Here is a 46,129-nt window from a genome sequence, read left to right as displayed (position 1 = left end):
GAGGATATGTTAGAAATGCGTTAGATATTAATGATTCAACAGCCAACATAACCAATATTACACCACAGAATTTTTATTATGACGGCGATGGAGACGGTTATGGAAATGCATCATTGTCGGTATATTACAGTAACAAACCTAATAATTATGTAACCAACAATACAGACTGTAATGATGCAGATGCTTCTATAAACCCTAATACAAAATGGTATGCTGACAATGATTTGGACGGATTAGGTGATCCTTTGAATTTTGTACAACAATGTACAGCCCCAGCTGGAAATTATGTCCGAGACAATACAGACAATTGTCCGCTTCTTCAAGGAACAAGCTCAGATTGTTCAAATCTTGCAAATCCGACATCTGATTATAATTACATTATAAGCAAAACATACAAAGAACCGACAACAACGCCTTTTGTTTCTTCACCAGTCAATAAAGTACAGATTAATATTACTTATTTTGACGGACTTGGAAGGCCTATGCAGCAGATAGCCAATCAGCAGTCTTCAACAGGGAAAGATATTGTAACACATATTGGGTATGACGATTTTGGACGTCAGGTTCTCGAGTATCTGCCTTATGTAGCGACTTCAGCTAATATGGCTTACAATGTAAATGCGGGAGCAAATACGATCACGTTTTACAATACACCAAAATATGAAAACACATCAAATCCATTCTCGCAAAAGAAACTAGAACAATCTCCTCTGAATAGGGTTATTAAACAAGGAGCGACAGGAACACCATGGGCAATGGACGCAGGGCATGAAATCAAATTCGATTACAAGACGAATTTAGCTAGCGAGGTAAAGCTGTATAAAGCAGGAACATTATGGAATTCAGGCACTGGCTTGTACGATATTTCTTTTTCAGATGCGGGAAGTTATTATGCACTTGGAGAACTGAGCAAAACTATTACCTACGATGAGAATTCTGCGGCAAATCCTTCAGAAACATCTGGATCAACTGTAGAGTTCAAAAACAAGGAAGGACAGGTTGTTTTAAAAAGAACCTATGATTTAGGCGTTAATTATGATACATACTATGTTTATGACATTTATGGAAACCTGACTTATGTATTGCCTCCAAAAGCAGAAGGTACAATTAATACCCAAATTTTAGATGATTTATGCTATCAGTATAAATATGATAACAGAAACCGTTTGATAGAGAAAAAGCTTCCGGGCAAGCAATGGGAATTCATAGTCTATGATAGATTAGACAGACCTGTAGCGACTGGTCCTGCATTTTCGCCGTTCAAGGACGATACCGCAGTGGGGTGGATTATAACTAAATACGATGCTTTTGGCCGTCCTATATATACGGGATGGAGTAATCAGGCTGTGAGTTCTGCAGCAAGAAATACATTGCAGACAGCACAGAATTCAGCCGCCTTGTTTGAGACCAAGCAGACTTCAGGAAGTATTGATGGGATTCAAGCTTATTACACAAATGCGAACACTCCGACAAGCTTCAAGCTTCTGACGGTCAATTATTACGATAATTACACTTTCCCAGGAGCCCAGACAGTTCCTTCAGCGGTGGAAGGACAGACGGTTCTGGCAAACATAAAAGGTCTTACTTCCGGAACATGGACTAGAGCATTGTCAGCTGCTTCTTCAACGGCAGGCGAGACGACTACTACGTTTTATGACGCGAAGTCACGAGCAATAAGAACTTATTTGCAGAATCATTTGGGAGGTTATACCTATACAGACTCTAAGCTTGATTTTGGTGGAAAAACTATATATACCATTGCCAAGCACAAACGTACTTCAGGCGATACGGAACTTACAATAAGGGAGGATTTTACATATTCTCCTCAAGATCGTTTGCTTACACACACGCATCAGATCAATGGAGGCGCGGTTCAGTTATTGGCATCCAACGATTACGATGAATTAGGAAAGCTAAACAATAAAAAAGTAGGAAATACAGCAGGAAGTCCATTGCAGAAAGTCGATTTTTCTTATAACATCAGAGGTTGGCTTACTGAAATTAACAAAACGGGAAACCTACAGTTCGAATCAGATCCAAAAGATCTTTTTGCATTCAAGATCAGCTACAATACAACATCGGCTGGAATTTCTGGAGTAAATGGATTGTACAACGGAAATATTTCTGAAACGTTATGGAGGACCGGTGCTGATAATACAGACCGTGGCTATGGATACAAATACGACAATCTAAATCGTTTAAAAAATGCTATTTACGAAAAGAGCGGTCTGACAACAAATGCATACGATGAAAATTTGACTTATGACAAAAATGGCAATATCATGTCTTTGGCCAGAAATGGCGATGTCGACCCACAGACGGGAATTATTGGTATAGATAATCTGTCCTATACTTATCCGTCTAATTCAAACCAGCTTGCTAAGGTTACTGACAGTTCAAACAACACTAGCGGTTTTAACGATGTCAATAAGACTGGCGATGATTATACCTATGATGCCAACGGCAATATGATCACAGACAAGAACAAGAACATTACTGCCATAACTTACAACCAACTGAATCTCCCAAAGAAAATAACATTTGGAACAACAGGCAGTATTGAGTACATTTACAACGCAACAGGACAGAAACTCGAGAAAATAGTAACACAAGGCACAGTTACCGACAATACTAATTATTTAGGAGGTTTTCAGTACAAAAACAATGTTTTGGAGTTTTTCCCGACTGCTGAAGGTTATGTGAAAAATACAAGTGGAGCGCTTTCTTATGTTTTCCAGTACAAAGATCATTTAGGTAACATTCGTTTGAGTTATGCTAAAAACCCAACCACACAAGTTCTTGAAATTATCGAAGAGAATAATTATTATCCTTTTGGATTGAAACATAAAGGATATAATGATTATGTGGCGACAAATAATAAGTATAAGTACAACGGCAAGGAGCTCCAAGACGAGCTGGGGCTTGCGATGTACGATTATGGAGCGAGAAATTATGACCCTGCTATTGGGCGTTGGATGAATATAGATCCTAAGGCAGAAACATCTAGACGTTTTTCCCCATTTACATATGCTCTTAATAATCCTATCTATTTTATTGATCCAGATGGAATGCAAGCAGATGATTGGGTTAGAACAGAAGATGGGCAAATGGTATATGATAGTCGCGTTACTGATCAAAAATCAGCTACCGAATACTATGGTAATAATTCCACTTATAAAGCGGTTGGAGAAACATATACTTCATCAAAAGGAACTAAAGTTGCATTAGGAGACAATGGTCAATTCACAGTGAATGGAAAAGCTGATGTCGCTGTTGATCAAGCTCCTTTGAGCCAAGTTAGCAACGTAATAAATCAAGTAGCGGATTTTAATTCTTCAGTTGATACTAGTGTTATGACTCTTCAAATGCTAGGTGTTACAAGCAAATCAGTAGAAGCCGTTGGAGGAGTAACTGGTAACTTAGGAACAGGATTAGAACTTGCAAAAACTGGCGTAGATTTAGCAAATGGGGATATTGGAGCTGGTAGAGCTACATTTCGCACTGGAGGGATTATAGCTGGTGCTATTGCTAGTTCAACAGTTGGTGCTGAAGTTGGTACAGCAGTTTGCCCTGCAGCAGGGACTGCAGCGGGGGCAGTCACTGGGGGGCTACTTGGCGCAGGAATGGCTGGTTTAGAACAAGCTTATGACAAAGTATCTTCTGAAATCCAAGGTAGTTACAATCAATTTATAAATACTGTAAATCTTGCAGGCTCAAATATGAAACGATAAAATGAAATTAGAATTAACTTTTTTTAAACATGTAAAAGCTTTATCAACCTTATTGATAATTGTTATATTAATTAATTTTGTAATGATTTATTTCAAATTAGATATTAAAAGTATTACATATATAAATATTCCAATATTAATTGTATTTGTACTTCCCACAATTTATATACATCAAAATTATTATAATGAAGGGAAAGGATGTGTTTATGAATTAAATGAAGAACATATTAGCTTTACTAGTAATGATCAATTAGTGATATATAATAAAGGAGATTTTAAAACAATTAATTTTTATATGTCAGGAACTAAATGTGCAGGTTTGGCTCTTAGAAATTTTCCTTTTGAAGATTATTTTTATGCAAAAATAATAATGAATAATGATCAAGAAGTCATTATTTCCTGTTTGTTTTCAAAGAACATAGACAAGATTTTAACATCATTATACAAAGATGTCCCGACAACTAAAATAAAAGATTTTTATCCCATCATTTAGTATATAAAAAGTAAAAAAGAGAAACTTAGTTTCTCTTTTTTGCTTTATGGCCGTAATTAAAATAATTTTAATTTGTTTTACTTTTGAATAGTAATATTGTAGCGTAAATTTGTGCTATTGACTGTAGTATTGTTATAAGGGCATTCAAAGGATGTGTTGAGAATTCATCTTTTAAGAGCATAGGCAAAGAATTTAAACCTAAAATAATCAAAATTAGTAAAAGGTATTTTATCCAAGTAATTTCTAATCTAATAAGAAGTCCTACTACTAAAATTATGACAATAGTAATTATACTAATAATTATGTTTTTTTTTGAAGAAAGTATATCAGGTGAAAGTAAAAAGTTGATAAGACCAAGTCCAGCAGATATAAAAATTAGATTTGATGATTTAATAAAATTAGGGTTTAAAGAAAATTTCATTTTTATTATACAATATTTTTAGATTAGTATTTATTAAAAAGTTAGCCATAAAGATAGTAAAAATGAAAGACTTGAAATAATTAAATATATAAAGAAAAAGGGAAGGTGATAAAAAAATGGAGGCAAAATTAATGGTGCAATTTGCATCATTAAACCTTCTTATAGTCCTTTAAATATTCTTCTTCTTTTCTTCTTCTGTTTAAACTGTTTAGAAACATATTCGTTTATTTTTTCTCCGCGAAGCAGAATATCTGCAAGATTTTCTTTCACATACTCTCTTGATTCAGGATATTGAATGTCCTCAGAATTTCTTGAAACAGAATTTTCATATTTTCTTTCAAGTGCAAGAATGTTCATTGCACAATTTTCCTGAATCCCTTTTGCACTGAATTCTTTTCCCAGACTGCTTCCATTCACAACCGACTGTGTCTTAAAGTCTATAAAAGTAATTCCATAAAGTTTTCCCTCACTGCTTTTTCTTAAAACGGTATGAATGGCTTCATCTTTGAGCCTTTCAGATAATCTCTCTACAGAAGTCATTCTTTCATCAAAAAAAGCCTGTCTCAAAGCATTTTTAACGTGGCTTTTGCCGTATTGCTTCTTTGTTTCGTTTACCCTGAATTTTTCCTCCAGAAATTTTAAGGTGGGTCTGCTGTAGAATTCACTGGCTTTTATCGGCACGCCTATCGGTTTTGAGTTCTGGTCAAGTATCTTGTAAAGCAGTCCGTTGTTTTTGAAAACTCTTGATTCCTCGCTTCCTCTGTCAGCATGTACATTATAGAGGTTTAAAACCGCATTGAGTTCAGGCAGGCTTGAATATTTATAATTATACAACACCTGATTTAAAACTGAATTGATCGCCTTTCTGGACTCTGCTTTTCCGTATTGGACTCTGCCGGCATCTATCGGATTTAACGAAAATTGTTCTTTCTGTTTTCTTCCTTCTGCTTTTACAAGTCCAAACATTTCTTCAATTTCTTTTCGGGCAGGTTCTGATTTTCTAATGCCTAGTAAATGAAGGTCGATTCTTTTTCCGTCTCTCTGAATGTTGTTTGTCACTATATGGCAGTGCGGATGCCCTGCATCATAATGCTGATACACCAGATAAGGCTGTCTGCCGAATCCCAGTTTTTCCATATAAGTGTCTGCGATTTCAGCCAGTTTTTCTTTCGAATGATTCTCCGAAGGATCAAAGTTCAACGAGATATGCACCGTGTTTCTCTTCGTATTGGTATTGAGTTCTGCCAGTTTTAGAAAGCGGTTTAATTTTGAAGTGAAACTGAGCTTTTCCAGCTTCATCGGATAATTCACGGCACTTATGCATTCCGCTTTTCCGATCTCAACTTTATTTTCGTTGTAATTCAGAATGCCTCTTATGGACGAGCTTGTTTTTATCACTGCAACCATTTTTCTGCTATTTTCTGGGTGTGGCCTGAGACCTCTTCCATTTTATCAAAAAGTCTTTTTCTCTGGATTTCGAATAGATAAAGATGCCCTTTAAAATCGGGAACAGTTTTGAGGGTGTTTATCTTTCTGGCAATCTGATTGATATTATTGCCGATTGCCCTTAATTCGGAAGTAAGGACGGCTGTCTCTTCCATAAGATCGTCTAAAGACTGGTTTCTGTATGTAGCTACAATTGGTTTGTTGAATAAGTGGCTCCTGATGTGGTCACTTAATTTTCGGCAGGTGCTGGCTCTGAATCTTTTTTCCAGTTCGGCATACTCCAAAGGAGTGAATCGCAGTCCCACGATTCGTGTTCTGTTTGAATTTTCACTTTTCATCATCTTTCATTTTCATTGTTATCAAACTCTTTGCTTTTAAGTTTCTCCACCGCCGAGTTCCGAGGCAATGGGTGGCAAGATAGGCGGTTGTTAAACAACCGTTCATCTTGCTGATTGCAGGAACGTGGCAATCTTTGGAGATTTTTAAAAGCAGGCTTCTAATTTAGCGAAAATATTTGAATGTATCATGCGCAAAATATGGTCATGATGGCTGTAGACTGTTACAATGAATAAATGCTAAAAAAAAGAAAAAGGAAAAAAAGAAAGCAGTCTATAAATTGGACATTCAGACAGTTGAAGTGCTATAAGTCCCGAAGGGCATTTTTTGAGGAACGATAAAAATGTTATGCGCACTTCTCTGGCTGTGTCCAATAACTTGCTTTGCTTTTTTTTCTTTAGATTTTAATTATTGTTTTTTCTTTCTATTTTATTTCGTACCGAAAATATGGCATATTTGAATACAACTTATTTAAGTAGTTGGACATCTATGTATTAAGAAGTTTTTTTAATATATTTGAAATAAAGAAGGAGATCTTTTCCTAAATATAAGCCGATATTGAATTTATAAAGGTATAAGACTATGACTGAATTTTGGATTGAAAAGGGATGGGGAGTGTCGATTGATAATGCAGAAATTGCTGATGCTGTTAATGCTGTTGAGGAAATTAAAAAAAGGTATGATGAAAATGGTGTATTCTGGATCGGTCATATTCAAGAAGAATATGTACTCAAAATCTATAAAGACTTATCTTTGTTATACATTTATGGGGAGAATCAAGATAAGGAATTATTGATTTTGCTTGAAGATTGGAGTCTTGCAGAACATTTTATTGGAATGTATTTTTCTAAAGATTTTTTAGCCATTAAAGAAGAAATAAAACGAATTACACTAAATAAAACAACAAAACTAACTTAGTTTTTATAACAAAAAAGAGACTTTAGAGTCTCTTTTTTGTTTGAATTAATATATCTTTTAAAAGCTTATTTGTCTTTTAGTAATTTTTCCAAATATTCCACTTTGTCTTTTTCTGCTTGAACTAAACGTTCATAAAGCTCAACAACCTTATCTATCGGATTAAAGTTAATGGTATCTTGTCGCCCAAAATTATTATTTGCAACAGCTTCATTAAAAGTGTTGAAATAATTAATTACGCCTTCATCAGAAAAGTTTTTAATTGCTTCCACGCTTACATCTAAAGCTTTTGCCACTTCTTTTAATTTTTCATCATCAATGGTTTCACTGTTTTCCAAAATAGAAACAGCCTGCTGGTTGGTACCCATAGCCTGCGCCAGTGCTTCCTGCTTCATGTCTTTCAGTTCACGGATACGGCTGATCTTACGCCCCATGTGATTTGGTTTTGTTAATGTACTCATAGTCCAAAGATAATAATTAAGGATAAAAAAGCCAGATTTATGTATGATACATATTTTCTTATGTACGGTACGGGACATTTTGATAGCGTACCATACGGTTAATCGCTTACTTGCCAGTGTGTTTAGCAAAAATACAATTTTTCAGACAAGTATTAACTAAAATGTATAAAATTATGAAAGCAATTCAAAACACCGCATCCGATTTAATTTATCGAGTTATTTCACAGAACATAGATCCGATAGGCATTTACTGTTTTGCAGAGAAGAAAAGCAGTTATACTTTTAATGAGCCTTTTCAGAAGCCCGTTCAGAAAGAAAAGCATATTCATCTTTATCTGCTAATCATAGCCGAAGAGTTCGAGGATAACATAGGCAATGACATCACCGATAAAATAAAGAGCAGGTCAAGAGGTCAGATAACCGTCACAATTCTGCTTCACCGAGTGAGAAATATTATAAAACTATATGGAGACCAGCAGTATTTCTTCTGGAACATTTTTAAGAATGCGCAGAGAATCCATATAGATGCATACAGGTCGCCTGTAATCTGGGCTAAGAATCCAGAAAAGAGATATGTGAAAAGCACTTCAGCATACGCAGGAGACAGAAGAAATGTTACTGCATCAATATGGGATCTAATCTATAATAACGACCAGTATTTTTCGTATGAAGTCAGAATGTGTTCCCTTCATCAGATAGTGGAACAGACCTGCCTTTCCCTTATAAGGGTATTTCTGGGATATACGCCTAATCATTTTTCTCTGGGCTACTTATTTGAGCTTTGCGAATACTTCACGAGCTTGACTTCTGAATACTTTCCCCGAAACAGCAGGGATGAAAAAAATATGTTCAAGCTTTTGAAAAAGAATCCGAACACGCTTCGATTCAGCAGAAGGAACAGTTTTGATTATCTGTACTATGGGCTGATGGAAGACAGATGCCGTGATTTTATGAAAGAAGCAGAAGCCATGATTCAGAAGGAACTGGAGAGGCTTGAGGGAATTCATCAGGATGTGACATTATCAGCATAAAAGCGGAAATCATGGAAACCGATGAAATCAAAAAACTGGAAGACGTCAGAGTGTTAAGCGGAAAACTACTTAATACCCTGAAAAAAGCAGAGGACAAAAGAGGGATGTATAATGCAGAAATCAGGGTTTATGGCTATTGTGAGCTCGGTTCTGTTGTTAGAAACCTAATGAAGCTGTGCATTATCGCTTTAGATCAGGACAGCGCAGAAGTTCCGCCTACGATTCAAAACCAATATATTGATGTTGGGCTTATACTGGGAATTGCTCTTCAGTTATTACCAGTTGACGAACTTGAATTTTTAAATGAGATTACGGATCTGTTTTCAGAAAATAAAGAAGAAACAGAATGTCAAGATTAAGATTTAATATTTGAAAATTATGGAGACTGACAAAATAAAAACACTGGAAGAATTTAAAGATTTTGCATCTTATCATTTTAAACTGCTCAAATCTGCTCAGGACAAAGACGGGGAATCAGTACGTGAGATAAGATTTTATGGTTATGCAGATATGACTTGTCTTGGAGTGAATCTGATTAGAATGTGCCTGAATGTTGTTTATTCGGATGAACTGGATAACAGGGAGATTTATATAGGCTCGGTTCTGGAGCTTGCACTTCAGCTGATTCCAAGTTCTGAAATAGAGGTTCTGGATGAAATATACAGAATGCTCAATGAAAAGAAAGAAGATAAATGAATACTGCGCATAGCAATGGTTTAAGTACCGTTTTCATGAACATATTATGTCCATGACATTGAGGGAAAAGCATTTTATCTTTGTTAGAATCAAAAATTGGATTGAGTGATGATAAGTAAATTTTACTTATGATCATCAGTTGATTAGGTTTTATATTTGTGTTATCCTACCCAAATTTTGATCAGGGTAAAATGAAAAAAGTGTTATAGCTTTATAGCGATGAATGATTGTGGAACAAAAAAGACCGAGGCTCGGTCTTTTTTTAATGAAGAGGAATTTCAAATGGAGAAGGATGGAAGAGAAGAAAGAGGAAAAATGACGGCAGAAAAGACCAGAAAAATGCTGAAAGATGAAGGAGTGGAAGTGACGCTGGAACAGGCGGTAATGATTTTAGAATTTTTAAGAAAACTGGCAAACATGGCAGTTTCAAACTATTTAAAGAAAAAAGATGAGAAAAATAGCAGACCTATACGTGAGAGTGAGTACCGATGAGCAGGCTGACAGGGGCTACTCACAGAGAAATCAGGAAGAAATGCTTCGCAAGTACTGCGAAATAAATGCAGTTGAAATAAGACACGTTATTTATGAAGACCATTCGGCAAAGACATTCAACCGTCCGCAGTGGAAGAAACTGCTTGCGGATTTAAAGAAGCATAAGAATAAAACCGATCTTCTGCTGTTTACCAAATGGGACAGGTTCAGCAGAAATGCAGGAGATGCATACCAGATGATCAGTATCCTCAGAAAATTGGGAGTTGAGCCTCAGGCAATAGAACAGCCTTTGGATCTATCAATACCTGAGAACAAAATGATGCTGGCTTTTTATCTGGCTGCTCCCGAGGTGGAGAATGACCGTAGAGCCCTGAATACCTTTCACGGAATGAGAAGAGCTAGAAAAGAAGGGAGATATATGGGAATTGCTCCCATTGGATATGTTAACCGAGTAAAAGAAGACGGGACAAAATATATTGCATTCGACCAGCCAGAAGCCTCTATTTTAAAATGGGCTTTTGAAGAACTTTCCAAAGGAATCTTCAATACGGAACAGGTGCTTCACATGGCAAAAGAAAAGGGGCTTAAAGCAGGCAAGAACCATTTCTGGAGAGCGATCCGCAATCCTCTTTACTGTGGAAAGATAGAAGTTCCTAAATATAAGGATGAGGAACGCACTTTAGTGAGAGGACAGCACGAAGCTTTAATTTCGGAAATGCTTTTCTATAAAGTTCAGGATGTTCTTGACGGGAGATCCCGCAAATATCTTCCAAAAGCTCTTTCAGGCAAGCCTTTTCCGCTGAGAGGTTTTTTCATCTGTCCCGACTGCGGGAAAATATTGACTGGAAGCATATCTAAAGGACGACATAAATATTATCCTTATTACCACTGCAGTGCAGGATGCAGATATAGAATAAATTCGGAAACGGCCAATGAGATATTTATACAGAACCTGAAAAAGTATGTGCCGATTCCTGAAATCAAAAACATTTATGCCAATGTAATAGGCGACTGTTATAGAGAACAGATTAAAGATGTCTTGGAAGAGAAAAATAAAATCATAAGCCAGATCAAGGATTATGAAACCAGAATCTCAAATGCGAGAGATCTTCTTGCAACAAAACAGATAGATGCTTCGGACTACCGAGACATGAAGTCAGATTATGGAGAGATGGTAAGAAGGCTTGAACTTAAATTATCTGGCATTGATGATGAGAATAAAGATATCGAAGAACTTTTAAAAACTGGAGTTGAGAATCTGATGAAGCTTAACGAATATTATGAAAACGGCAACTGGATTGAATCGAGAGATTTATTAGGTTCGATTTTTCCTGAGAATTTTACGATCTCAGAAAACGGGTTTCGAACCGCTAGAGTAAACGAAGTAGTGCATCTCATCTACAGTATTAACAGGCTGATAGGGCTAAATAAAAAAGGGACAAAGAAGAAATTTTCTTCTTTGTCCCAATTAGTAGCGGGAACAGGACTCGAACCTGTGACCTTCGGGTTATGAGCCCGACGAGCTGCCTACTGCTCTATCCCGCGATGTTTCGGGTGCAAAGATAAACACTAAATACAGTTTTTCAAAGGAATTAGTGAAATATTTTTATTTTAATAAATTTGGATTGTAACTATTTGTTGTATAGTGAATTGTGATTATTTTAGTTTTGTAATTAGATTTTATAATTCAGTAATTCTAAATAAGGATCACTTTTTAAACCTAATAATTTGGCAAATGCAGGCTCAGTTTTGTATCCGTTTTGTTTCAGTTTTATAATTTCCTGCCGAAAATTTTCGTCTCGCAATTCCAGAATTTGGTGTTCGATAATCATGTGTCTGTAGCCGTTTTGATTTTTGGTTGGAATATTTTGTCCAAATATTTCAATTTCAAAATCATCTAATTTGAAATTTCCAACTATAGATTCGTGTTGATTTATAACAGTTTCTCTAATTGTAAAATCGGATTTATTTTTAAAAAGAGAAGTGACTTTTTCGACAAAATGATTTTTATTTTGCCAATAACAAATAATATCAAGATCACTGTTTTCAATGTCAATATTTATTGGAATTGTGCCAACGAGAATTGGATCAAATTCAACCAAGGCTTCTAAGATTTTGTTTTTTGTCAAAATTTCATAAGCCAGAATTTGTCTTTCATTTCCAGATTTTAAATATTCAATTGTGCTGAAATCGATCATTTATTTGTCGTAATTTTTCTCTTCTTTAATTTCCTGCTCTAATCTTTTGTTGATATTGATTTTAGCTTTGGTAAAAACAAAAATTGTGGTTTTATATTCACGGGCAAATTTGTTTGTTATCTCACCACTAATTGTAGCTTTTTCAAAAAACGGACTTGTTTCTGCGAATTCAGTGCTGTTTTCCTCAAATTCTTTTATTCTAATTAGGTTTGTGTAAGAGATGTTCAAATTGAACCAATTGACATAATCGGCATTAAAAGAAACGGCTTTAATTCCGTTTTTAGTGTAATAATTAATTGCTCCTGCCTGACCGTAATTGTCGCAAAGCACCAAGGTGTTTTCTGATTTTGGAAACAAAGCATAAACAGAATCCGTTTTTTGCGCCAATTCTTTCCAGCCCAGCATATCGGCGAAATCCTGAGGTAATTCATGATCTTTTCCGTCTTCCCAACGAAGCATTCCAAATTTTTTATATTTTTCAGGTTTTGCAACTATTTCCTGTGGCGTTTTATTAGGAAAAGCGACTTTATAAATTGGAATAAAAAGTAAAAGCGGAACCAGGATTAAAATGGGCTGTAAGAATCGTTTCCATCCTGTTTTTGAAATTTCGCCTAAAAAAACGGCGCCAAATGCAATGTAAATTGGATAAAGACCAATTGCATAATACGCTTTAGCTTTGAAATAAATAAAAACTAAAAGAGTAAAAACAATCGAAAGAAAAAAGAATCGATAATTTGAAAAAGGTTTATAAAAAAGCAGCGCATAAAAGGAGGAAAGAATCACGATAAATCCGCCAATAAAAAACAATAATTGTTCTTTTAAAAATCCAACCCGATCAACATTTACCAGCTGTGTTTGGGCCAATTCTTTCATGTGATGCACAATCGGAAAATGATTTTTGTACTGCCACAAGAGATTCGGAAGAATTAAAATTAGGCCCAAAATCAGAGCAAAATAAAGATTTTTTTCGGCAACAATTTTTCTTTGCTTTGAAAGCAAAAGTGCGGGTAAAAGCCCGATTAAAAGAAAAAGAATATTGTATTTATTCAGAAAACCAAAAGCAAAAATTATGGCGCCTGTATAAAGCCATTTTATTTTTTCGGTTTTGATGTATTGAATTACTGCGAAATAAAAAGAGGTCCAGCATAAAATGTCTAGAGAATTTGGCTGAAAAAGCATGTTTAATCGTAAAAGCGATGACAATAAAATGCAAGTTGAAGCTAAAATCAAAGCAAATAAATTTCCTTTTAAAACCTCAATTGTTTTCCAGACAACTAAAAGTGTCAAAGCGCCAAAAAGGGCAGGGAAGAACTTGACCCAAAAAACAGTATTTCCTAGCAGATAAATGATATACGAAAACCAAGAAGTTACAGGAGGAACTGATAGATATCCCCAAGCCAAATGATGCGCTTGATCCAGATGCAGATATTCATCGCGTTGCAGATCATATTCCGGACTCAGTAAAATATATTGAAGTGCAAATTTTAAAATGATAAATCCAATTAAAATAAATGTCTTTTTGGTCATGTAGCTTTTGGTTTTTTAGGTTTGTTTGGCTTTGGTGGTCTAAGTGGTTTTAAATCAACGCGTAATTCTGTAGCTAAGATAGGATTTATTTTGATTTTTGAATATTCAGAATATTTCGCATTAGAACATTGTAAATAGCAGATATTTAGATGTTTAGTGTCTGCTGAATTGACATTTTTATTACCTTTAATACCCAGCAATAACTTTAAAAGAAAACACTATGAAAAAGAAATTATTGATTGCGGCTGTCCTTTTAGGGACAATTTCATTTGCAAATGCGCAGAGTGTAGGAGAGATTACAAAAGCAGCTAGTAAGGCATCAACAACAGCAGTTCCTGCTTTTGATGTTGCTAGTCTCTCGAATCAGGTTATGGGTGTATTGTCACCAAAATTAAAATTAACTGAGGCGCAAAAACCGATTGTGAATTCATTGGTAAATGAAACTTTAAATAAAAAGAAGAACATTTTGCCTACAATGGCTACAGATAAGGCCGGTTATACTTCTAAAATGACAGCAAGTAGAGAGTCTTTTATAGCCAAAATGAAAAAAAATATAAGTCCAGCACAATTTGATGCACTTACATCTTTATTGCCAAAATCAGCTTCGGCAGTAACACCATTGGCAAAAATGCTTTATTAAAAATAGTGTAAAATTAAAAAAGCAAAATAGAGTTCTATTTTGCTTTTTTAATTTTCATTTATTAGAAAATGTCTTGAATTTAAAGACTTTCTTCTAAATAAGCAGGATCAAATTCATTTGTATCCTGAACTTCGACAGCTACTGGTTTGGAAGCTTTTAGGGTATTGAATCTTTCCAACATTTCTGTTTCGCCTTCTTCGCCGCTGAAATAAGGAAAAACATCCATAATTGCTGTTTCTGAAATGGCTGGAATAGAATATTCTCCCATTGTATTTTTCATTACGTGAAGTGTGTTGTCAAAAGCTTCGCGTACATCATTTGCCTGAACCAGCATATACATGCTTGTTTTTCTTTCCTTACCACTTTCTTCATCATAAGCAATTAAAGTGATTTTAGATTTAAACCATCTGTCTGCATTTTCAAAAGGATGAATTTCGGCATAATTTGCCACTTTGATAGCTGTGATTTTGAATTCTTCACTAGTGTAAGCGGCCATTTCTTCGGTCATTCTTTTTTCAGCTTCTGTATAAGATAAAGCATCAACCAAATAAGGTTCGGTTAAAACTTTTTGTCCTCCAGTTTCATCTGTTTTTCTATATTTTACTTTGCATTCGTACCAAGTTGCGCTCATTTTCTTGTAATTTTTAAGGATGTCAAAGATAGATTTTAAAGAGAAAATATGCCTCAAATTCTCAAATAGATATTCACAATTTAAAACAACTATTGATTTGTTGATTTTTGTTTAATGTTTTGTTGTCTGATAATTTTGTTTGATTTTTTAATTACATATGTTTTAAAAATGTATTTCATCGATTATTAATGAATATGGCGTGCTTTATTTGTTAAAACGTTCTAAACTTTATAAATTTAATGGATTTCTGGTATGTTTTTTTTGAATAATTTTACTATTTTAGATTAAACAAAATTCAGTTATCAGCCTAACCTAATTTATTAAGGATAATTTAAGCGTATGAACAATATTCAGGATTTAAACATAAAAGAAGAAGTATTGCCTATTTTTGATTTTTCGCTGAATAGCTTCACTAAAAAAAGGATTCTTTATCTGTTAGAAACGCCTTTAACAACCGAAAGCCAAATTGTTGAAAGGCAAAATATTCTTAAAGGATTTGCTTTGAATAATGAGGTTCTGGAAAAGTATTCTTATACTGTTTTGTATTTAAATGAAGTTCATTTTTTTCTAAACAATTTTAAGGAAGAAGAAATCAATTGGAAACGCTTTTTGTTTTTTGGACCAACTGCAGACGAAATTCTTACACACAATAAGATCCATCTATTAATATTGTTTTTTTATAGGCTGGAGTCAACTTGTTTTGCAAGATTGAATCTTATTCATTTTCCGGAATCATACAGAAAAGATTTGAACAGGATTTTGTCTTTTCTTTCTTTTTTTGAATTGAGTAAATATGAATACATAATTAGGGAAAAACAACTAAAGAGCAAGCATCTCAAGAAAATAACGGCTAAAATTTCTGTGTTGCAGCAGGAAGAAAAAATTGGAAAATTTTGGGAAGATTTATTTCTATTTGAATCGTATTTGTCGATCAATAAAGCAATCACAAAACGTGAATTTGTTTTTCCGGTTATCACGGAAAAGACACTGAATATTAATGATTTTTATCATCCATTAGTTGAAAATCCTATTAAAAACAGTTTTAAGGCAATTAACAATGTAATTGTATTGAATGGACCAAATATGTCTGGAAAGTCTACTTTTCTTAAATCGGTAAGTTTATGTCTTTATTTAGGGAATTTGGGTTTTGGAATTCCGGCTTCTTCGGCAGAAATTCCATTTTGTACTGATTTTTCAATCGGAATAAACAAACGCGATGATATCCTGAATGGTTATAGTCATTTTATGACTGAAGTAATTAATGTTAAAGATGTTGTTTTAAAAGCTGCTGACGGCAAAAGATGTTTTGTTGTTTTTGATGAGCTTTTTAGTGGAACGAATGTTGAAGATGCATTAGAAATTTGTACCCGAACCATAAATGGTGTAAGTATTTATTCGAATTCGTATTTTTTAATTTCAACACACATTCAGGAATTAAAAAATCTGACCAACGATACCGTTTCGACTTATTATTTGGACTGCGAGCTGATTGATGATATTCCAACGTTTACTTATAAGCTAAAAAAAGGGTGGTCGGATATTAAAGTGGGAAGGATTTTGTTTGAAAGAGAAGGGCTGAATAAGCTTTTGCAGGTTAATTAATTTTTTTCATCTAAATAAAAGTAAAAAAGCTCCAGATTTCTCTGAAGCTTTTTTTTATTTAAAATAATACCTTAAAAATTAGTATTTACTTTTTTAGAGCGATCTGCGATGTAAGAGATCAACCAGATTACTTGTCCTTCCTTTACAAAGAATACTTTTTTCGATTGTAAATTTGGAATACTTTCAAGACAAGTCTGTAATATGTTATTAGCTGAAATAAGATACTGCTGGTCATAAGTACTTAAAACTCTTGCAACTTCTTTGTTGGTTTTGGCCTGGTTGGTAAATTTTACGAAGTTATTTTTCAGAATAGCGTCATAATTGATAACATCTTCTAAAGTTAAAGAAATATAATGTTCTTTTATTTCGTCATTATAGTATAACGTTGCAAAAGCCCATACAGCGCCACCAGACAAATATATTTTCTCTTTTTTAGCCAAAGGAGGATTTGCATCTAGCAATGCTTTTACTTTTTTACGTAAAATAGGATTGAAATCAAATGCTTTTTCCTGATAAGTAGTCATGTCATTTGCCTGATTTGGATTGACAACTGTCTTTTTTACTGCATCAGTAAGGGTCATTGTTCCGAAATCAAGTTCTAAAGGAATAAATTCTAATTTGTCGTCCTCAAGCTCATCAATATAACCACCTTTAGTAGTTTGAGCTCCAATATCAAGTAAGAACGCATTTGCAAAATCAACTGGAGGCATTGCACCTTTAACAAGTGTTTTTGCTTCTTCGTTAACATTTAAGACGTCAAGATTTTTATTGGTTAACGTATTAATTTTGCTTTTTAAAACATCAATATTACGTGCTTGTGCAAAAACAGGAGCTGCTACTATAAATATATTCTCTTCAAGAAGTTTAAAATCAGTTTTTATTTTTTTTAATTGATCGACAACTGTAATACCAATTTTGTTGATGTCTTCTTGAGGAAGTTCACCTTTTTCGGCAATATGTGCAGCAAAATCAATTCTGTCTGTTGCAAAATAAAGAATTTTATAGTCGGCTTTTCTGATGTTGTTTACATCGACAACAGAAACTTTTATTGCTCTTCTTCCGATTTCAATTCCAGCGTAAACACTTTTTTGAGAAAATGCGTTTAGAGAAAAAAATAAATTTAAAAGAATAAAAAATAAAATTTGGGGTTTGTTTTTTTTAATCATTGGATTTAATTGTTGTTGTAATATAGTTGTGAATAATGATGTACGATATTGATTTGATTGTGTAAATTATAAAGAAAGTGTACTCTGGATTTTTTTGCATTAGGCAGTATTTAAAAATCGAATGAGTTTATTGTAGGTTATTAGGATTATGGTATTTGGGTTTTAATTAATTTTTGCAAAAATCCGATAATTTGTTTGAAGAAAAAAGAACTTACATGTTTTTTTATTGTTACTTTTTGAAGAATTGTCGAGTTTGATATTTTTTTTCAGAGAATGTCATAAATTTCGAGATTCTTACCGTCAATTTTTGATGCAATTGTTAACGGATAAAATCGACTAATATTTTTTCAAACCATGTAAAAAAAAAGCTCCAGATTTCTCTGAAGCTTTTGTCTTGCTAAGTAGTCCGTGGGGGAATCGAACCCCCCTTACCAGGATGAAAACCTGGCGTCCTAACCGATAGACGAACGGACCTGTTTTGCTATTGCGGGTGCAAAAGTGCAAATAATTTTGGAATACGCAAATAGTTTTTTGAAAAAACTTTTTGAAATTATTTTGAAAACATCAAATTCAGAAGTAGAAAAGCCTTAAATAATTTGTTTGATTAAGACTTATTTGTTTGATTCGTAATTGATTGTTTTATGTAAAGAATGAAATAAAGAAGTTATTTTTCTTAAAATAAAAATTTCAAAAAAATAAAAGTTTTATGTGTGATTTTTTGTTTTGAAAGAATATTCTCTTTGTTTTTTTATATCTTCGAAGAGTTCCTTGTGAGAAACTGGACAATCTCGAAATCTTTGGTGGCTTGCGCGACGCTTATAATAACACATTGGATATGTAAAGAATTTAAGTTAATAAATAGAAAATATTAAACTGATTAAAAACTTTTAAAACAAAGAAAGCAATGCAAAAATTACAATTTAAAAAAGAAATTAAAGCATCAGCTCAAAAAGTATATGAAACGATGCTAGGCTTAAAAGACAAAGCCACTTACGAATATTGGACAGCAACTTTTAATTCTACTTCTACCTATGAGGGAAGCTGGGATAAAGGAAGTAAAATCCTTTTTGTAGGAGTAGATGAAAACGGCAAAAAAGGAGGAATGGTTTCGGAAATTGCAGAACACAAACCTGCAAATTTTGTTTCCATTCGTCATTACGGATTTTTGGACGGAGATACCGAAGTAACCACAGGTGAACAGGTAGAAAAATGGGCCGGCGGACATGAAAATTATACTTTTCAGGAAAATAACGGTATTACAACCGTAATCGTTGATATAGATGTTATTGATGAGTATTTAGGCTATTTTAATGATAATTACCCAAAAGCAATGGATAAATTAAAAGAAGTTGCAGAACAGTAAAAAATGAACAGATAAAACATATTTTGGTAACTATCTTTATGAAGCAAATTTTGACATTGATATTTTTTCTAAGTTGCTTAGTTGGATTTTCTCAGGAAAACCAAAAAGTTGATGACAATCTTTTTTGGTATGAAGCAACATGCGAAAATGGAACGGAGAAAGCACAAATAGATTTTAATAATGGTAAGTATAATATATTAATAACAGGACTTACTTTTTCATTTAAATCCGAAGAAGAATTTTATAAATTTTATGACAATTACATGCTTAAAAAATACAATATAAAATTTGTAAAAAAGGGCTGCGTTATTACTGGTTCAATAAAATGTTATAAAGAAACAATGGAAAAGTTAGTTTTGGAGAAATTTGGCGTTGATGTATTTGAGAAGTCAAGAAAAGAAGCTAAAAAGGAGTTTGAAAAAAAATAAGACACTGTTCATAACAGCTGCTACAATGAATTTAAGCAATCAATTTAATGGGAAGTTTAACAATTAAGCAAATCGTTCAGAAACATTCGGTTTTGATATGTTTGGTCATTTCCATGATTTTGATCGTAATAGCTACTTTATTATATCCAGGCGGATCATTGCTTGACAAAAATTCTATTGGATTTGGCTGGTCAAAAAATTTCATCAGTAATTTGTTTGCTGCAAAAGCGATAAATGGGGCAGAAAACCCCGGCAGGTTTTGGGCCATTATCGGAATGGCATTCCAATCGGTTGGTTATGGCGTCTTTTTTATTCATATGTCAAAAAAAATAGCATTAAGACAATGGGCTAAAATTTTAAAATTTATAGGCGTTGCCAACATATTATTTATTTTCTTAATTGCAACACCCTTACATGATTTGGGAACAATATCGATCGTTTTAACATTGATAGGTTTATTTATTATTACTGTATTAATCCTAAAGTCAAAACTTCATTTGCTTAAATTTTGCTGTATTATTTGCTTGCTGACATTTTACTGTTTCTTTTTTCTGTTTGGGTTTGGTTATTTGAGTTCAGCCATCATAATGCAGAAGGTATATAATGCAAGTTCAATACTATTAGTTTTGGGATTGGAGTATTTTACCCAGTATGATGATTTTATAGCAATTAAATCGGGAGAACAAAAAGTATAAATAACGAACTCATAAAAACCGGTGTAGCTTCAAAACGTACAATGAATCACTACATTTAAAGATAAATAACTGCTTATAATTCTGTTTTTTATAAGCAGTAATTCTCACAAAAACTTCAAAATTAAAAACTGAATTCGTATATTGTTCTGCTAAAATTAACTTTACCTCCAAACGTCTTTCAGTTCATTTTAATAGAAATCATTTAAATTATGAAAAAAACCTTAGTGCTCTTCAGTGCATTCTTAGCTTTTGCATCATGTTCAAAACATGAAGGAAAAAAAAATGTTGCTATCACAGGAATAGATTCCACATTGACGCCTGGCAATGATTTTTTTAAATATGTAAATGGTAAATGGTACGATTCTGTATCAATTCCTGCATCTCAATCCGGAGTTGGTGCTTATATGTTTATGAATTTCCCACAACGAATGCGCCTGCAAGGGATATTGGACAGTATTTCAAAAAGCACAAATCCGGCAGGAAGTATAGCGCAGAAAGTAGGAGACTTTTATGCATCAGGTATGGATACTGTAACCATTGACAAACGCGGTTATGCGCCTATCAAACCCTTACTTGCCAAAATTGACGCAATTAGCGATTTACCGTCCTTAATGAACTTTGTAGTTAATGAAGTAAAAGTGTACAATTTTTCGATTATAAATTTCGGAGTCTCAACTGATGATAAAAACAGCAAAATGAACATTGCCCAAATCTATCAAACTGGTATTGGTTTACCAGACAGGGATTATTATTTCAAATCAGATTCGTCGACTGTTGCCATACAGGAAGCATACAAAAAATACCTTATTACATTATTTCAGCAAACTGGCAGTAATGTAGAAGAGGCTAAAAAGAGTGCTGATTTGGTTTACGGTATTGACAAGCAACTCGCTACTTCTCATAAAACAAAAGTTGAACTTCGAGATGTGCAGGCAAATTATAATAAAATAGCGGTGACAGATCTTGTAAAAAGACACCCTAATATCGATTGGACTGCTTTTTTAAATAATTTAGGTGCTAAAACCGATTCTATTAATGTATGCCAGCCTGCTTATTATGATGCTCTTAATAAGCTCTTAAAAACCATTCCGCTTAATAATTGGAAAATTTATTTGAAAGCCAACTCTATAGAAAGATATGCTGATGATTTAAGTAAGCCTTTTGTCGATGCTTCATTTGAATATACCAAAGTACTTTCTGGTCAAGCTGTTCAAAAATCACGCGGCGAAAAAATGGCTAATGTCATTGATAGTTACTTAGGCGAAGCGTTAGGCGAATTGTATGTAAAGAAATATTTTTCAGAAGATGCCAAAAAACGTATGCTAGTTCTCGTGAATAATTTGCAAAAAGCGTACGGCAAAAGAATTGATAAATTGGAATGGATGAGTCCAATTACGAAACAAAAAGCTAAAGAAAAATTGTTCGCCATTACTAAGAAAATAGGATATCCAGATAAATGGAGAGACTACAGCAATGTTAATGTAGCTAGAAACACCTATTTTGAGAATATTATTTCGGCTTCTAAAGCTGCGTATCAATTTCAATTAGCAAAATTGGGCAAACCAGTTGATAAATCAGAATGGTTTACTACAGTTCCGACAGTTACGGCATATAATAATCCTACTGCAAATGAAATTGTTTTTCCAGCAGGTATTTTACAAGCCCCATATTTTGATAATAATGCAGATGATGCACTTAATTATGGCGGTATTGGAATGGTTATAGGTCACGAAATAACCCATACTTTTGATGATCAAGGTGCTCAATACGACAAAGATGGAAACCTGAAAAACTGGTGGACAAAAGAAGATTATGAACAGTTTAAGTCAAGAATACAACAGGTTATTAATTTGTATAGCACATTTACAGTTTTAGGAAATCTGCATATTAATGGGGCAATGACAGTTGGCGAAAATACAGCAGATATTGCTGGAATAGCAGTTGCCTATGATGCTTTTAAAATGACCGAACAAGGAAAAGGAAACACAAAAATCGACGGTTTTACTCCAGACCAACGCTTCTTTATTTCTATAGCCAAAATATGGAGAGTAAAAATGAAAGACGAGTTCCTGCGTTTGTGGATTAACAATAATCCGCATTCTCCACCAAATTGGCGTGTTAACGGTCCTCTAATGAATACCACTCCTTTTTACGATGCATTTAATGTGAAACAAGGAGATAAAATGTTTTTGCCGAAGAAAGATAGGATAACGATTTGGTAATACCTAAATGTTCCCATGAAAAAAAATGTGCAAGTGTCCCTGACTTTGCGCATTTTTTTTTACTTTAAATTAGAAAAATGAGAAAGGTTTCTGATTTTTATGTTTTAATATAAATAATAAAGATTCCATATTCCTCTGAAGCTTTCACTTAGTAGAGGGAGGCATTCAAACATCTTATTATTTATTAAGGATTATATTTTTTTTAGTGACAACAAATAAGTTTGGACGTTTGAACAAACTTGTGGATTGATTTATTTGAGAAATTTGTATCAGATAAAAATGCAAAGAAAATGGAATCAAAAAAAGTTCAAACTCTTTCAGAACCAAAGCTAATACAAAATCTCTATTTTGGAGATAATGTTGAAGGCGAAGCATTTGTGTCCGATCACATCTTTAGTTATATCATAAGCGGCAGGCATGATGTATGGATAGGATGCAAGAAATATACTTTTACCGCTGGTGATTACCGCTTCTTTAGAAGAAATCAATTAACAAAATCTATTAAACATACTGAATCTGACGGTTTCAAGTCTATAGCTGTTCATTTTGACCAAAATACGCTTATGGAGATTTCGAAAGAAATCGGTTTTAAGTCAGAGAGGTTTCACGGTGAAGGTGTTAAGGCTGTCCAGGCTAATAATATGCTGACAAAATCTGTAGCAGCATTAAATGAATATGCTCAAAGAACAGATGTTGATCGTGAAATTTTACGAATTAAAATTAAGGAGCTGGTTTTAATATTGGCAGATATTGATCTGGAAATTAAGGAAATGTTATTTGAATTTAGCGATCCTGGAAAACTGGATTTGGAGGGATTTATGAATGGTCATTACAGGTATAATGTTCCATTAGAAAAATTTGCTTTTCTCACAGGACGCAGTTTGTCCGGTTTCAAAAGAGATTTTGCGAGATTGTTTAGGATTACTCCAAGCAGATGGCTTACTAAAAAGCGTCTTTATGAAGCAAAATATTTGATAGAAAATTGCAAGCAGCGCCCAAGTGAGATTTATTTAGAAATAGGTTTTGTTAATATGTCTCATTTCTCTTATGCGTATAAAAAAGAATTTGGTGTGTCACCTTTACAAAAAAAACAAGAATAGTTAATTATAGATAAAAATGGATTTAAAATTAAAAGGGAAAAGAGCGCTTGTAACCGGTTCGAGTTCAGGACTAGGGGAGTCAATAGTTAAAATGCTGGCAAATGAAGGTGCGACCGTTATAGTTCATGGCAGAAATGAAGATCGTGCCAAAGTAGTGTGTCAGGAAATTATTAACAATGGAGGAATGGCAGAAATAGCTTTAGGTGATCTCAGTACAGATAGTGGGGCTGATGAGGTTGCTAGTGCTGCGCTTAAGAATGGTCAGATTGATATCCTAATTAATAATGCGGGTGCGACATCACATAAATCCTGGGGTGAAGCAACTGCAATTGATTGGGCTGAAATTTATAACAACAATGTCGTTTCGTATGTGAGAATGATTCAGCGCATAGTGCCACAAATGAAAACATTAGGTTGGGGACGCGTTATTCATATAGGCGGAGGTCTTGCTATACAGCCTATTAAAGAGCAGCCACATTATAATGCGACACTTGCTGCAAGACATAATCTTTCAATCTCACTTGCGAGAACACTGCAAGAAACCGGAATAACTTCAAATGTAGTTTCTCCTGGGGCAATAATAAATCCTATGGTTGAAGATTGGCTTGTGAATGCTGCACCTAAGTTTAACTGGGGAACCGATTTAGAGGAGATAAAATCCAAGGCTGTTAAGCAGCTTATTCCAAATGACACGGGAAGGTTTGGGGAACCAGAGGAAATTGCCGGCGCAGTTGCGTATCTGTGTAGTACTTTTGCTAATTACATTAGTGGAGCTACCATTAGGGTAGATGGTGGTACCATTAAATGTTTGTAGAATATACTTCTAAAATAGTCCAATAAAATAGAGCGTTCCGATATTAGGAAGTGTTTGTTTTTGAAAAGCTGCGCAAATGTCTCTGACTTTGCGCAATTTTTTTGTGTTTAGAAATCAGGAAAATTATATTTTTTGTGAATTGTATCGAACCATTTAAATAAAAAAAGCTCCAGATTTCTCTGAAGCTTTTTGTCTTAGTAGCGGGAACAGGACTCGAACCTGTGACCTTCGGGTTATGAGCCCGACGAGCTGCCTACTGCTCTATCCCGCGATGTTTCGGGTGCAAAGATACGCCGATTTTTGAGAAATCCAACGAAAACTTAAAAAAATGTTTTATTTTCTGTATTGAGTTGATATGACTACCTTTGCACTCGAGACCGACAGGTCGAACTGTACGCAGTAAAATTAAATATTATGCAAATGTCACATAAAGCAGGTTTTGTAAACATCATCGGGAATCCAAATGTTGGGAAATCGACACTAATGAACGCTTTCGTTGGAGAACGATTGTCAATCATTACATCAAAAGCACAAACTACACGTCATAGAATTCTTGGAATTGTAAATGGCGAAGATTTTCAACTTGTATTATCAGATACTCCTGGAATTATAAAACCAGCATACGAAATGCAGGAATCGATGATGAATTTCGTAAAATCGGCTTTTGAAGATGCTGATATTTTAGTTTACATGGTTGAAATAGGGGAGCAGGATTTAAAAGATGAAGCTTTTTTTAATAAAATCATTCATGCTAAAATTCCGGTTTTACTTCTTTTAAATAAAATTGATAATTCGCACCAAGAACAATTAGAAGAACAAGTGTCTTTTTGGAAAGAAAAAGTACCAAATGCTGAAATTTTCCCAATCTCGGCTTTGCAGAATTTCAATGTTCCAGAAGTTTTCGGAAGAATTATAGAATTATTGCCGGAATCACCAGCTTATTATCCAAAAGATCAATTAACAGATAAACCAGAACGTTTCTTTGTAAACGAAACAATCCGAGAAAAAATCTTGCTGAATTACAGCAAAGAAATTCCATACGCAGTTGAAATAGTAACAGAAGAATTTCACGAAGACGAAAAAATTATCAGAATTCGTTCGGTAATTATGGTGGAACGTGATACGCAAAAAGGAATTATCATCGGACATAAAGGAGCTGCTTTGAAAAAAGTAGGAACTGATGCCCGTGCCGATTTAGAAAAATTCTTCGGAAAACAAATTCACATTGAACTTTACGTAAAAGTGAATAAAAACTGGAGAAGCAATGCCAATATGTTGAAACGATTCGGTTATAATCAGTAGTTTTTGTTGAATCGTTTAATTGTTGATTTGTTTAATCGTAAAAACAAAAGTATTCTTAAAACGGAGATGCCCTAGCCCTGATAGTAGTGGAAATCCTTTTGTGGCGCTTCTTTAGCGACATAAAAGATTGAAACGGATAGCAGGAAATAGCTCCTAAAAAAGATAAAAACTTAGGTACTTAGTCCCGATAGCTATAGAGATAGCAATTTAGCCACTTTTTTATGTACCTTTGCAAAAAATTTAAATAAGGCATTTAGGGTAATTAGTGATTAGGTTTTTAGGGAGCTAAAAATCTGAAATCTAAAGTCTAAAGTCTAAAATTCAAAAAAAATGAATAACATTGTTGCGATAGTAGGAAGACCTAATGTGGGGAAATCGACCCTTTTTAATAGGCTGATACAAAGAAGAGAAGCTATTGTAGATTCAGTATCTGGGGTTACCCGTGATAGAAACTATGGTAAAAGCGAGTGGAACGGAAAAGAGTTTTCTGTTATTGATACGGGTGGATACGTTCGCGGATCTGATGACGTATTTGAAGGTGAAATTCGTAAACAAGTGGAGCTTGCTATCGACGAAGCCGATGTTATTATTTTTGTTGTTGATGTTGAAGAAGGAATTACACCAATGGATGAAACGGTGGCTAAATTGTTGCGTAAAGTAACAAAACCGGTTTTATTGGCTGTAAATAAAGTAGATAACGCAATGCGTGAAAAAGATGCGATTGAGTTTTATAATCTTGGTTTAGGAGATTATTACACTTTCGCAAGTATTTCAGGAAGTGGAACGGGAGATTTATTAGATGCTTTAATTGATGCGTTTCCAGAGAAACCAGTTGTTGAGGTTAAAGAAGATTTGCCTCGTTTTGCAGTTGTAGGACGCCCAAATGCTGGAAAATCTAGTTTTATCAATGCCTTGATTGGTCAGGATCGATATATTGTAACGGATATTGCAGGAACAACTCGTGATGCCATTGATACTAAATTTGACCGTTTTGGTTTTGAATTTAACTTAGTTGATACTGCGGGAATCCGTCGTAAAGCAAAAGTGAAGGAAGATTTAGAATTTTATTCTGTAATGCGTTCTGTTAGAGCAATTGAGCATGCAGATATTTGTATATTGGTTATCGATGCAACTCGCGGATTTGAAGGTCAGGATCAGAGTATTTTCTGGTTGGCTGAGAAAAATCGAAAAGGTGTTGTAATCTTAGTAAACAAATGGGATTTGGTTGAAAAAGATACCATGTCAACTCGCGATTACGAAGAGAAAATCAAAAAAGAATTAATGCCTTTTACAGATGTGCCAATCTTATTCGTTTCGGCATTGACAAAACAGCGTTTGTTGAAAGCATTAGAAGCTACAGTTCAGGTTTTTGAAAACCGAAAACAAAGAATCGCTACTTCAAAATTTAACGAATACATGTTGAAAGTTATTGAGGCTTATCCGCCACCAGCGACAAAAGGTAAATATGTGAAAATTAAATATTGCATGCAATTGCCAACTGCAACACCTCAGTTTGTGTTTTTTGCCAATATGCCGCAATACGTTAAAGAGCCATATAAAAGATATCTTGAAAATAAAATTAGAGAAAATTGGGACTTTGCCGGAGTGCCGATTGATATTTATATTAGAGAAAAATAAAACCGAATCCCCTGTAAAAAGGGGATTTTTTTTTGCTTCTAAACAAAATACGCAGTAAATGTTATATTTATAATTAAACCTTTAAGTTGCTTTTAGGTCTTAATGGTTCTAACTAACCAATTATGACCAGGTATTTTTCTTATTTATTGTTTTTTCTTTTTTGCGTTGCTGCCAATGCGCAAAATGATATTATCATTAAAGGAACTGTTGTTGATCTTAATACACAAGTTCCGCTTGAAATGGCAACCGTATATTTTACTACCGTTAAAGATTCTGCCGTAATCGAATACGCTACTACTGATAAAAACGGTGTTTTCAGAATAAATACAAAAAAAATCAACAAACCTGTTTTCCTGAAAGTCAATTATATGGGATATCAGACTTTCGTTGAAGAACAAAAAGAACTTGTTGAAAGCAAGGATTTCGGGAAATTATATTTGGCCGAAAATATTAATGCTTTGGAAAATGTTGTCATTAAAACCGAAGCGCCACCTGTTGCTGTTAAAAAAGATACTTTAGAATTTAATGCTTCGGCATTTAAAGTAAGACCAGATGCCAATGTCGAAAATTTATTAAAGCAATTACCCGGCGTCGATGTTGATAATGACGGAAAAGTCACAGTAAATGGGCGGGAAGTCACTCAGTTTTTAGTCAACGGAAAAGCATTTTTTGATAAAGACGGACAGATGTTATTGAAAAATATGCCGGCTGAAATAATTAAAAAAGTTCAGGTTTCGGATTTTAAAACCAAGAAAGAAGAACTGGCAAAACAGGAATCAAGTTCAGATAATTCCTCTATTAACTTCACGATTGACGAAAAGAAAAATAAAGGTTTCTTTGGAAAAGCGCTTGCTGGATACGGTTCTGATGATCGTTATGAAAGCAGTTTGATTATGAATTTCTTCAATAATAATCAGAAAATTAGCGTTTTGGCTTCTTCTAATAATATCAATTCGACCGGTTTTTCAATGGATGACGTATTTGATAATATGGGAGGTGGGCGAAATAATAATGCCAATCAAGGAAGTACTACAAGTGGTAAAGGGATTATTCAGTCAAATCTGGCTGGGATTAATTATTCTGATGAATGGTTTAAGGATTTCTCAGCTTCCGGGAGTTATAATTTTTCAAATAATATAACGAATAATGACAGCAAGGCAAATCAATTGAGCTTTTTGCCGACAGGAAATATTTTGACGGAATCAGATGCTAAAACAAGAACTGAAAATACAGGAAATAAAGCCAATTTTGAGTTCGAGTACAAACTTGATCCGAGTACGCGAATTGTTTTTACTCCAAAATTTAATCAAACGCGAGTTGATAGTGATTCAGATTCATCAAGTTCTTCTCAAGATGAAAATGGCCAGGCTTTAAACGAAAGTACGGCAGTTTCTCGCCGAGAAAATACAACGACTAATTTTGCCAATACTTTAAATTTCAATAAAGCATTTGAGAAAAAAAATCGTAACCTGAGTTTTGTTTTTGATAATAACAATACAGATGCTATTACGGATGCATTGAATGTTTCAGAAACAATTTTTTATCAGGACAACAAACCAAATGATAAGCGAAATCAGACGACAAGAAATGATAATGTCAATGATGCTTATTCATTAGATATTGAATATACGGAACCGATTACAGATTCTTTACGAATTAGATTTGGTTCTGATTTTGATTGGCAAAACGAAATAAAAGATCAAAAAACATTTGATTATGATGCTGATACACAATCGTATTCTCAAGTAAATGAGTCTTTGACGACTTATACAACGTCGAAACAAAATTCGGTGAGCCCGAAAGTTGGAATTACGCTTCAAAAGAACAAATACACCATAAATCTGGATACAAAAACCTCGATTATTGATTACGATAATCATGCTTTTTATTTAGGAAAACCAACCGATTTGAATCAGAAATATGCTTTGCCATACGCGACAGCTCAATTTCGATATAAGTTCAGCCGTTCAAAGAATATGACTTTTAAATATGATTATTCGAATGCGCTTCCGGCCTCGAGCTTTTTATTGCCAGTTGCAAATTTGAGCAATCCATTGAATACGATTATAGGAAACCCGAATCTGACGCCAATAGAAAAAAGTAGTGCAAATTTTAGTTTCAGAAATTTTGATTTCCGAACACGTTCGGGTTACAGCGTGTATACAAGAGGAGATTATTATTCTAATGATATTTCTTCTACTTCATTTTATGATGACAGCGGAAAAAGAACGACAACGTATGTGAATATCTCAGATACCTACACCTTTACTGTTGGCGGAAACTGGAATCAGTCAATTAAGAAAGATGCGAATACTTTTCGATATGGTTTGCAGTTGAACGGAACTTACAGTTTTGATAAAGGTTTTACAAATGGAGTTATGTACAATGCAAAAGGTACTGCAGTAACGCCAAAAGTATATTTGTCTTATGAATATGGCGAGCTGCTTGTTATTGCACCTTCGTACAGTTTGTCATACAATGAAACAAAATATGAAAACTACACTCGCGATGCAACTTCAAATGTCGTACACCGAATTAATTTGCAAACAACGAGTTATTGGCCGGCTAAATTTATTTTCGGTAATGACTTTGGATATACTTATAATTCTAATATTTCGAGTGATTTCAAAAAGGACTTCTACTTATGGAATACGAGCTTGTCTTACGGATTTTTGGACAAAAAACTCTATGCAAAAGTGAAAGTGTACGACGTTTTGAATCAAAATCTAAGCGCTACCAGAACGATTTCGGCAACATCAATCCGAGATGAAGAAAACACCGTTTTAAAAAGATATATCATGTTTTCATTGGCCTATAAAATTGGAAATTTTGCAGGAAATGAAAAGGGTAAGAGAAGAGGCCGAGAAAGAGAGGAGTAGGTTTTGTCTTTCTGAAGAGACGTGTGTTGGCGCGTCTCTTTAAGGCTTTTTTTAAGATGCTAAGGTACTAAGGCGCTGAGGTTTTGAAAAAGCGTATAAATCAAACTTTATTTGATTTATACGCTTTTTTTATCACTACATATAAAGCCTTAGTACCTTAGAACCTCTTTTCTATTCGATGATAAACAGTAAAACGAACAATATCCCTGTCATAAAAATCTACACCAGTGGCACGTCTTTGGAAGTTTTTTAGATAACCCAATTCTACTCCGATATTCGGATTAAAATGATAGCGAAGTGCTACGTAAAATCTGTTTTGATCAAAAGTATTCAGCTTGTTGTCTTTTCCGAAATTGAACATAACTTCGTCAGAAATTGTGCCTTTCAAGCTTCTGTTTTCTTCTTTCCAAAGATCAAAAGTCGATTGCAATCTATAACGAAATCTTAAAGCAAATGAAAAATCAACTAGGAATTCTGTTCTTGAAGCTTTTTCGATAAAACGTTCTTCAAGCTGAAAACGATTGTGAAAAGTGATTTTCCCAATATCGTCAATCAAAGTAATATCTTGCTGAATTCGATATTCCGGAATTGAGAAATCAGGATCAATATTGGGATTTTGGGTATTTACATTAAAAAAAGCAAGTCCGCCTCCTAAATCGACAAGTTTGCTTGCTCGGTATCGCCCCTGGACCCTGATAACAAAAAGATTTTCATGAACCGGATTTAAAAAAGCCCGATTATCAAATTCAGAATGAAGTGCCCATTTTTCGGATAAAGGCAAAATGTTATAATAACGAATCCAGGCTAAAGTTTGCTGGTCGGTTTTCTTTTCATTTTGCGCCGATAAATTTGTGCCAATTAAGCCAAGTAGGAACAGTAATTTGAAAAATTTCATCTAATCTCCATAAATTCAGGCTGCGAATATATAGAAATCAGCGTTGATTCAGTGCAGATTAAAATTTGGTTTCATTACTATTTTGTGATTTCAAAATAAAAAAAAACGAGGCAGGTTTAAAAACTTGCCTCGTTATAATAATTTTAAACAAACTAACTTAACCGCGCTTACAGAGAATATTTTAAAGTAACTCCGTAAGTTCTTTGGTCACCAATTACCCCTGCATATTGTCCTGCGTTACCTCCGGCAGGCAACAATTGCTCATAGTAATCTTTATTCAATAAGTTGCGTCCCCAGAAGTGAACAGATAGCCCTTGAGAGGCACGGAAACCTAAACGTGCATTAAAAATAGCATATCCTGGTACAACCAAATATTTTGAAGCCGAAGGGCTTGAAGAGAATTCTGAACGTGCATAAGAATCAAGTGCTACAAATATTTTTCCTCTATTTCCAAAGAATGTTGCATTGTCTGAAAGTTCTCCGCCTAATGATCCTGCCCATCTTGAAGCTCCTGGTAAATCAGTTCCAGAAACATCTTTGAAAGATACCGGTGCACCAGTTTCTTCTAATGGAAGCGGTGCATTTGTAAATTTCACATATTTTCCGTCAGTATAAGTTGCAGCAGCATTTACTGTTAAATGTGAGCTAAATACAAAACTTGCATCTAATTCTGCACCTCTTACACGTACTTTGTCTGCATTAGCAAGGTATCCACGGTTCACGCCTAATTCAGCAGCCTGAACGTTTGTTTGGAAATCTTTGATATCTGTATTGAAGAACGTTAAGTTGAAAATCGAATTTTTAAATGGAGACGTTTTTACTCCAACTTCATAATGATTTACTTTTTCAGGTTTGATTACAGCAAGATCCAATAACGGATTTCCTTTAGAATCTGTAGGAAGTCCAGCAACGTTTACACCAACTGGTTTGTAGCTTTTTGCATAAGTTGCATAAGCATTGATTTTGTCTGTAACTTTATAAGTCAATGTTAAGTTTCCAGAGAAATCGGTATTGTCTGTACTTGAATCAAAAGCCTGATCAGAGTAAACTGATTTTTTCAAAGCGATCAACGCAGGATCATTTGTTTGTAAACCTCCATATGTTAAACGGCTGTAATGAGCATCTTTTTTATCAAAGTTGTATCTTAAACCTGGTAAAATATGTAAGCGTTCTGTAATTGCCCAGTCAATTTGTCCAAATACTGCTGCACTTGAAGCTCTGATTCTAGCATCAGTTTTGATTCCGTAACCTTCAAATAGACCTGGAGTTTTCCATAATGGACTAGTAGAACTTTGTGCGAATCTCCATTGTGCATTTCCAGATTCTTCTGTACCATCTGTTTGAGAAGTTTGATCGATGAAGAACGCTCCAACAACACCACTTACTTTTGTAGAAAGTTGTCCAGCATAACGAACTTCCTGAGTTACCTGAGTCTGTCTTGTTGGGTTTTGAGATTTTGCTAATACTTGTAACCCTGTAAAATCCCTGTCATTTGATGGATCCCAGTTCCAGAATCTCCAAGCTGTAGTCGAAGTTAATGTTCCTGGTCCAACTTTTGTGTCAATATTAAGCGAAATACCTCCCATGTCCTGATTTGAGCGCCATGGAGTATCTTGGTCAATTTTACGATCAAATGCATTTAAACTTGGTAATTGATAATTTAAGTCTTTGATAATAGCATTAAATTGACGGTAAGCTGCTCTTTGAGTAGGAGCAACACCTGCTACAACTTGCGCATATCCATCAGGACGCTGTGTTGTAATATCTGCAGCCAAAATAATATTAGTATTTACAGATGGAGTCCACAATAACTGTCCTCTAATTCCTTGATTGTTCAATGTGTTTGTTGGTCTTCCAGTTGCTACGTTGTCAATTAATCCATCTCTTTGTGTTCCTGAAAAAGAGATTCTTCCAGCAATTTTTTTACCTAAAGCTCCAGTAACAGATGCTTTAGCTTGTAAAAAGTTATAGTTTCCGTAACTAACTTCAAAATCTGCTCCTGTTGAAAAACTTGGCTTTCTTGTAGTAATATTGAAAGCACCCGAAGTCGTATTTTTTCCAAATAATGATCCTTGTGGTCCACGTAACACCTCAATTTGCTCCACATCAATAAAATCTAAAGTTGTTGCTGCCGGACGTGCATAATAAACACCGTCCACGTAAAAACCAACACCAGGATCGATTCCGTCATTCGTTAATCCAAAAGGCGAACCTAAACTACGAATGTTGATTCCTGTATTTCTAGGATTTGAAGAATATAGTTGTACCGATGGAACTAGTTCTTTGATACGGTTAACATTGAAAGCACCTGTCTGTTCTGCTTGTTTTCCTGTAATTACAGAAATTGCAATTGGCACATCCTGAACTTTTTCGATTCTGCGTCGTGAAGAAACAACAACTTCAACCAAAGCGTTTTCTTCATTTAAAATGATTTGTAATGGAGTTGCAGGCAAATCATCGATTTCTAATTCGGTAGTTTTATAACCAACATATTGAATTAAAAGTGTTATTGGAAGTTTTCCCTTAGTGTCGATAGTAAATTTTCCTGTAGCGTCAGTAATTGTATTTATAGTAGTACCTTTAATAACAACGTTTGCAGCTTCTAATGGAGTATTTTCAGTTGTTTTAACTACACCTTCGATGTTTTGTCCAAATGAGAGTGAAAAAGTTAAAACAGATAATATTGTAAGTATATTTTTAATCGAATTTTTCATTTTTATATTAAGTATATATGATTAGTAGAGTTTTTAATAAATTTTTTTTTATCAACACATACACATCATACAAGAAATGCTTTTTGCAGTTTGGAACTGACTATTTGAATTTGTTTGCAAAAGACTTTTGGTTACGCCTAATAAACTGAAATGTTCTTTCATGAGTTAAAAATTTGTAATTGGTTTGTTAATTATTTTTTGGCAAATATATAATTAATTCTATCGATTTACTAGACTTTAAAAAATATTTTTTTATTTTTTTACTAATGAGGCGATTGTGATACCTTCCATAGCCTTCAAAGTTTTATCTCTAATAAGCATTAAACCATGACGCAGACTGCATTCAGACTCGGTTTTGCAATCAGAACAAGGCTCGTAAAAATTTAAAGAAGCACATGGCAAAAGTGCAATTGCTCCGTCAAATAATCGGTGAATTTCTGCCAAAGTGATGTCGTTTTTGGATTTTATCAGATAATAACCGCCAAATTTTCCTTGTTTGCTGCTTACAAAACGTCCTCGTTTTAGATCTAAAAGAATCTGTTCTAAAAACTTTTTAGGAATGTTAGCGCCATCAGCGATTTCTATAGTTCTAGAAATGTGATTTTCGTCTTGTTCAGCTAAATAAAGTAAGGCCTTAAGGGCGTATTTTGCTTTATGTGATAACATTTATGATTGAATTATGAATTGTAAATTTAACTAAAATAATTTAGTAAACCTGAAACTTGAAATTAGAAACAAAATAAATTACCAACTTCCGCCTGAACCTCCACCAGAGAAACCGCCTCCGCCAAATCCACCGCCGAAACCGCCTCCACCGCCAGATGATCCACCACCGAAGCCTCCAAAACCGCCTCCGCCGCTTCTTCCAAGATTACTCAGAATAATAACATCAAGTAGGCTGGGACCTCCGCCGCTATTTCCAGAATTTCCTCCGCCACCTCTTTTATTGCGGGAAAGTAAAATTAATACTATTACAACAATGACGATAAATGGAAATATAGGAAAGTCTTTTCCTTTAGATTGCTTGCGTTCGCCTTTATATTTGCCTTTAAAAACATCAAAAAGCGCATCGGCACCTTTATCAAGTCCACGATAATAACTTCCTGCTTTAAATTCCGGGATAATAATGTTTCGGGTGATTTCTCCTCCAATTCCTGCTGTTAAGCGATCTTCTAATCCATAACCAGGGGAAATCCAGATTCTTCTTTCGGCTTTAGCCAATAAAATCAAAACCCCATTATCTTCTTTTGCTTGTCCAATTCCCCATTCCTGAGCCCATTTTGGAGTAAGAATTCCAATATCTTCCCCTTTTAAGCTTTCAATAGTAATGACAACAATTTGAGTAGAAGTTGAATCAGAATAACGAACTAGTTTTTCTTCTAATTGTGTTTTTTCAGAAGAACTTAAAACATTGGCGTAATCATAAACCGAAGTCTGGAAATCAGGTTTTTTAGGAATGTCAAACTGAGCAAAAATAGTATTGCAGATAAAAAACGCGATAAGCAAAAAAGTAAACTGAAAAATTCTATTGGAATTTGGGATTTTATTATTGGAATTTTTCATTATTTATCCTTTTGAGATTTCGTTAGATAATTCGTTTGTGTCGCCTTCCGACCACGGAAAGTATTTTTTTAATTGTTCTCCGGCATTTGTAATTCCGTCAACAATTCCTTGTTTGAAATTGCCAGATTTAAAATGATTACTCATGATGTCTTTGGTACAATCCCAAAAATCATCGGCAACCAAATCATTAATTCCTTTGTCTCCACAAATTACAAAACTTTTGTCTTCAACTGCAAAATAGAGCAATACGCCATTTTTTAGTTTGGTTTCATCCATTCGTAATTCATGAAAAACTTCTAAAGCCCGATCAAAATGAGCTTTAGAAGTTGTTTTTTCTATATGAACTCTAATTTCGCCAGAAGTATTATTTTCAGCCATTCGAATAGCTTCAACAATTTCCTGCTCTTCTGCTTTGGTTAAAAAATCTTCTACTTTTGACATTTGGGTAATTTTAGAGTTAAGGTTATAGATCTTAGATTTATTGTCTAAATTCTTTTTAGAATTTTACTTCAACTGGTTTGTCTGCTCCGGTAGAAGCCTCGAAGTATGGCTTTTCTTTGTATTCGCTCAAGAACCAGTTGTTTGGAATTTTTAAAACATATCCGTTATAAGTTTGTACAGATTCGTTGAAACGAGTTCTAGCCGTTAAAATTTGATTTTCTGTACTTGCTAATTCGTCTTGTAATTTCAAGAAATTCTCGTTTGCTTTCAAAGTTGGATATTGCTCTACAGAAACCAATAATTTTGATAATGATGAAGTTACTCCACTTTGAGCCTGGTTGAATTGTGCCAATTGCTCTGGAGTCACATTACTTGGATCGATAGTTACTGAAGTTGCTTTTGCACGAGCTTCGATTACTGCTGTTAAAGTTGATTTTTCAAAATCAGCAGCACCTTTAACCGTGTTAACTAAATTTCCAATAAGGTCATTTCTTCTTTGGTAAGCTGTTTGTACGTTACCCCATTCTTTATTTACAGCTTGACTGTGCTGTAAGGCAGTATTTTTAATTCCAATTGACCAAAATGCGATAATAGCAATAAATGCGATAAGAATTCCTACAGGGATTAACCACTTTTTCATATTTGTTTTGATTTAAGTTTATTTCTATTTTTAATTACAATTCGTTTTTGATGTCGTTCAATTGTGTTTTTATGGTCTCTAATTTACGTATTATTTCGAATTTATCTAATGTTTTCTTCTGTCCTTCTTTTAAATGCGTTTTAGCGCCTTCAAGTGTAAAACCTCTTTCTTTTACCAAATGATAAATCAGCTGCAGGTTTGTAATATCTTCCGGAGTAAACATTCTGTTTCCTTTAGCATTCTTTTTTGGTTTCAGAATATCAAATTCGCTGTCCCAGAATCGTATCAATGATGCATTGACATTAAAAGCCTTGGCAACTTCGCCAATGCTGTAATATCTTTTATCTTTTGAAAGTTCAATATGCATGTTTTTGTATTTCTAATTTATTTCAAAAATAACACTTTTTAAAGTATTAATCTAATGATTGATTTTCCTGGTTCGCCATTTGTGAAATTGCTACATATTCGGCAGCTGAAATATTTCCGTAATAAAAATTCAGCGGATTTACGACTTTTCCATCTTTATGTACTTCATAATGACAATGTGGCCCTTCAGATCTTCCGGTACTTCCCACATAGCCAATTATGTCGCCTCTTTTTACATGTTGCCCTGGTCTGCAATTATATTTACTTAAATGTGCATAAAGACTTTCGTAGCCAAATCCGTGCCGTATTACAACATGATTTCCATATCCAGAAGCTGTATTGTCAGCTCTGCTCACTACGCCGTCTCCGGTTGCATACACGGGAGCTCCTGTGTTTGCCGTGAAATCCATTCCGTTGTGCATTTTTCGCACTTTCGTGAAAGGATCAAGACGATATCCAAAACCCGAAGCAACACGTTTTAAATTCTCATTTCGAACGGGTTGAATAGCAGGAATCGCTAATAATAAATTTTCTTTGGCTCCAGCCAATTTTAAAATTTCATCTAAAGATTTCGACTGAATGGCCAGTTGCTTCGAAAGTTTATCTATTCTTTTTGTCGTATTTAAAACCAATTGAGAATTATTATACCCTTCTAGCGCTTTGTACCTGTCAGAACTTCTAAATCCTGCTTTCCGAATCGAATCTGGAATTTCAGCTTTGTTAAAATATACACGATAAATATTATTGTCACGTTCTTCTAATGCGTCAGCAGCAGCATCAATTTCGTCTAGTTTTTTATTTAAAATGGAATATTGAAGTTTTAAATTTTCAATTTCACGTGCCTGTAAACGATCTTTTGGAGTTTCGAAATAAGGCGTGTTAATTAAAAGAACAAAAACTAAAAAACCAAACAACGCTGAAGCTACTAAAAACAATAATGCGTAACCTATTTTTATTCTTTTTCTGGTTTTTATTTTTGTATAAGCCAGATTTTCTGAGTCGTAATAATATTTTACTTTCGCCATATTTTAAAATACGCTATTTTTGCACCTTGTAAAATAAATTAGTCGAATAAAACTGCTAAATGTTTCAGTTTTTCGATACTTTTTTTACGAGGATTAATGATTAGATATTGGGGACTATTTTATCATTAGATAATGCGCAAAATAGACAATTTATTGTTTAAATTATAAGTTTTTTAATTACATTATAAAAAACTTAACGCATCATCAAATGAATAAATTAGCTAATTATCTAATTTTCAAATTGACACATTAAACAGACACATTTTTTCTAATTAAAATATGAAATCACAAGACGTACGTAAACAATTTTTAGATTTTTTTGCGAGTAAAGGACATACTATCGTTCCTTCAGCTCCTATTGTTCTTAAAGACGACCCAACCCTAATGTTCAATAACTCTGGGATGGCCCAGTTTAAGGAATATTTCTTAGGAAACGGAACTCCAAAAAGTCCAAGAATAGCCGATACGCAAAAATGTCTTCGTGTTTCAGGAAAACATAATGACCTTGAAGAAGTGGGTATTGATACGTACCACCACACTATGTTTGAGATGCTTGGGAACTGGTCTTTTGGAGATTATTTCAAAAAAGAGGCTATCAACTGGGCTTGGGAATTATTGACAGAAGTGTATAAAATCCCAAAAGAGAATCTTTATGTTTCTGTTTTTGAAGGAAGCAAAGAAGATAATGTTCCGTTTGACCAAGAAGCTTGGGATATCTGGAAAACATTAATTGACGAAGATCGTATTATTCTTGGAAATAAAAAAGATAATTTCTGGGAAATGGGTGATCAGGGACCATGTGGACCTTGTTCTGAAATTCACGTTGATTTACGTTCTGAAGAAGAAAAAGCGCAGGTTTCTGGAAAAAGTTTAGTTAATAACGATCATCCACAAGTTGTTGAAATCTGGAATAACGTATTCATGGAATTCAACCGTAAAGCGGATGGTTCTTTGGAAAAACTTCCTGCACAACATGTTGATACAGGAATGGGATTTGAGCGTTTGTGTATGGCTTTACAAGGAAAAACATCAAATTATGACACAGATGTTTTCATGCCATTGATTAGAGAAATCGAAACCATTACAGGAGCAAAATATACAACTAATGATGTAACAGACATTAGTGAAGAACAAAATAAAATGAATATTGCTATTCGTGTAGTTGCAGATCACGTTCGTGCGGTAGCATTTGCTATTGCTGATGGACAATTGCCTTCTAACACGGGTGCAGGATATGTAATTCGTAGAATTTTACGTCGTGCTATTCGTTACGGATTTACTTTCTTAGGAACAAAAGAGCCATTTATTTTCAAATTGGTAGAAACTTTAAGCGAGCAGATGGGAGATTCTTTCCCAGAAATCAGAACGCAAAAAGCACTTTGTTCGAATGTGATTCGTGAAGAAGAAAACTCTTTCTTGAGAACATTAGATCAGGGATTAATTCTTTTGGATGCTGTAATTTTAAATAATGCAGGAGACACAATCGATGGAAAAAAAGCTTTCGAGTTGTATGATACTTATGGATTCCCAATCGATTTAACCGCTTTGATTCTTTCAGAAAAAGGATTGAAATTAGACGAAAAAGGATTCCAGGAACAATTACAATTGCAAAAAGAAAGATCACGTGCAGCATCAAAAGTAACTGCTGGTGATTGGAATGTAATTGTTGAAGATGATATTCAGGAATTTGTTGGTTACGACAGATTATCTCAGCAAGTAAAAATTACGAAATATAGAAGAGTAGAAAGTGTAAAAGATGGAGAAATTTTCCAATTAGTTTTCAATGCTACACCATTTTATGGAGAGAGCGGTGGACAAACTGGAGATAAGGGATATCTTGAAGCTCAAAACGGGGATATTATCTATATTATAGATACTAAAAAAGAAAATAATCAAACTGTTCATTTAGCAAAATCGCTTCCGGAAAATATTACTGGAACTTTTAATGCTGTTGTTGATGCAGTGCAAAGAGCAAAAACTTCGTCAAATCACTCGGCTACGCATTTATTGCACCAAGCTTTGCGTAAGATTTTAGGAACTCATATTGAACAAAAAGGTTCGATGGTTCGTAATGCGTCGCTTCGTTTTGACTTTTCTCATTTCTCTAAAGTTTCTGATGAAGAATTAATAGAAGTAGAAAATTTTGTAAATGCAAGAATCCGTGAGAGTTTACCATTAATCGAGAAAAGAGCCATTCCAAAAGATCAGGCACTTGAAGATGGAGCAATTGCTTTATTTGGAGAAAAATACGGAGATTTAGTTCGTACAATTAAATTTGGTGATTCTGTCGAATTATGCGGAGGAACACACGTTGCAAATACGTCTGATATCTGGCATTTTAAAATTGTTTCAGAAGGAGCTGTTGCAGCCGGAATTAGAAGAATTGAAGCAATTACAAGCGAAGCAGCAAAAGAATATTTTGAGTCTCAGGCAATTTCTTTTAATGAAATTAAAGAAGTGCTTAAAAATGCTCAGGATCCTGTAAAAGCGATTCAGGCATTACAAGATGAAAATGCTCAATTGAAAAAACAAGTGGAAGCTTTATTAAAAGATAAAGCTAAAAATATGAAAGCTGATTTAGCTAAAGAATTACAAGAAATCAACGGCGTTCAATTTTTAGCAAAACAAGTTGATTTGAACCCAGAGGGAGCAAAAGATTTAGCTTACGAATTAGGAAATTCATATAATAATCTATTTGTAGTTTTCGCTACGGCTCACGAAGGAAAACCAATGTTAACTTGTTATATTTCTAAAGAAATTGTAGCAGCCAAAAATTTAAACGCTGGACAGGTAGTTCGCGAATTAGGAAAATATATCCAAGGTGGAGGAGGAGGACAACCTTTCTTCGCAACTGCTGGAGGTAAAAATGTTGACGGAATTGCTGAGGCTTTAGATAAAGCGGTGGGTTTTGTAAAATAGATTCTAAGATACTAGTTCCTAAAAAGCTAAGTATATAATATTCAAAATAAACCCGACAGATTTTAAAAACCTGTCGGGTTTACTATTGATTACAATTTCATATGTTAAACCGGACTGAAGTCCGGCCCTACAAAATAAATCGAGCCCAAGGCTCTTTTACAGTTCCGAAGGAACAAGCTATATTGTAGAGCTGGACTTTAGTCTAGTTTAAATAAAATAAAAGACAATAAAACCCGACAGGTTTTTAAAACTTGTCGGGTTTTGTATTGATAGTGTTTTCTCCTTTCAGTCGAAATGACAAATAGCGCTAATTGTTGTTTTAATAAAAAAAACTTAGAACCTTAATTCTTTAGCATCTTAGCGACTTATTTACGCTCCCCAATCTGCTGGCGCCACATAGCGTAATACAATCCTTTTTCAGCAATCAAATCCTCATGTTTACCTTGCTCGATAATTTTACCTTGTTCAAGGACAAATATTCTGTCAGCGTGCATTACAGTCGATAAACGGTGTGCGATTAAAACTGTGATTCTGTTTTTATCTGAAATATTTCTGATGGTAGCGTTAATTTCTTCTTCGGTAATAGAATCCAAAGCCGAAGTTGCTTCATCAAAAATCAATAAATTCGGATTTCTTAAAATCGCTCTCGCAATAGATAAACGTTGTTTTTCTCCACCTGAAACTTTAATTCCGCCTTCACCAATTGTAGTGTTTAGACCATCTTCAGCGCGTTTTAGAAGTTTTTCACAGCTCGCTCTTTTTAGGGCGTCGTATAAATCTTCATCGGTTGCATTTGGTTTTACGAACAATAAATTTTCGCGTATTGTTCCGGAGAATAATTGAGCGTCCTGTGTTACAAAACCTAACTGCTTTCTTAAATCTAGTAGATCAATCTCGGCAGAATCGATATCATTGTAAAAAACCTGACCTTCTGCAGGCGTGTATAATCCAACTAATAATTTTACTAAAGTCGTTTTTCCAGAACCGGAAGGACCAACAAACGCAACAGTTTGCCCCTGTTTAATTTCAAAATTGATATTTTCAACGGCTTTGAATTTTGCAGTTTTATGTTTGAAACTCACATTTGAAAATAAAAGCGATTGAATGGCACCTACATGTTTTGGACTTTTAGGACGAAATTCTTTTGGAGCATTTAACAATGTTCTGAAATTCTCCATAGAAACCTTCGTTTCATTAACCGCAATAATAAAGTTTCCAAGTTCTTGCAACGGACCAAAAATGAAGAAAGTAAAAAATACCATCGTCAATAAATCGCCCACAATAATTTTACCTCCAAACAAGAAATAATACAAAGTAAACACGACACAAGTTCTTAAAAAATGAACCGTTGTTCCCTGAATAAAACTCAAACTTCTGATATAACGAACTTTCTCTAATTCGAGATGTAAAATCTTAAAAGTATTTAAGTTAAGACGTTTTTCTTCTTGATACGTCAAACCTAGACTTTTTACAAGTTCAATGTTTCGTAAACTTTCGGTTGTTGATCCGGCTAAAGCATTTGTCTGGTTTACAATTTTTTTAGAAACTACTTTTATCTTTTTCCCTAAATAAGAACTTACCAAAGCAATGATTGGCGCCGTAATTAAAAAGATAATTGAAATGCGATAATCAATTCGGGCAACATAAACAATTACGAATATGAATCCGATAATGGTTTGAAAGATTAACGAAATCGAAAGTGTAATCAGTTTTTCAGAATCAGAGCGAACTTTGGTTAGCTTGCTTAATGTTTCACCGCTTCGTTGATCTTCAAACTCGGCATAAGGCAAATCCAAGGATTTTTTAATTCCGTCAGTATACATTTGAGCACCAGTTCGCTGAATGACAACATTGGTGAAATAATCCTGAAAGTTTTTAGTAATTCTGGAAATCATCGCAGCGCCAAGCGAAAGGCCAAGCCAGAAAGAAAGCGATTTGATAAAACCGGTTGGATTTCCTACATATTTGTGTAAACCAACACCGCAATCCTGCATTAATTTACCTGTAATAATTGAGTCAGATAAACTGAAACAAATGTTTATCGAAGCCATAATCAGCGCAAAAAACAAAAGCATTTTGTGTCTGATTATATAAGAATATAATAATTTCATATGATTTTAGAAAAGTGGAAGATGCAAAAATAAGCAATTGTTTTAGTTTGTGGACTTAGTTTGTGTTATTTAAAATGTAATTTTTTTATAGTTTAATTATAGGATTTTATAAATTCAATTTTAATTATAAAAGCCAGATAAAATCTGGCTTTTTTTAGTTTATATTTAATTTTATTATTTGTCAATTTTTAATGTATAAATTACAAATCTAATTTTGAATCCCAAAGAACTCCATATCTACAAAGTATTGTAAGACGTCCATTATTTTGTAAACTAAGTTTGGTTTCGATATCATCATCAATAATCCCGATTTTGGTAGTCCATACAATAGATGGAGAAGTTTCACCTATTTTTTTTGCTTCTATTATTAAATTTCCATTAGGTAGAAATGAGTAAACAGGATTTCTATAGATACTTCCATTAAATAATGTTTTCGCCCAAGCCATTGAATTGTTAAAATTATCATAACAATAAAAACCATTCGGCAATAATCTGATTGAATATCTACAGTTAGGGGATCTTATTTCTTGTAGAGTAAGGTTTGTTACTTCACCGGGCTTAAGAAATGATTTGTAAGGATACCATTTAGTTATTGATTCTTTATCAATTTGTGATAAAGTACTTTGTTCATATACTGCTTGACCGTTTGTAGTAATAGATGCAGGTATATAATAGTGCATTATAGAAAGAGGATCATATTCGCTGAAATCAGTTGTATTTTCTCTATTGATTATGAAGCGATCTACTTCATCTTTAGTAAACTGAAGACTATAATATTGATATGTTTTTGGAAAATCCCATTGAATATTTGCTGCTGGGTTTGTTGTTTCGTGAAATAGACCTAAAGCATGTCCAAATTCGTGTAAAATGGTTCTTTTATTTGTATCTTCATTAGCGGCTGCAAGAGGGCCCAAGCGCATTGTTTGTATGTTTTGACCCGTGTAAGCTGCTTCGGTACCTAATCTCGACCATGCTCCAGCTTGGTTATTGGGTCCAAATAAGTTAAAACCAATTTTAATATCAGCATATTCATTTATATCTACATATTCAAATTTTAGATTTGCGTAAATTGTCCATTCATTTGCGAATTTTTTTACTTTTTCCTGTTGTTCGGTGTTGCCATCCAGAAATTTAATTTTAATGGTCTGTCCAGTTTTCCATTTCCAGCTTGTAATTGCTGCATTTGGTTTTGATTTCGTATTATTGGATATCTGTAGTAAATCGAATGTACATATTGTATTGTTTTCATCTTTTTCAAGATTTTTTTTTTGAGATTTTTGTTCGTCAGATTCGCAAGACATTAGTAAGATAATCAAAGTAAATAATAATAAATTAATTTTTTTCATGGTATAAAAATTTTAAATCTATTGTAATTTTAATAATAAAAAACTTATAAAAATATTTTTATTAAGGTTTGTCTTATGTTAGTAGAATAAAAACTTTTAGTGGAAAACAATGCTATTAAAACGCTTTTAATTGCGGTCTAATTCTATAATTAAATCTATAAATAAGGTTTTTATTTTGCCTAGTATTTTAAGTATGAAAAAAGTTCTATTGTTTTATTTGTTTTGTGTCTTTTTTGTTTTGCTCTCTTGTTCAAATGATGAATATAAAAATGAGGAAAATATGATTTTGCCAAAAACATTGACTGCTAAATACTCTAAAAGTTCTAATGTTGATGTCACAAATTTTGTTTATGATGGAAATAAAATTATAACCGCTACTCGTAAATTTACAAGAAGCGAATATTTTTATGATGGAGATAAAATTGTAAAAGAAATTAAATATAGTTCTGAATTGGGAAAAGAAGAGAAAATTTCCGAAACAAAATTTACTTATGAAAATGATAAATTAATTGTTGTTCATACGACTGAATATGGAACGCAATATAAATACTTATACAATTATAAAAAAGATGGAACAATTGTTAAAGAAACATATGAAGTGAGTAGGGTAACTGGAAAAGAAGTAAAAAACGCTGGGAATGAAGTTTTGCTTTTCAGTAATGGCAATTTGGTAAAAAAAACATCAAATTCTGAAGCAGATTCATTGATATATACTCGTACCTGTGTTTATAATTATGATAGTAGTGAAAATCCTTTTAAAAATGTTTTAGGATTTGATTTATTATTAGGTCAAATAAGTTTTGATTTGGAAGGAAATCTTTCTGCAAATAATAATTTAAAAAATATGGAAATTTACTCTTCAGACCAATTTGGAAATACTCACAATGAGTACATTAATTCATTTAAATATGAATACAACAGTAAAGGGTATCCAATTAAAAAAACTTCATATGGAATGGAGGGTATGAATGCAATTATCGAATATAAATATTGAGCTAATAAAATTCTAAAAGCAATAAAAAACCAAATGCAAAAGTATTTGGTTTTTTGTTTATAAAAAATAACCGAAATTTACAGAAAACAATTTCCATGCAATTCAGAACCCAAATTCCAATTTCAAAAAGTAAAAATCCAATCGATTATAGTTCGAAAGTACTTTCAATTGGTTCTTGTTTTGCAGAAAATATAGCAGAAAAATTTGATTATTTTAAGTTTCAGAATGAAACCAATCCGTTTGGAATTATTTTTAATCCAGTTTCAATTGAGAAATTATTTCGAAGAGTTTGCGAGTTGGACTTTTATCAGGAAAAAGACGTTTTTTTTCATAACGAGCGCTGGCATTCTTATGAAGTGCATTCCGATTTAAGTAATTCAGACCGACAAGAATTGCTTGAAACTTTAAATAAAGCAATTACAGAAGCCAATAAACAATTAAAGCAAGCTTCGCATATTATCATTACATACGGAACTTCCTGGATTTACAGAAATCTCGAAAGCGAAGAAATTGTAGCCAATTGTCATAAAGTGCCTCAAAAACAATTCTCAAAAGAATTATTATCAGCTGAAATCATTCAGAAAAGCATTCAAAATACAATTGATTTAATTCAGACATTAAATCCAAACATAAATTTCATTTTTACAATCTCGCCAGTTCGTCACATAAAAGACGGATTTATAGAAAATCAATTAAGTAAATCGCATTTATTTACAGCGCTTCACCAGACTTTTGACTTTCGACTTTCGACTTTCGACTACTTTCCGTCGTACGAAATCATGATGGATGAACTTCGCGATTATCGTTTTTATACCGAAGATATGCTGCATCCAAACCAAATAGCGATTGATTACATTTGGAAACTTTTCAGTGAAAATTATATTACTG

The 46,129-nt window shown here is 33.8% G+C and carries 41 protein-coding genes and 3 tRNA genes (1 of these 44 only partly in view); 22 read left to right on the top strand and 22 right to left on the bottom strand.

What is annotated here, in order from left to right; translation table 11 throughout:
- A partial coding sequence (locus tag ACWA1B_RS19970; RefSeq protein ID WP_456909984.1) for a DUF6443 domain-containing protein occupies positions 1-3,731 on the top strand: 3,731 nt, incomplete at its 5' end.
- Position 3,732: 1 nt separating this feature from the next.
- Positions 3,733-4,224: a hypothetical protein gene (locus ACWA1B_RS19965; protein ID WP_456909982.1), complete on the top strand. Its 492-nt coding sequence runs from the start codon at positions 3,733-3,735 to the stop codon at positions 4,222-4,224.
- Positions 4,225-4,291: 67 nt separating this feature from the next.
- Here the strand turns inward: ACWA1B_RS19965 and ACWA1B_RS19960 are convergent, their stop codons facing one another.
- The 3 genes from ACWA1B_RS19960 to ACWA1B_RS19950 all read right to left on the bottom strand — a co-directional run bounded on the left by ACWA1B_RS19960 (position 4,292) and on the right by ACWA1B_RS19950 (position 6,432).
- Positions 4,292-4,645 (bottom strand): hypothetical protein, encoded by a 354-nt coding sequence (locus ACWA1B_RS19960; RefSeq protein WP_456909980.1) that lies wholly within the window; start codon positions 4,643-4,645, stop codon positions 4,292-4,294.
- 159 nt (positions 4,646-4,804) lie between these two features.
- Positions 4,805-6,052, bottom strand: a complete 1,248-nt coding sequence (locus ACWA1B_RS19955) for a relaxase/mobilization nuclease domain-containing protein (RefSeq protein WP_456909978.1) — start codon at positions 6,050-6,052, stop codon at positions 4,805-4,807.
- Positions 6,040-6,432 carry a plasmid mobilization protein gene (locus tag ACWA1B_RS19950; RefSeq protein WP_456909976.1) on the bottom strand — a complete coding sequence of 131 codons (393 nt, stop codon included), beginning with the start codon at positions 6,430-6,432 and terminating at the stop codon, positions 6,040-6,042. Before ACWA1B_RS19950 ends, ACWA1B_RS19955 begins: the two co-directional genes overlap by 13 nt.
- Before the next feature lie 577 nt (positions 6,433-7,009).
- On the opposite strand from ACWA1B_RS19950, the gene ACWA1B_RS19945 reads away from it, so the two are divergent.
- Positions 7,010-7,345 carry a hypothetical protein gene (locus ACWA1B_RS19945; RefSeq protein WP_456909974.1) on the top strand — a complete coding sequence of 112 codons (336 nt, stop codon included), beginning with the start codon at positions 7,010-7,012 and terminating at the stop codon, positions 7,343-7,345.
- A 65-nt stretch (positions 7,346-7,410) separates the two neighbouring features.
- Here the strand turns inward: ACWA1B_RS19945 and ACWA1B_RS19940 are convergent, their stop codons facing one another.
- Positions 7,411-7,803: a helix-turn-helix domain-containing protein gene (locus ACWA1B_RS19940; protein WP_456909972.1), complete on the bottom strand. Its 393-nt coding sequence runs from the start codon at positions 7,801-7,803 to the stop codon at positions 7,411-7,413.
- A gap of 173 nt (positions 7,804-7,976) precedes the next feature.
- Between ACWA1B_RS19940 and ACWA1B_RS19935 the strand changes: the two genes are divergently transcribed.
- The 5 genes from ACWA1B_RS19935 (at position 7,977) to ACWA1B_RS19915 (ending at position 11,535) form a co-directional block, all read left to right on the top strand.
- Positions 7,977-8,834: a hypothetical protein gene (locus ACWA1B_RS19935; protein ID WP_456909970.1), complete on the top strand. Its 858-nt coding sequence runs from the start codon at positions 7,977-7,979 to the stop codon at positions 8,832-8,834.
- 11 nt (positions 8,835-8,845) lie between these two features.
- Positions 8,846-9,193 (top strand): hypothetical protein, encoded by a 348-nt coding sequence (locus ACWA1B_RS19930; RefSeq protein WP_456909968.1) that lies wholly within the window; start codon positions 8,846-8,848, stop codon positions 9,191-9,193.
- A 19-nt stretch (positions 9,194-9,212) separates the two neighbouring features.
- Positions 9,213-9,530: a hypothetical protein gene (locus ACWA1B_RS19925; protein WP_456909966.1), complete on the top strand. Its 318-nt coding sequence runs from the start codon at positions 9,213-9,215 to the stop codon at positions 9,528-9,530.
- Positions 9,531-9,749: 219 nt separating this feature from the next.
- Positions 9,750-10,022: a hypothetical protein gene (locus ACWA1B_RS19920; RefSeq protein ID WP_160781115.1), complete on the top strand. Its 273-nt coding sequence runs from the start codon at positions 9,750-9,752 to the stop codon at positions 10,020-10,022.
- Positions 9,979-11,535, top strand: a complete 1,557-nt coding sequence (locus tag ACWA1B_RS19915; RefSeq protein ID WP_456909989.1) for a recombinase family protein — start codon at positions 9,979-9,981, stop codon at positions 11,533-11,535. Before ACWA1B_RS19920 ends, ACWA1B_RS19915 begins: the two co-directional genes overlap by 44 nt.
- On the opposite strand, the gene ACWA1B_RS19910 is transcribed toward ACWA1B_RS19915, so the two are convergent.
- The 3 genes from ACWA1B_RS19910 to ACWA1B_RS19900 all read right to left on the bottom strand — a co-directional run bounded on the left by ACWA1B_RS19910 (position 11,495) and on the right by ACWA1B_RS19900 (position 13,747).
- Positions 11,495-11,567, bottom strand: a tRNA-Met gene (locus ACWA1B_RS19910). The genes ACWA1B_RS19915 and ACWA1B_RS19910 overlap by 41 nt on opposite strands.
- Before the next feature lie 128 nt (positions 11,568-11,695).
- On the bottom strand, positions 11,696-12,220 hold the full coding sequence (locus ACWA1B_RS19905; RefSeq protein WP_456909963.1) for a DUF4269 domain-containing protein: 525 nt from the start codon (positions 12,218-12,220) through the stop codon (positions 11,696-11,698).
- Positions 12,221-13,747, bottom strand: coding sequence for an ArnT family glycosyltransferase (locus ACWA1B_RS19900; protein WP_456909961.1), 1,527 nt, complete (start codon positions 13,745-13,747; stop codon positions 12,221-12,223).
- 220 nt (positions 13,748-13,967) lie between these two features.
- Here ACWA1B_RS19900 and ACWA1B_RS19895 point away from each other — a divergent pair, with 220 nt between their 5' ends.
- Complete coding sequence (locus tag ACWA1B_RS19895; protein ID WP_456909959.1) at positions 13,968-14,387, top strand: hypothetical protein; 420 nt, start codon at positions 13,968-13,970, stop codon at positions 14,385-14,387.
- A gap of 79 nt (positions 14,388-14,466) precedes the next feature.
- On the opposite strand, the gene ACWA1B_RS19890 is transcribed toward ACWA1B_RS19895, so the two are convergent.
- Positions 14,467-15,018, bottom strand: coding sequence for a DUF4494 domain-containing protein (locus ACWA1B_RS19890; protein ID WP_456909957.1), 552 nt, complete (start codon positions 15,016-15,018; stop codon positions 14,467-14,469).
- 339 nt (positions 15,019-15,357) lie between these two features.
- Here ACWA1B_RS19890 and ACWA1B_RS19885 point away from each other — a divergent pair, with 339 nt between their 5' ends.
- Positions 15,358-16,620: a MutS-related protein gene (locus ACWA1B_RS19885; RefSeq protein WP_456909955.1), complete on the top strand. Its 1,263-nt coding sequence runs from the start codon at positions 15,358-15,360 to the stop codon at positions 16,618-16,620.
- A gap of 71 nt (positions 16,621-16,691) precedes the next feature.
- On the opposite strand, the gene ACWA1B_RS19880 is transcribed toward ACWA1B_RS19885, so the two are convergent.
- Positions 16,692-17,786, bottom strand: coding sequence for a Ppx/GppA phosphatase family protein (locus ACWA1B_RS19880; protein ID WP_456909953.1), 1,095 nt, complete (start codon positions 17,784-17,786; stop codon positions 16,692-16,694).
- A 402-nt stretch (positions 17,787-18,188) separates the two neighbouring features.
- A tRNA-Glu gene (locus ACWA1B_RS19875) sits at positions 18,189-18,260 on the bottom strand.
- 430 nt (positions 18,261-18,690) lie between these two features.
- On the opposite strand from ACWA1B_RS19875, the gene ACWA1B_RS19870 reads away from it, so the two are divergent.
- Positions 18,691-19,149, top strand: a complete 459-nt coding sequence (locus ACWA1B_RS19870; RefSeq protein ID WP_456909951.1) for an SRPBCC domain-containing protein — start codon at positions 18,691-18,693, stop codon at positions 19,147-19,149.
- Between the two features lie 38 nt (positions 19,150-19,187).
- On the top strand, positions 19,188-19,577 hold the full coding sequence (locus ACWA1B_RS19865; protein WP_456909949.1) for a hypothetical protein: 390 nt from the start codon (positions 19,188-19,190) through the stop codon (positions 19,575-19,577).
- Positions 19,578-19,653: 76 nt separating this feature from the next.
- On the opposite strand, the gene ACWA1B_RS19860 is transcribed toward ACWA1B_RS19865, so the two are convergent.
- Positions 19,654-19,782, bottom strand: a complete 129-nt coding sequence (locus ACWA1B_RS19860; protein ID WP_456909947.1) for a hypothetical protein — start codon at positions 19,780-19,782, stop codon at positions 19,654-19,656.
- Positions 19,783-19,789: 7 nt separating this feature from the next.
- On the opposite strand from ACWA1B_RS19860, the gene ACWA1B_RS19855 reads away from it, so the two are divergent.
- The 4 genes from ACWA1B_RS19855 to ACWA1B_RS19840 all read left to right on the top strand — a co-directional run bounded on the left by ACWA1B_RS19855 (position 19,790) and on the right by ACWA1B_RS19840 (position 24,408).
- On the top strand, positions 19,790-20,272 hold the full coding sequence (locus ACWA1B_RS19855; protein WP_456909945.1) for a hypothetical protein: 483 nt from the start codon (positions 19,790-19,792) through the stop codon (positions 20,270-20,272).
- 209 nt (positions 20,273-20,481) lie between these two features.
- Positions 20,482-22,494, top strand: coding sequence for a M13 family metallopeptidase (locus ACWA1B_RS19850; RefSeq protein WP_456909943.1), 2,013 nt, complete (start codon positions 20,482-20,484; stop codon positions 22,492-22,494).
- Positions 22,495-22,784: 290 nt separating this feature from the next.
- Positions 22,785-23,594: a helix-turn-helix domain-containing protein gene (locus ACWA1B_RS19845; RefSeq protein ID WP_456909941.1), complete on the top strand. Its 810-nt coding sequence runs from the start codon at positions 22,785-22,787 to the stop codon at positions 23,592-23,594.
- Positions 23,595-23,610: 16 nt separating this feature from the next.
- The gene (locus ACWA1B_RS19840; protein WP_456909939.1) at positions 23,611-24,408 is read left to right on the top strand and encodes an SDR family NAD(P)-dependent oxidoreductase; all 798 of its coding nucleotides are present in this window, start codon (positions 23,611-23,613) and stop codon (positions 24,406-24,408) included.
- Positions 24,409-24,606: 198 nt separating this feature from the next.
- On the opposite strand, the gene ACWA1B_RS19835 is transcribed toward ACWA1B_RS19840, so the two are convergent.
- Positions 24,607-24,679, bottom strand: a tRNA-Met gene (locus ACWA1B_RS19835).
- A 149-nt stretch (positions 24,680-24,828) separates the two neighbouring features.
- On the opposite strand from ACWA1B_RS19835, the gene era reads away from it, so the two are divergent.
- From era to ACWA1B_RS19820, 3 genes are all read left to right on the top strand, one after another.
- The gene (gene era, locus ACWA1B_RS19830; protein ID WP_456909937.1) at positions 24,829-25,710 is read left to right on the top strand and encodes a GTPase Era; all 882 of its coding nucleotides are present in this window, start codon (positions 24,829-24,831) and stop codon (positions 25,708-25,710) included.
- A 330-nt stretch (positions 25,711-26,040) separates the two neighbouring features.
- On the top strand, positions 26,041-27,348 hold the full coding sequence (gene der / locus ACWA1B_RS19825) for a ribosome biogenesis GTPase Der (RefSeq protein ID WP_035651868.1): 1,308 nt from the start codon (positions 26,041-26,043) through the stop codon (positions 27,346-27,348).
- Between the two features lie 122 nt (positions 27,349-27,470).
- Positions 27,471-30,227, top strand: a complete 2,757-nt coding sequence (locus tag ACWA1B_RS19820; RefSeq protein WP_456909934.1) for an outer membrane beta-barrel protein — start codon at positions 27,471-27,473, stop codon at positions 30,225-30,227.
- Positions 30,228-30,384: 157 nt separating this feature from the next.
- Here the strand turns inward: ACWA1B_RS19820 and ACWA1B_RS19815 are convergent, their stop codons facing one another.
- The 8 genes from ACWA1B_RS19815 to ACWA1B_RS19780 form a co-directional block, all read right to left on the bottom strand.
- Positions 30,385-31,122 carry a DUF2490 domain-containing protein gene (locus tag ACWA1B_RS19815; RefSeq protein ID WP_456909932.1) on the bottom strand — a complete coding sequence of 246 codons (738 nt, stop codon included), beginning with the start codon at positions 31,120-31,122 and terminating at the stop codon, positions 30,385-30,387.
- A 167-nt stretch (positions 31,123-31,289) separates the two neighbouring features.
- On the bottom strand, positions 31,290-33,836 hold the full coding sequence (locus ACWA1B_RS19810) for a TonB-dependent receptor (RefSeq protein ID WP_456909930.1): 2,547 nt from the start codon (positions 33,834-33,836) through the stop codon (positions 31,290-31,292).
- Between the two features lie 252 nt (positions 33,837-34,088).
- A complete protein-coding gene (locus ACWA1B_RS19805; RefSeq protein WP_026730483.1) occupies positions 34,089-34,502 on the bottom strand; it encodes an RrF2 family transcriptional regulator in 414 nt (137 codons plus the stop codon).
- Positions 34,503-34,580: 78 nt separating this feature from the next.
- Positions 34,581-35,399, bottom strand: coding sequence for a TPM domain-containing protein (locus ACWA1B_RS19800; RefSeq protein ID WP_456909928.1), 819 nt, complete (start codon positions 35,397-35,399; stop codon positions 34,581-34,583).
- 3 nt (positions 35,400-35,402) lie between these two features.
- The gene (locus ACWA1B_RS19795) at positions 35,403-35,840 is read right to left on the bottom strand and encodes a TPM domain-containing protein (RefSeq protein WP_035651879.1); all 438 of its coding nucleotides are present in this window, start codon (positions 35,838-35,840) and stop codon (positions 35,403-35,405) included.
- Positions 35,841-35,895: 55 nt separating this feature from the next.
- Positions 35,896-36,480 carry a LemA family protein gene (locus ACWA1B_RS19790; RefSeq protein WP_035651882.1) on the bottom strand — a complete coding sequence of 195 codons (585 nt, stop codon included), beginning with the start codon at positions 36,478-36,480 and terminating at the stop codon, positions 35,896-35,898.
- A 34-nt stretch (positions 36,481-36,514) separates the two neighbouring features.
- A complete protein-coding gene (locus tag ACWA1B_RS19785; protein ID WP_035651884.1) occupies positions 36,515-36,847 on the bottom strand; it encodes a MerR family transcriptional regulator in 333 nt (110 codons plus the stop codon).
- Positions 36,848-36,893: 46 nt separating this feature from the next.
- On the bottom strand, positions 36,894-37,871 hold the full coding sequence (locus ACWA1B_RS19780; RefSeq protein ID WP_456909925.1) for a peptidoglycan DD-metalloendopeptidase family protein: 978 nt from the start codon (positions 37,869-37,871) through the stop codon (positions 36,894-36,896).
- Positions 37,872-38,150: 279 nt separating this feature from the next.
- On the opposite strand from ACWA1B_RS19780, the gene alaS reads away from it, so the two are divergent.
- Positions 38,151-40,790, top strand: coding sequence for an alanine--tRNA ligase (alaS, locus tag ACWA1B_RS19775; RefSeq protein ID WP_456909923.1), 2,640 nt, complete (start codon positions 38,151-38,153; stop codon positions 40,788-40,790).
- Positions 40,791-41,155: 365 nt separating this feature from the next.
- On the opposite strand, the gene ACWA1B_RS19770 is transcribed toward alaS, so the two are convergent.
- Together ACWA1B_RS19770 and ACWA1B_RS19765 are read right to left on the bottom strand one after the other, a co-directional pair.
- Positions 41,156-42,901, bottom strand: coding sequence for an ABC transporter ATP-binding protein (locus ACWA1B_RS19770; RefSeq protein WP_456909921.1), 1,746 nt, complete (start codon positions 42,899-42,901; stop codon positions 41,156-41,158).
- A 200-nt stretch (positions 42,902-43,101) separates the two neighbouring features.
- The gene (locus ACWA1B_RS19765) at positions 43,102-44,247 is read right to left on the bottom strand and encodes a M12 family metallopeptidase (protein ID WP_456909919.1); all 1,146 of its coding nucleotides are present in this window, start codon (positions 44,245-44,247) and stop codon (positions 43,102-43,104) included.
- A 193-nt stretch (positions 44,248-44,440) separates the two neighbouring features.
- Here ACWA1B_RS19765 and ACWA1B_RS19760 point away from each other — a divergent pair, with 193 nt between their 5' ends.
- Together ACWA1B_RS19760 and ACWA1B_RS19755 are read left to right on the top strand one after the other, a co-directional pair.
- Positions 44,441-45,241, top strand: a complete 801-nt coding sequence (locus tag ACWA1B_RS19760; protein ID WP_456909917.1) for a hypothetical protein — start codon at positions 44,441-44,443, stop codon at positions 45,239-45,241.
- A 95-nt stretch (positions 45,242-45,336) separates the two neighbouring features.
- A protein-coding gene (locus ACWA1B_RS19755; protein WP_456909915.1) for a GSCFA domain-containing protein crosses the window boundary here: on the top strand, positions 45,337-46,129 show its 5' portion. It continues 158 nt past the right edge of the window; 793 of the gene's 951 nt are visible here — the first part of the coding sequence; its start codon is at positions 45,337-45,339; the stop codon falls past the right edge of the window.

The sequence above is a fragment of the Flavobacterium xizangense genome (genome assembly GCF_054075145.1).
Note: the sequence above shows the minus strand (reverse complement) of the source record. Positions and strands in the feature narration are given on the sequence as shown.

Bases quoted from the DNA above. Each gene is read 5' to 3' on its own strand.
- ACWA1B_RS19965 (WP_456909982.1), top strand. From the start codon at position 3,733: ATGAAATTAGAATTAACTTTTTTTAAACATGTAAAAGCTTTATCAACC.
- ACWA1B_RS19960 (WP_456909980.1), bottom strand. From the start codon at position 4,645: ATGAAATTTTCTTTAAACCCTAATTTTATTAAATCATCAAATCTAATT.
- ACWA1B_RS19955 (WP_456909978.1), bottom strand. From the start codon at position 6,052: ATGGTTGCAGTGATAAAAACAAGCTCGTCCATAAGAGGCATTCTGAAT.
- ACWA1B_RS19950 (WP_456909976.1), bottom strand. From the start codon at position 6,432: ATGATGAAAAGTGAAAATTCAAACAGAACACGAATCGTGGGACTGCGA.
- ACWA1B_RS19945 (WP_456909974.1), top strand. From the start codon at position 7,010: ATGACTGAATTTTGGATTGAAAAGGGATGGGGAGTGTCGATTGATAAT.
- ACWA1B_RS19940 (WP_456909972.1), bottom strand. From the start codon at position 7,803: ATGAGTACATTAACAAAACCAAATCACATGGGGCGTAAGATCAGCCGT.
- ACWA1B_RS19935 (WP_456909970.1), top strand. From the start codon at position 7,977: ATGAAAGCAATTCAAAACACCGCATCCGATTTAATTTATCGAGTTATT.
- ACWA1B_RS19930 (WP_456909968.1), top strand. From the start codon at position 8,846: ATGGAAACCGATGAAATCAAAAAACTGGAAGACGTCAGAGTGTTAAGC.
- ACWA1B_RS19925 (WP_456909966.1), top strand. From the start codon at position 9,213: ATGGAGACTGACAAAATAAAAACACTGGAAGAATTTAAAGATTTTGCA.
- ACWA1B_RS19920 (WP_160781115.1), top strand. From the start codon at position 9,750: ATGAATGATTGTGGAACAAAAAAGACCGAGGCTCGGTCTTTTTTTAAT.
- ACWA1B_RS19915 (WP_456909989.1), top strand. From the start codon at position 9,979: ATGAGAAAAATAGCAGACCTATACGTGAGAGTGAGTACCGATGAGCAG.
- ACWA1B_RS19905 (WP_456909963.1), bottom strand. From the start codon at position 12,220: ATGATCGATTTCAGCACAATTGAATATTTAAAATCTGGAAATGAAAGA.
- ACWA1B_RS19900 (WP_456909961.1), bottom strand. From the start codon at position 13,747: ATGACCAAAAAGACATTTATTTTAATTGGATTTATCATTTTAAAATTT.
- ACWA1B_RS19895 (WP_456909959.1), top strand. From the start codon at position 13,968: ATGAAAAAGAAATTATTGATTGCGGCTGTCCTTTTAGGGACAATTTCA.
- ACWA1B_RS19890 (WP_456909957.1), bottom strand. From the start codon at position 15,018: ATGAGCGCAACTTGGTACGAATGCAAAGTAAAATATAGAAAAACAGAT.
- ACWA1B_RS19885 (WP_456909955.1), top strand. From the start codon at position 15,358: ATGAACAATATTCAGGATTTAAACATAAAAGAAGAAGTATTGCCTATT.
- ACWA1B_RS19880 (WP_456909953.1), bottom strand. From the start codon at position 17,786: ATGATTAAAAAAAACAAACCCCAAATTTTATTTTTTATTCTTTTAAAT.
- ACWA1B_RS19870 (WP_456909951.1), top strand. From the start codon at position 18,691: ATGCAAAAATTACAATTTAAAAAAGAAATTAAAGCATCAGCTCAAAAA.
- ACWA1B_RS19865 (WP_456909949.1), top strand. From the start codon at position 19,188: ATGAAGCAAATTTTGACATTGATATTTTTTCTAAGTTGCTTAGTTGGA.
- ACWA1B_RS19860 (WP_456909947.1), bottom strand. From the start codon at position 19,782: ATGAAATTTTTTGACCAGCCAAATCCAATAGAATTTTTGTCAAGCAAT.
- ACWA1B_RS19850 (WP_456909943.1), top strand. From the start codon at position 20,482: ATGAAAAAAACCTTAGTGCTCTTCAGTGCATTCTTAGCTTTTGCATCA.
- ACWA1B_RS19845 (WP_456909941.1), top strand. From the start codon at position 22,785: ATGGAATCAAAAAAAGTTCAAACTCTTTCAGAACCAAAGCTAATACAA.
- ACWA1B_RS19840 (WP_456909939.1), top strand. From the start codon at position 23,611: ATGGATTTAAAATTAAAAGGGAAAAGAGCGCTTGTAACCGGTTCGAGT.
- era (WP_456909937.1), top strand. From the start codon at position 24,829: ATGTCACATAAAGCAGGTTTTGTAAACATCATCGGGAATCCAAATGTT.
- der (WP_035651868.1), top strand. From the start codon at position 26,041: ATGAATAACATTGTTGCGATAGTAGGAAGACCTAATGTGGGGAAATCG.
- ACWA1B_RS19820 (WP_456909934.1), top strand. From the start codon at position 27,471: ATGACCAGGTATTTTTCTTATTTATTGTTTTTTCTTTTTTGCGTTGCT.
- ACWA1B_RS19815 (WP_456909932.1), bottom strand. From the start codon at position 31,122: ATGAAATTTTTCAAATTACTGTTCCTACTTGGCTTAATTGGCACAAAT.
- ACWA1B_RS19810 (WP_456909930.1), bottom strand. From the start codon at position 33,836: ATGAAAAATTCGATTAAAAATATACTTACAATATTATCTGTTTTAACT.
- ACWA1B_RS19805 (WP_026730483.1), bottom strand. From the start codon at position 34,502: ATGTTATCACATAAAGCAAAATACGCCCTTAAGGCCTTACTTTATTTA.
- ACWA1B_RS19800 (WP_456909928.1), bottom strand. From the start codon at position 35,399: ATGAAAAATTCCAATAATAAAATCCCAAATTCCAATAGAATTTTTCAG.
- ACWA1B_RS19795 (WP_035651879.1), bottom strand. From the start codon at position 35,840: ATGTCAAAAGTAGAAGATTTTTTAACCAAAGCAGAAGAGCAGGAAATT.
- ACWA1B_RS19790 (WP_035651882.1), bottom strand. From the start codon at position 36,480: ATGAAAAAGTGGTTAATCCCTGTAGGAATTCTTATCGCATTTATTGCT.
- ACWA1B_RS19785 (WP_035651884.1), bottom strand. From the start codon at position 36,847: ATGCATATTGAACTTTCAAAAGATAAAAGATATTACAGCATTGGCGAA.
- ACWA1B_RS19780 (WP_456909925.1), bottom strand. From the start codon at position 37,871: ATGGCGAAAGTAAAATATTATTACGACTCAGAAAATCTGGCTTATACA.
- alaS (WP_456909923.1), top strand. From the start codon at position 38,151: ATGAAATCACAAGACGTACGTAAACAATTTTTAGATTTTTTTGCGAGT.
- ACWA1B_RS19770 (WP_456909921.1), bottom strand. From the start codon at position 42,901: ATGAAATTATTATATTCTTATATAATCAGACACAAAATGCTTTTGTTT.
- ACWA1B_RS19765 (WP_456909919.1), bottom strand. From the start codon at position 44,247: ATGAAAAAAATTAATTTATTATTATTTACTTTGATTATCTTACTAATG.
- ACWA1B_RS19760 (WP_456909917.1), top strand. From the start codon at position 44,441: ATGAAAAAAGTTCTATTGTTTTATTTGTTTTGTGTCTTTTTTGTTTTG.